Below are 48,459 nucleotides of genomic sequence, written 5' to 3' on the forward strand. Positions count from 1 at the left end.
ATCCAAGCTACGCTATGTTATACCTAAATTAACTATAGTTTAGTCATCCATGTCCGCCTAAAATCTTCTGAAAGCCGCATAAATACTCACTTTCTTCAAAAAAAGCTCGTACACCCAGGCCATGTCCGCCTAAAATCGGCTACAGGCCGCATGAATCCTAGGTTTTTGTAAAAAAAGCTCGTACGCTTAAATTGGAGAAATGTCCGCTGTTTCACGGTAAATTTTTAGGTTTTATGCGTGTTCCACGATTTGAAAAGCGGACATGCGGACATCAACTTTTGAAAAAAATCACAGACTCAAATCACGCGGTGTTCCCCACCGCATAGCCACCACATGATAGTACGGACCCTAAATTTCTACAGTACATGATGTTTTTGACATCGGTAGAGCTTTAGCGGATAATCCCTCCGCCAAATAATATTAACAGTTGCAAGTTGTTGATTGGCCGCTATGGTGGTGCCAAACTTACCATAGCGTTAACTCCATCTAACCACCCCCAAGACCACTCAGCTCTCAATAATCTCAGGGTTGCCTTCACTCAAAGTAAGCATATAGGCCCTGCTAGAGCCATTGTTGTTATGAAGAAAACAGTCTTTCATCAAATCCATAATAATAATTTTTAGACAAACTTAGGAGCATCAACATCAATCTTTATATCTACTTTTTTAGCTTCCACATAACCTCTATCTACTGTCGGCTGATCTTGTGAATATCTATTATTAGATTTTTCCTTAACCTTCTCTAGATGCTCTTGATCTGCGATATGGACTTTAATTTCACCACTCCAAAGTTCATCATCGCTAAAGGTTAAATCAATTAATAATGTGATTTGGTTATCCTCTAGCGCTTCACTCTTCACTGTGACACTATCAAAGCGTTTAATAAAGTTTAGTGGGGGCGATTTCTGTTGGCGACCTGCAATAATGCGGGACAGTCGAATATATTCAAGTTTAATCAATTTTGAAAGTAGAGCTAAGTCGTGTTTATAATCCCAATAATATTGGGAAACAAGTGACCCTATGGACGAGTCCAAGAAATACTCGCCTTTGACCAACCCCAGCGCGATTGACAGCTGTTGAAGAGCTAAGTCTTTGCCAGAAACTGTCTTCAATTTACCATTCTCAATTGATAGATCACCATTTTCAAAAGACAAAGAAAAGCCGATTTTATTTACATCTTCAATCTTAGTATTTGGAAGTAGATCGAGAACTAATTCTTTTGTTGAACAAATGAACTCTAAATCATTTAGAGTTCTGGCGTCCGACTCCGACTCAATAATAATAAAATTTTCATCAGGAGATAATGTTTTATAATCTTTGCAAAAATCTTTCAATCCATCAAAGTCACCTTTAATAAAATCAGCAACGATAAGTGTAAGTTTCGAAGATTTTATGGATGTTAGATAACCCTTAAAAATTAAGTCAAAACCGAACTGAACAAGAGTAGCTGTCTGATCTGTTACCTTTTCTATTGTACCGGCGGTCACATAGATAGTAACATCTCCATTAATATTAGGGCCGACCCCACTATGAGTTTGGTTTATTGTTTTTTCATCCATGGCTTATATTTATATCCCCGTTAATATTATTACCAATACCATAATGAGCCTGGTTTACTGTGTGCGTCACATTCTGTCTTGGTATACTCGACAGCATGTTTATAATATCTTGTGATGATTTAAGCTTTTTATCAATAGCTAATTCACTCATATCAGAGTTCAAGTCTAGTTTATTAAGCTCATTTGAAAGCTGTGTTGCAATTTCATCAGTTAATACGTATTCCTTTAATGATTGCTTGAGTTTTTCTTTTCCAATTTCCAAGCTCTTTTTAAACAGATCATATATGCAACCAGAAAGTATTGTTGTTGTTACGAAGTCCATAACCAATATCCACTTAAATTTAAATAAGTGTGATTCTAACATGCATCAAACAAAACCATGAAAAACAAAAAATCAGCGCCGCGAAACCCGCGGTGTGTGGCACCGTACAACGCCCACCCCCTAAGGAGTACCTTCCTAAGCTTAGCCTATAAGCATCAAGGTTTTAATTGGCTGCTGAACTATTCCTTTTAAGTCATCTATGCCATACACAGAAGTGGACACAAAACATTTCATAACTTCATCAGACCATTTATCACTATGGAACTCCACCTTCTTTTCAAAAGGCTTATCTTCAAGTGCGAAAATATAGCATCCTGCTAAAATATGAAGAATCTTATCTCTATGAGTATCTGTATCCTCTATGTGCTTGTATTCCATGCCCAGTATTTCATAAAGCTCATCAACAGTTGCATTTCCATCTAATATTTTTTGTGAAAATGAAGAGTAAAAGCAATGTATGTAAATAGAAAATATAAATATCAGGCTAAAGTAGTAAGGATACTTAAAAGGTTTACCTGATAGATGACAATAAATCTTTAAATATCTAAATAAATCTTCAGATTCTCTTAGTGAAAGTTGACGGGTTTTAATAAGTTTACTTAATAAAAAGATATACCCCTCTTTCGAAAGTTCTTCAAGGTTCTTATCATTTTCTAACAAACTCTGTATGTGTACTTCTACAGCATGAAGATTGTTTTTCGTTTGTGAAGGTAATTTAAACGTAAACTTAATAAACTTATCAATGTAACGTCCAGCTTCAGACAGTGAGCTACCATATGAGTGTTGGATAGATGTTATAAGCTGTTCTGAATTAGCGATTAAAATAAACTTGACGTTAGCTATATCAAATACATGTTTTATCTTCTCAAGCATAGCAACAGCAAAATCGGGCCTACACCTATCTAACTCATCAATAATAATTATTAACTCCTGCCCTTCTGTTGCCTTTAACAGCCCTTCTTTTAAAGCAGCAATATTACTTTCTTCTTCTCGATGTCCATCAATGATAGATTTTACAGTCTGATCGAGACCTTCAGTAATGGCGTTTTGAAACTCTTTTGCAATTTCATCACAGTCTGCTCTTAATAAATAAGAAACTCCGGCTTTTGCTGCTATTCTTAAAGAGTGCTTCACTGCTGGTATCGCTGCCTTAACAAGTGTATCGCCTTTTTTCTTCTCGATGCTTTCTGCTATGCGCCCTACTAAAACCCCCAAAGGATCACGGCTATGATCAAATCTAAAAGCATCTATGTAAACATATTTAGATTTACTAGAGTCTAGATTCCTTTTTATTAATTCAGCCAGTGTTGTTTTTCCTGTCCCCCAAAACCCATCTACTAATAGCGGTGATAAATCTATATTCGACCGTATAAGATTTATAAGTTTATCTGCTAAATCTGCTCTTTCTAAAGTATCTTTTGCTTCAAGCTCTTGTTGGACTTCCATGGTAATAACTCACCTTAAAAGAGTATTTTAACTCATCAAACATTAGGCAACCAATGTTTATAATACTGCTCACCCCCGCTTATGCAGTTATGGTTAGAATAGCGCAGCTTGCGGCTCTTTGCCCTTTAAAAGCATATGTTACACTTTCGCCTTAAACGTAACATATGCTCGTGTACCTTTAAACTATTGGTTGGTCGGATATTTTCTTTATCTCAACAGTGAACGTGGGGTTACGACCCCATCTACCCATTTCATCGTTTAATCGCTGCTTTTTATCAAACCGCTAACATTTATCCTTATTTTTGATAAAAAACTATCCCACTTCCCTGATCTGCGTAACAAAGTTTCTATTGCTAATTCAGTTTGCTTTTGAATTTGTCTAACCCCTGTTTCAAGATTAGACACTTGTTTAGCTGACCATCCTAGCTCCCTAGCTAATTGCCCTTGAGAAAAACCTAGTATCTGACGAGCTTGCCGTAAAGCAACGGCTTTATCTATCCCCGCTTGAGAAAAGCCCAGCATATGCTGGGCTTTTCGCAGGGCTATGACTTTTTTATACGCATTGCTTCAGCCATTGCCTTACTGTGATCAAATTTTGCACCCGCTTCACTTAAAAGCTCTAAGTGAGCCTCAAGGTTATGTTCATCTATTCCGTACCCTGCTTCGTCAGCAGCATCGTAAGCGTATTGTCCTGCTAATTCATCTCCTGTATTGGCACAATCTACCCCACCATGATATGGGATTGACTCATCGTTATTTGCTGCATTAATCATATCGACGACTTGTTGGAATGTTTGAGCTTGTTGAAGTGCCTGTGAAATCATGATCTATCTCCTTTGTTTAAAGTTAAGGTTTTCCTTAACTCTTGTACTTACTATAGAACATAGTTACATATAAATCAAGAACTTTGTTCTATTTTTACAAAAGAAATTCTTCCACATACCCCGTATGAAGGTCGGCAACGATTCTGAACAAATCCACCCCCACAGCCCAACATTCAATTTAAAATCAAATGTTATTCTATTTTTTAAATACTTATCCCGGAAGGAAATCGCACTATTTAAAAATATATGAAATAAAGCTCATTTAATATTCAAAAAATAAAATCATATATACCAATTACATTCACATTTGATGTTAAATTTCTTTATATAAATTTACGATGAAGTCATTTAGCCTAACTTCCCAATCAAAGCCTAAATGTAGCTCTTGAATCGTTTCACAGACCTTAATAACCTTATAAAGATCATCTTGCGTATAATTATTATCTTGTAGAAAAAAATCACTTACTATCTCTTTAAATAGTTTGCGGTGTTCTAAGTCTAAAAGTGCATCGTTTATATTAAAAAATTTGTCACTCATAGAACTATGAAGTTCCACCATCTTTTCTAAGCGAATTTGAAGAGCACAAGTCTTTTTGAATATATCTGGATCATTTATATATTTTTTACCTACTTTTTTACTAAAAGCTCCTACCTCTTGCAGATTCCGTGAACACCTTTTACCTTTTTCAGTAATTTCTAGCAATAAATCGTTGACAAGATTACCGACTTTCAAGTGCTTGTATCTTAGTAAGAGTGGATCTGCACCCATATTACGAAGCACTTCGTTAAGATCGTATATAGAATTTGTGTAAATAGCTTCTCTTTTTAATGGATCAAAATATTTGCTCAAAATATCTGTTAATTCATTTATTTCTTTTTTCCTTTGCTCACGATTATCTTTTCCTCTATTTGATATAAACAATATTAAAGGAATAGAGATAGTGGCAACCGCACTAATCCATCCGCTAACAGGACCTAGTACTTGTCCCAAATTAATTTCGCCCTCAAACAAGCCAATCGACAATAGCGCTCCAACTAGCAATCCAGGTACCGCACCAGCAATGACATAGTTATGATAGCTATTGAAGTTAAAGTTTTCCCCTACCTTGAACCATGTTTTTAATGCCGTTTTCATTTCTGCGTTTGCCTTTGCTAAAACTGAGCATTATAAAAGCAAGACAAAATAATACAAACAATAATGCTACAAAAGGGCCTGACAGAGTAAAAGGCATGCACTGATCAAACATATTAATGCACCACTTTGCCTTGAATGTTAGTTCGATTGCTTTTTTTAGTTAGTAGCGTTCTGCTTTTCGCATAAACATTATTTAAACTATCTCTCAGCGTTTCTAATTGTCGTTTCGAGCCTTGCCCATACATGTCAATTAATTGCAGGCATGTGTGTAAATCATCGAATGAGCGAGTCAGTAACTTTAAAGTATCTTTCTCTAATTGTTTTTCCATGAAAATTTCCTTTTAAAAACAAAAGATAATAAGCGCCATTTTCAGGCGCATCAATTTATAGGTATAGCATTGCATGACTAGAGTGTAGATCGTGTCTCTAGCGCTATTGTGTGAGGTTGTTTTTTGCGTGTTTTGTTAAAAATGGCTGATTTGTCATCTAAATTATTGATTTTTTGTTTACATCGATTGAAATATTCTTGATCAATCTCAATACCTAAAAAATTACGCTTTAATTCTTTAGCCAAAACTCCAGAGTTCCCTGAGCCTAAAAACGGATCAAGTATTGTATCGCCTTCCCGTGAGCTTGCTTTAATTATTTGTGCGTATAATTGCAATGGTTTTTCGCATGGGTGCCGGCCTTTGTAGCTCACAACCGTTTTAAACTCCCACAGGTCCGTATTAAAATCAACTTCATCCGCTGAAAAAGGCCGACGTGCTTGTTTACGCCGCACCATGTATTCATGCTGTAAATCACTATATGAACGCGGATAAATGTTTTTATCTTTTGCTCTTGCATAGCTTCTTAGCTGCTCATACCTTTCTTTAGAAGGTAATGACCATTGTGAAGCGTTGAAATAATGCCGTGCTGACGAACCAACAACCTGCTCAGCTTCTTTTTTGGTGAGTCCTGCCCGTGTCCACTCATTCATGTAGTAGCGTAACGGCTCTAGCATTTCTTTTTGCGCGACTGGTGCATTTTTTGACTCAGCAAAAAGCACATGCTCCGTCTGGGGAAAGTATTTGCGTTGGCTTGATCGTTGCACCATTAAATGGCGACCATTTGGTTTATTCCAAACGATATGACTCAACACTTCTAAATACTTTGATAGTGCAACGGAGATTTTCGCCGACATATGGTTATAACAAAATAAGTACAAACTGCCCGTTGGCTTAAGAATACGGGCAAATTCAGCAAAGACCTTTTCAAGCCATTCGATAAATTCAGTTTCTGTACGCCACTGCCGATCCCACTTTTCGCTTACAACATTAAAGTAAGGTGGATCGGCAATGATTAAATCAATTGATTCGTTTTCTATTCTCTCCATGCAGTGTAGTGCGTCCTCATTATACAGCGTTGAGGTTGGAATCATTTTTGCTCCGGCAATAAAAAAAGCGCCGTTAAGCGCTTAATAGGTAGAAATACATATCATTTTCAGTATGGATTAAGTGTATCCGTTTTCAAGTTGCATGATGTAACTGCCAAGTTTCACGCTATCTTCTCGATCAAAGCACACCCCACCATCAGTTCTTGCTATCGTCTGCAATGTTGGTTTTGGTGGTTTTGTCGGCATTTGCTGAGCGCACCCGACGCTTAAAATGCTTACTAAACCAATTAGAAGGTTTCTCTTGAAGCTCATCATACTCTTGCTGCTGTTTTTCTGATTGCTCAGTACGCTGCCAACGCATCACGAGCGAAAGCAGCGTATTGAGAATACTAAATAGTGCGTTCATTTCCTAATTAAGCTGCGGCGGCGGGTGGGTCAGTCTTACTTGCTGACTTATCCGGTACTGGCTTAACCCCTTGATCAAACTGCTCAACCGCTTTTAACAACTTAAATAAGTCATCTGTTGAGCCAGTCCAATTGTGCGTTTTGATATCCTGCCTGATCTTGCTGACAAGATCCGAAACAGCATCACCTGACTGCTTTGCTTTTGAAGAATTTAAAGCAAGCGCCTCAATGATTTTGTAAATTAATGAAATAAACCCCTTGGATTTTGGCGTATTAATGGTCGCACAGAGTGCGCTGGCGATCATTACTAAAAGACTAGCAATACCCACAATCGAATGGGGAAAGGCTTGGGTTAATGAGTTAATAACTGTCACATAGGTTCTCCTTACATTGGGCCGATTTAAAGTTTATTTTGGCTCTTTACAATATTCATGAGTCTTTGTATCGCCTCCACACCTGCATATCCAGATAAACCGACCATTGCCGCCGTCATTGGTCCAGAAAAACCGGCCTCAATACACAAATAATTGGTAATGATGCCAGCAAAGGCTGAACACAATAATCGTGCAAACAGGTCTAACCATGAAAATTTCTCTTCTGTCTGACTTAGGTAATTTGCATAACGAGATGCAGCACCTAGCCAACAGAGCAAAATTAACATGAACCATTTTAGGGAGCCGGATTGGTCGGGTTCTATCATAAATTTCAGGCACAAAAAAACCAGCGCTTGGCTGGTTTATTTTTTACGGGCGTTAAATCCCAGAATATTAATTTACCATCCAAATTTAACCTAAAAGCCGCCCCCCTGCAAGCACTTTTTTCACTTTTTTTAAAATATTTTTTCTTACACTATAGCAACGATCAATAATAGATGGATTTTTACTATTGTTTTTAATGTTGTCATCATAAACCTTTTTTGTGGTCATTGTTGAAATTTTTCGTATTTCCCACTTCAGCGTGAACTTTAAACCGCATTCACGACAAATATAATTATCTCCCTCTGACTCAAAACATGCCCCAGGAAAGTATCGATATTCACAATGGGGGCAAACGATGTTACGTTTTGAACCTTGCAGCGCTTCGTCTACTGCATGTGCATGTTGGGTTAAAATATCCGCCATTTCTTGAGTCCCTGCGAATCGCTTTAAAACTTCAGCAATAAATGGCTCGGCTTGATTGCAAATGACAAGTAAATTAGCCGCTTGCTGAAAATTAAGTTGAACGGCTTCTTTTGGCTCCATTTAGTTTCCCAAGCATTCTACTTTATTAAGATTCTCTACTTGAAAGGTGGGCCTTTCTAGCTCTTTGCATTTTTCAAGTGGCAGAATATTCATATCTTTAAAACAATCCGCATGTTGCTCTATGTGTACTTGATGAAACACTCTTACCCAATACAGATCAGGAGAAGTTCCAATCACTGTACGAGCAAAAAATAAATCATTGCCATCCCACTTATCTTTTATATAAGCAACATACTGGCGTTCATTGCTTTTAGTGTTGGGATATAAGTCTTTATTATCTACATGCTGTTCGTCAACTCTATAAGTTAGCAATCTATCAACATCATCTGTTTTAATAAAAAACTCTTTATACTTACTGCTTCCCTTGTACTGTTCCCTAGGGACTCCATCATCTATTTCACTTTGTGCTTCTTTGCGAGTGTAAACATGAGCTTTATTTAAGTTAGTTGTGTAGCCCTTAGCATCTTTAGCCCAAAATAAAATGCTTGTACCTACTGTGCCGTTTGTTTTGTAAAATGTGTCGGTCATTTTTATTTACCTATAACAAATCTCTTGCTGTTAATCTCTATGCCGCTTGCTGTTGTGCTTTATAAGCATCGTATTGAGATATGCCCCATACAGTGGCTCTTAGGCAAAAAATATAGCGCCATGTAAATGGTTTCCAAGAGCGCCAGCTTTCAAAGAAATCATAAAAATCAAAATATTCATCATACTGTGAATCAAAATTTCGCACGTAGGCGATCGCCTCATGCTCATCTTCACATATAAGTATTTCGTTTTTGATTTCCTCTCTCATTTTTTCTTTATTTTCGAGGCAATCAAACTCACAGTCATCAAAATACTCTAAAAGTGCGGCTTTAAAAGAATCAATACAAAACTCTCTACAATCATCATTAACACCAACAGCATCTAGCTTCTCAGACCAATAATCGGGGTTTATTTGGTGGACTTTCGGTTCACGAAAAAAATTAAACATATCCCGCTTTCGCCAAAACACATAAGTCCCCATGTCTCCACTAATGCATAAATGATTTTCCCACGTTGTTAGCTGAAATGAGTAGTCACTCGCTCCTGACCGGCTAAAGCTAATGTGACGATTAAGCCCATTATCATTACCAACTATCATTTCATGCTTTGCTGCAATTTTCATAAACTCTTCATGTGTACAACTCATTGCGCCACCTCCTTTCTTTCAGTGGGTTTTTCTGGTAGCACTTTGCCAGTTTTGCACTTTGTGCACACAACAGTTGCTACCAATTTCAAGTCGTCAGTAATGCCAATGCCTTCCTTCCAAACGTGTTTGCATGCTTTCTTCATGGCCATCTCCATATTTCCAGATTAATTAACGTTAATTTTGTCTAGTTGATCTCTCAGTAGGGTATAAATATAGTTGTATCTATTTTTGTGCTTTGCAGAATAAGATTTTGAGGTAATCCCGATAAACTCAGCTCGTTCTTTTTCTAACATGACCCCCTTGCCACTCCCATTGCACTTGGGGCAAGTTTTATCGAGGCTCTCAGGAATAACCCTTTCATCGGTAGATTTAGGTTTAAGATCATTATCCCACTCATGGCGGCGCTTTGATATTTCTAAAGGGCTAACACTATACATTTCAGCAAGGAGTTTTACGTTTGACGTGTATTTATAATGCTGCTCAATAGATTCTTTATAAGCTTTGCGCTCCTTTAAGAGTGGGTCGTTTTCCCATTCAGGTAGGCTGTCATTGTCCATGAATTTTTTTTGTAGCCCGCCAACGTGAAGCTGACTTACTACTTCACTGGCTGGTTTTTTAACTTGCTCTTTTAGAGCAACCCAGTCGTGGTACTCTTTTTTGATCACATACCACAACACTTTTTCTTCTGGCAGATTGCTTTTCTTCACAAGAGTAGCAACGCTAGTTATACCTTCAGCGTAAAATTTTTCTAGCCGCTCCCATGAACGAGTTTCTTCATTTACAGACACTCGAATACGTCCACGTTTTCGGCCACTCACTTCGTGCTTACGAGAAACAACACGCCGCCCTTCGCATACTTTACAATTGCGGTGTAAGCAATTTTCATAAATCGCCAAGTCTACATAACTCTCTGCCGATTCGGTCTGAGGATATTTTTTATAAACCTCTTCAAGGAGCAACGCTTTTAAGGGTGGAATATAGCGCTGGTCATCAAATATTTTCACTTGAAATGCCGCCGATGCAATACGCCCAGCAAAGGCTAATTCTGCACCCACCTCGGGGCGAGTAATTCCACCAGCCGACCGATGAAATGGCATACCATCATATTTCATGCCTTTAGGTGTAAAAGATGAGGCTATCGTTTCTAGCTTCACTGGTTGTCTCCCTTGTTCTTTGATATGATTGAATTTATCGGCTGCTACGGCTGATCATGACTGTTTGCTTATTTAGAGCGTCAATGACGCTCTTCTTTGTACAATTTCAACGAATAATAATTTTTTGATAAATCGACACCATGCAGGCGTGCCAAAGAATTTGCTGTTTTTCGCACATCATCGCTGTGGCTGTTCGAGCTAAAATAAATTTCCCTGGTTTTCCCCATCGATGTGCCACGTTCAAAAAAAATCAATTGATATCGTTGAATATCCATCATGATCTCCCAAATTATTATTTAGCGATTTTTGTCATTTTTCCGCAATGCTGACACTTGCAACGATTTTTCAATGCAGCCTTTTCAGATTGGGCATTCAAGCTATCAAGCCTCAATGAATACCTGGACTCTTGCTTTGCAATATTATGGAGCGCCCACATAGGATTTATTTTTTCACCACAAATACCACACTCAACATAAGCCATTCTATGATCGACACGGAACCTACCGTGCTGGCATCTTGTACGGAAAGGCTGAATTGCCTCAATTACGGTATCAGACATCCTCACCTCCAACTTGACCTTAATGTAAGGGCTTGCACACACTTAAACATTTTTGTTTCTGTCGATCTGCCAAGCATTTACATTGACAATGGTATAATGCCTCTAAACTACACTTAGAGCCTCGGCGCTTCGCTTCTTCTTTATGCTCAGCAAGAAAATTATCCGAAAACTGTAATTTCCCAGTCCCCATTTGTGCCGCTATAGCTGCATTTTTAATGGCACCGGATGACCTAATTCTGCGCTTACTGTTGTACATTATTATCTCCTTGCAATGGTTTAACGCCTTGATAGCCTATCGGTGGCGGCTGATGTGATAGCCCACTTGATTCCTTGCCATATTGGTTTAATCCTGGCTGCTGCACAGGTTGTGAATGGTTTTGCGTTTGACTTGGGTTTTTACCGCCCAAAAACTGCATATTGTCAGCAACAATTTCGGTGATGTAGCGCTCTTGCCCGCTTTGATCTTGCCATTTTCGTGTTTTTAGTTTGCCTTCGATATAGACCTGTGAACCTTTACGTAAATATTCACCTGCAAGCTCACCTAAGCGACGAAACAATACAATGCGATGCCACTCCGTATTCTCTTGTTGCTGCCCCGTGTTGCGATCTTTCCAACTTTCGGAGGTGGCAACCGTGATATTGGCAATCGCATCACCTGACTGGGTGTAGCGAATTTCAGGATCGCGCCCTAAATTACCCACAATGATTACTTTATTGACTCCTCTCATCATTACTCACCTATCTACAATAATGCTTAATTCATCTTCAGGTATGTTTCTTTCTTTCGGCTCATCACTATATTTATCCCTATGAAACCAATCTGGACAGTTATATTTTCTCCATGCAATAACACCTTGTAGCTCAATACCGCCATCAGTATTTTCATGAAAAGCTATAAATCTTTTATCAAAATATTTTCCTCCAACAACACATCCTGAAACTTCACCTCTGTATTTATCAAAAAACGTAACAGGTTCACTTGTGGCAGATTTAACTTCTGGCTCTCTATCATTTATATCAATCCACTTGCTCATTTTCTCTTCTCCTAATGAAGCGTAACTTTGCCAACAATGGGCAAACTAATTAATGTGCGCGTATACTTTGACGGTTTAATCTGCTTACGCCTGACACCACTTCCTAACTGCTCTCTTTTTGAATAAATGCACTGGTTCTCTTCTAAAAAATCCCGAGCTGTGGCGCTTGATACTTTCCACTCTTTAGCGATTTCACGCAGCGTTAATTTACGTCCACATTTACGCATAAATCGTAAACGTTCATTTTTTTGCTCTTCTAACGGAGTTAGCTTTTTTGGTTCTCTACAGCGTTGATAAACTGCTAAATCATCCTGTAAATAAAAGTCTTTCATCTTAATTCCCTCTCAAATCAATCTTAATGTCGCAGCTTGTTTGCTTGGCTTCGCAATTATTTTTTGATTTCTTATGTATGGCAGAAAAGGCAAGTCGTATGCACATAAAAAGGCAAAGACACCGTACTGGCCAAGCTTCCATTGCTCTGCCAATTCTTTTAAACACAGAGAGGCATGATGCAATCTAACATAACTAACACGCTCCTCTATGAGCCGTTCAGACCAACCAAACATAACAAACCTCTAGTGATAATTTTTAACTGAGGACAACTCACCAATAACACCTTCTTGATGATTGCGAATTGAAGTTAACAAGCAATAATACAAAAACTCCTCACTCAAGCGGATTCTGCTTTGCTCGCTGCCATCACAACCTCGATACTGATCAAAGTGTGCGTGACACTCGCTACACAAATCAGCACCACAACAATCATGGCATTTAACCGCCATTCCCTTCCCTAAGCTGTGCTGTCTTATTCCGGTGTAATGGGCATAGACGGTAGTGCCATCCAATTTTTTGCAACGCACACAAGCGCGACCGTTTGAGGCTTTCAAGACTTTTGGCAATCTCACGTGCCTTTCTTTTAAAATGGGAGCATTTATTGGATTCAGTCGCATTAGTTCACTCCGTACAATACAACGCCATGACGGCTAATCTCTGTGCATCGCTCTAAACCTAAAGCCCGGGTTAAATCATGATGATCTTCGATATTAATTGCTAATTGGCGCAGCTTTTTATTTGTCGCCAACTCATAGCCTGATAAAAATTTATCGATAGCCTTTACAATTTGTTTGCAGCGATTACTTAAGCCCTCTATTGATTTGATTTCTGCTGCTGACATTTTGTTTTCCCTCTTTTTTAATGAAGTCGTAGTTTTTCTCTCATCATTGCCAATTCAGAAAGAGCAACCCTACTTGTTCTTGGCCCCTTGTGTGGCAGCGATTTGCAAACGTTGGGTGCTGCCTCAAATTTTTCTCCCCATAGGTGCCGCTTGATATTTGCCCTGTAGCTTCCCAGAAATAATTGGTAGCTACTTGCTCCATCAGTACCACCCCAGGGTGTTTGCTTTGCAGTCGCATACAACACAGGATTCGGCCATGCATTTAACTTGCTTTTCTCAGGCATGATCATCAACTCATAGGCGATGCGATATGCCACACTTTCAGGGTGCAACCCTAAATCCTCCGGCTGTAAGTCCTGACATAACTCATAAAACTGCTTCATCGATGGCGGCCAGTGAAAATGTTTCTTGCATTTTCCTAGTGCAATTTCCACTTCTTTGCGTGTGAACTCAGTCAAAACTTCTTCCCACTCCGCTTTTAAAGCATTTGTCTTTAAGTCGCTTGCAGACTGATCACCAGCCACCGTCACTTGTTTGCTGAACGTCGAGTACAGACTGGTCAGCCTCGCAAAAACCAGATCGGCTCTTTTCGTTGGGGATGACTTTTGCTGGTTGTGCTGCGGCAGTGGCATAGAGGTTTCGTTCGTAAAGGTCAGCCGTTGACAAATTTCTGGTGCTGTTTGCATTTTCTTGCTCCCTTGAAATGATTTCATCGTTCCAACATTCGCCATTAAGGTACGTGCTTGGGTGAGGAATTTTTGATTTAGGACGATACTGCCAATCACTCAGGCGTGTTTGTTTAACATGCTCGATGATTTGGTCTTTTATTTTGTAAAGCTTGTTTTGCGTCCAAACCTTTAAAGCTCGCTTCCTATTTTTGCCAAGTCTGTATGCTTTCCAAAATTCATCAAAGCCATCTTCAAGATTATTTTTTTGCACATCAACTTGCACACACTCTTGTGCAGATGTGCACATATTAATAATCTCTTTTGAAGTCTCTTTTGTATTCTCTTTTATGTCACACATATCTGTAACGGGCTTTACACATATGCGTGCGTCTTTTTGCACATATGTGTGTGTGCTTTTACGTATATCTGTATTTTGCTCGACAGATATCTGTTCACTTGCACACAATTCAAATGAGCTGATCTCTAAAACTTTCTCAACGATGGGCATTATACGCGCTGCACCAAAATAGGTGTTGCCATCATCAGTAGTGATATTTTCTTTTTTATATTTTATGATGCCTTGTTTCTTGAGTCGTCTCAGCGCTTCATCAACTTGGCGAGAAGTGAGGCCAAACTTATTTGAAAAATAACCGGGTCTAAACCACTTGGACAACCCCTTAAAGCGCTTATGATAAGTCACAGGACCATCATCATTATGTACTGCACGTGGCCTATACCAGTAGACAATATCCGATAAAATTGTGATAGCCACAATGTCGGCCATTCCAGCACTCGTTCTAAGGTTCTTGTACCAGATATGAGGGACCAGGTTTCCCTCAAATTTTTGCGTGATTAAGCCTTCAATTTCCCCATTCATTAATGGTTGCTCCCTTTTATTTTTAAATAAAATTATTAGCTCACAAGCAGTTACTCTTACTGTTTATGACAATTAAAGCCAAAAAGTTAACAAAGGACCTAAAATCAGGGCCAAGAAGTCTGTTAAACTTTTCTCTGGTTTAAATCAAAAACATATTTAGAGACAAAAAAAATACTGCTTAACAAGTACGCTTCGATCGTTGTGATGATGTGCTTAAGTGTGGTATGTCCGTAAAGTCTGTAGAAATCAGCATCTCTGCTCTCCATTCATTCATTATCATTTTACCGCTACCAACACGAAGTGTTGATAATGGCTACTAAATCACATAGAATGGAATTGTTTCGTTCGTTCCATTTCTATGGATAATTTTGGGGGAGTCCTGCAAGACTCTTCCAAAAACCTTCCCTTAAACTACCTCAGGGTAGGCAATGTAAAAGTTAACATAAAATTTTATGCATGGGAAGAGTGTGTTGTGACTATCGATAGAAATTTATTAATGGAACGGCTTTTAGAAGCCATAGAATTAAAAAAACGGCGAGATGGGGAGTATAATCCTTCACAATTGGCTCGTGATACTGGCATCCCATCTAAGATGATCTATTCATTAGTTCATCCAGTTCAAGAGAAAAGAAATACTAACCCAAAAATAGAATTGCTATCAAAAATTGTAAATTTTTTCCAAAGCGACGGGTTCCAAATAAGCTTAGATTATTTATTAGTAAGTAAGACCAATGAAGTCTTCATTGACCAGTCCACCCCCACCCCATTATTAAAGAAAATTGATGTTCCTATCTATAACATGGAAAGGTCAAATGACTTGTTAGGGCGGGCAGATATAAAAGTTAATGCCAAAAATGGTGATCTTGTTGGCTTTTTATCTGAAGAGCATATAGAGCCTTGTTTTCCAGCAGGATCAATTTTTATTATTGATAAAAATGGAGAAGTAGAGGAAGGCTCATTGGTTGCTTATCAAACAACCTCTAGTTCAGTAGAACTTCTTATAGGAAAGGTAGTTGCAAATTTAGAGAAAAAAATTCAAATTCAGTGCTTTAACCAATCTCAAATAACTAGGCCACCAGTATCAATTAATGACTGTAAAATAATTGGTCCTGTAGTACAATCCAACACCAAGTCATAAACATAAAAGGTATTTTATATGGTTAAGTCCATTTTGATATCATGGATAGATAAAGCTGCATCTACTATCCTTGGTGAAGAATTTTCTAAAAATCAAACAGTTAAGTTGATATCGCTGGTAACTTCTTCTAAAGGATATGAAGTAAAATTTACAGAAAGCTTTAGCAGAACCGTCATGGTAGAGGATTACGAAAGCTTTATTTCAAACGAAGCAAATAAGCTTGAAGAATATGAAAAATTACAACTTGGACAAACTGTAGGCCATTCAGTAGCAAAAAACCTTCACGTATCATTCGATAATATTGAATTAAAAAAAATGGAGAATATTAATGAAAATTAAGCCGTTAGCAATTGAAAATTTTCAAATGAATCAAACTAACTCAACATGTATGTGGTTACTTTTTATAAGCTATTCAATGGTGTTAGTTTTAGCAAATTGGTTTGATGTAAGGATAATCAGTTTTCTTAATTTAAACACTGATGCAGGGACATTGATTTTTCCATTTACATTTTTACTATCAAATGCAATCACAGAAGTTTATGGCTACAAAAATGCACGTATGGCAATTTGGCTCGGCTTCGCATTTAATATATTATTTATAGTTTATGGGCAAATTGTCATACATATGCCAAGCCCAGATTTTCAGACTAATAATATAGCTTTTGACAATTTATTTGATAGCAGTGTAAGAGTTATTTTGGCTTCAACAGCTAGTTATTTTTTTGCTGAGCCATTAAATAGCTTAGTGATGTCTAAATTAAAAATGAAATTTAATGGAAAACATAAAGCTTTTAGATTTTTAGCTTCTACTGTTGTAGCTTCTTTTGCTGATTCATTCATTTTTGGTTTCGTTGCTTTTTATGGCATTTGGAATGATGAAAATTTGATAAATTTTTGCTTAACAATGTGGTTAATAAAGGTATTTATTGAGTTTTGTGGCCTCCCATTCTCAGTTAGGCTTACTTCCTATCTAAAGAAAAAAGACCAGGTTGATATTTATGATATTAATACTAAATACACATTTTTCAGTTTAGAAAGAAATTATAATAAAGAGAATAATAAATATCGAGATGAAAATGATGGTTAAGGTATCAACAAATAAAAATAAGCTCGATATAGAGCTTATTCATAAAATTTTATCGAAATGCTGTTATTGGGCAAAAGATGTACCTTTAGAGATTGTGCAAAAATCAATAGACAATTCGTACTGTTTTGGTGCATACAGTGCAAACGATCAGCTTATTGGCTTCGTCCGAGTGATAACAGATTACTGCACTTATGGTTATATAACTGATGCTTTTGTCCTTCCTGAACACCAAGGAAATGGCATATTCAGGTATTTAATGGATTGCGTTTTAGGTGATGAGCAGCTACAAAACTTTAAAACTTGGTCTCTTGTATCAACTCCCCAATCAAAAGCTCTTTATAAAGAATTGGGGTTTTCAGAGTTAAAGGAAAATGGTGACCACCTAGAAATCAATGATCTCGAAATATATTCACGACAACATGTTGTCGCCTATTAACATAATTATTATTTGTTATTATTAAACGAGTAATAAGCAATGAACACATGTCAACTGTTTACTTTGGCCAACGAGTAAAAGAGCTACGCATAGAATATAAAATGACTCAAACAGAGTTAGGCAAAAAAGTAGGAGTTGTTAGGAGTGCTGTATCTAGCTGGGAAAGAGGAACAGCAAAAACCGTCACCCCAGAGCATCTTTTCTCACTAGCAAAAGCATTATTCGTCTCTCCAGAATGGCTTGCTCTTGGGGAAGGTCCAAAATTTCCTCAAAAAATAGACGTTAATGAGCAAGTTATGGAGTACACTATTGCAATAGCTGGCTCATACAAGCAGCCCGTTGGAAAAGTAGTAAATTTCTCAATGCTAGTCGGGCTAAATCAATTCTACTCCTACAACTACCATGAATGTTGTGACATATCAACTAAGAATCTCGAACGGGCGATAAAAATCCTAAAAGACAATGAAGACTTATCCTCCTCTCTTGACCAATGCATTAAAGAAAATAAGATCAGTAAAGAAAAAGCCATTGAAGAATTTATGAGGCTAGGAGCAATCGCTTGGAAACAGAATAAGGAAAATGATAGTTAAAAAGCTAAACTTTCTTTCAGTCTACTTATAACTCAAGAATCAGGTAACTTTGAAAAACCAATTCCCTTTTACCTTTCCACCAGCCCCAGCTCAAAATCGGACCAATCAGCCTCATCCAAAGGCACATTCTGAGGTCTACGATCCAAGATCAGCCTAACCACCTCACCCACAAACAAAGCCATAGCTTCCAAACCCCCAGCGCTTATATCTGATATACCCCTAATGACACCTTTAAAAATATAATCTAAAACCGCAACCCAGCAACGCTTTACGGTGCTGAGTGACATACCAGAGCGCTGGGCAATATCGGCTTGATTTAGGTTAAGCTTTAAATCAATGCCAAGCTTCGCACCTCTGGCTGCGCGTTTGAGCTTATCAAAGGTTTTGCCTCGCTTTATCTCTGCACTGTATAGTGCGCCTGCCTGCATCTTCTCTGTAGCAGTAAGCTGTGTTTTGTTTAAGCACATTACACCTCTATTCTTGGTATTGGTCCCTGCCCCTTTATAATGCTTCCAGGTCCACTTTGTGATGCTCTTTACTGTCGCTTCAATTTCACTGGTTGGTAAGTAACCAGTAGCGCTGTTATAGCCTTGGCCGTTAATCCCTTTACCTTTGGCTAAGCAGGCTGAATGAAACGACTCATAAGAGTTGTGATTTTTCTTTTCTGCATAGGACCAGAACCTTAGCTTATCGAAAAGCTCATTATTCCGTCCCTCATTTTCACGAATCTGTCTAGTTAATGGTATAAAGTCTCGTTTTAGTTCGACATGTTCAGCAAGTTCGCCCAATGAATATTTATGATCAGTTGGGTAAATAGTAAACCATTCGTCAGATAAAGGGTTTTTAGCAATTAAGCCTGTATAGCCTTTATCTGCGTCTAATTTCTCAACATAGGCTCTCTCAATGGCTTTTAAATACTCTTGAGGCGCAGTATGGGCGTTTTTGCTCGTATAAACTTCGTGAATATTGTAGAAATAATGAACGTGGCGATTATCTCGATTAATGCTTATGATGTTTGGCGCAGGCAAACCCAGCTTTTCATATAAGAAAGTTGAATCTGGCTGATCTATATCAATAATTAACCAGCTTTTGCTTGTGGGTGGGTTCGCCTGAATATAGTTTGTTTTTAATGCGCCTTCTTTTGGCCATATCTTTACCCCCTCTTTTAAATCGAAAGAGCAGTATGGCTTTTCAGGCAAAGCATTAACAAAAGTTTGTAGTACCCTCTCTTTTAATTGCATGGCACAACCTAGAAGAGAGGATTACTTTCTTAATGCCGATAAATAACTCGTTTTAAGCCCATGTTTGGGTGTTTTGGTCCAATAATCAGGGGGATTCGTTGCCGTTTTATTCATTTTATTATCTCCAATGTGGCCACGGCTCGTATCGAATTTTTATCAGTCACATTTTTATGTAACTGTAATACAACATGTTCAAGAGTCGTTGCCCTAGCAGGAGATGGAGAAAGCTCAGGAGAAAAATTTGCTTTTACTGGTCAGTTTCTTATTGACAATAAAAACCCTTACTTATACACTTCAAGTATAAGTTTTGTGATCCTGATGCCCTCACCTCTTAATCAATCTTGCCGGAAAGTCTAAGAGTTGGGGGTTTTCTCTATCTGCTCACTAATTCATTTGTTACCAATTTATTTCAAACACTTATATATACTGACTTAAATTTAGCAGCAAATCTAGTTAATTTCAATTAATTATGAAAGTGTTCAGCGCCAAGCGTTGCGGCGATTAGATATGGCATTTACCCATACCATAAACATATAGTTAGGCTTAACCTATTCGCACATCAAAAACTGTATTTTGGTTCTTTATAGGGGGTATGTCAGAATACGTGTTACCAGTTTCATATGCCTACTTAAATCCTAAGTTTTTCGTACAAATACTTGTCTATAAATCAAATGAGAGTGTATAGAAAACCTCCGTTTTATAGACTGCAAATTTAATACCTGAGCATTAGTAAAAATCAGGGGAAATAAGTGTATAAAAAACCGTCTTCTTTTCAAAGTATCATAACTATAAGTTTTTAATGAGTTTATATACAATTTCATTAGGATGAAAAACTGATGAAGGATTAAAATTGCTCCTTACTTATAATATTTTATATCTATGTTATCCATATGAGTTTTTAGATGGCTATTTCATAATCTATCCAACCTTTTACAAGGTAAATACCATATAATATTGCGATTACCTATTATGATAAAAAGACGAGTTTATATACAAAAACTAACGATTTAGCCTGTTTTGTGAAACTTGTAACACGTATTCTGACATAACCCCTAAAAATGTTAACCGCGTATTCTTTGCCATCTTTCTCAACTTGATAGCTCAGCTTAAGCTCTTCACATAGCAGATCTATTTTGCGTAAATACCCGCCGAGTGTTTTATTCCCAACTTCTTTTTGCATCAAAAACCCACATTCTAACTGTTCAACTAAAAAGGTCTAATCGTGCACGGGTCGACCTCAATTTCAAGTGATGCATAACGCTCAACACTTTTGAAAAATGTTTCTTGTAATTGATCATAGCTGAGATTAAAGGGAGCAAATAACTCATTAAAAATTTCATTACGACCTGGTCCAGCATCTCCGCAATCAATAAGAGGCATATAGTCTTCGCAATGGTAATTTTTAGTGTCCGGAGATTCTAGGTTAATCGCACCAAAATGCTCTACTAACAAATCTCTCCAGTATAAAGGAAATTTACAGTACTCTTTTTCTCGGTCGCTATAACTGCAACCCTGCTTGCTAATTAAGATATCCACCGTGAATGCCAAGCACATCATCGCCTCATCATTCAGATTATGCTTTACATAAACTGCTGGGAGGTAATTACTGTAGCTGCCATACTCTAGCTTTATTGTTTTCATTGTTTACTCAACTAACTTTCATTTGTTTCAATAGTTTATAGACTTCGCTACGATGGGCAACCAAAATCACTTCAATAATACAGAGGCATTCATCCTCAAGGGTGTAAACAACCCGATAATTATCCATGCTCACACGGTATAGATTATCATATCCTTTTAGCTTCTTGCAGTTTTCTGGCTTGGGGTTATCACTTAAAGAATCAATTTGCTCTTTAAGTGATCGACGTTTAGATTTAGGTAGGCTTTTTGTGATCTTGGCAAGGTCTTTAACAGCACTTTTTTTAAAGCGTAATTCATAGGTTGGCATTTAAAGACCTAGCTCTTTCCAAGCATCTTCTGCAGACACACTTTCTTCAGCTTTACGGTTTTCATAGGCTTGTGCAGACAAATCATCCTCGTATTTCTCAAGTAGCATTTCAAAAAGCTCAAGTTCTTCAGCAGAAATTAATGCGACAACAGGCTTATTATAATGTGTGAACATGCAGCGCTCACCCCGGTGCTGTACTTTTTGCGCAATTTCACTAAGTTGTTCTCTTGCTCTTGCCATAGATACTTTTAACATATCACCTACCTCTCATCGTCTACTTTCTAACAGTATAGCAAAATATTTAAAACTTTTACAACTTTATAGACAATTGCAACTTGTAAAAGTTTATGAGAAGCTAGAAAATTGGATAGTACGATCCAAGTCAAATTGTTATAAATAGGTCAAAGGCTAAGCAGCTAAAAACTTAATACCGTAACGATCTACCAAGCTAAGTAACTTCAAAGCAAATTTACTTGGTTTCTTTTGTCCCTGCTCCCACTTTTGAACAGTCGATGGCACTGTATTCAAGTATGCAGCGAAAACAGCCTGACTTATTTTGTTTTTGCGACGGAGCTGCTTAATTTGATTAGGCGTATACTCTTTTATTTCAGGCAAACACATCGCATCAAACTCACGCATGGTTTGCTCGCTCATCACACCAGCATCATAAAAATCCTGTGCAGTTTCATGTAACGCTTCTGTTAAGCTCTTAGCCATAATATTTCACCTCTATCAATGCACCCGCTTTCAACAATTTTTTCAATTCACTCTCCGTACTACCTAGCATTTCACTAGCCAGCTTTTTGGCTATTTTTAATTCATCACTGCTTATATTCGCCTTCACGCTTTTTGCATAACCAAAAAGAAAAAACGCTTTGTTTTCTACCTTGTAAGCTAAGACAGTACGTGCCCCACCACGTTTCCCTTTTCCTTGTATGGACACTCTCTTTTTATAAACATCACCGCCTAAATTTGCATCAATCAACCCTTGCTCTATCTCCACGACCGCAGCACTTAAGTCTTTATCTGTGAGTGCTTCTTTCTTGGCCCATTTTGAAAAGAATTTAGTTTTGAAAATACGCATTCTGGCACCTTGCTTTCTGTATAAGTACAATTATAGCACCTGGTGCTACAATTTATCAATAGTGCAGTTTTATGTTTTTGAAAGAAAAATTGTATCGTACGACACAAAACCAACTTGTTATAAATGGACCAATTTATAACAACTTCAAGTAAATCAACGCATACAGCCTGGCACCGAGTTCTCACTTGTTATATTATTGTCATATAAATCATTAATATAATGAGTTTTAACCCATGAGTTTACGAAAACAGGCCCGCATTCTTTCCGAGCGACAAGAGCGCATTGTCTACCACTACATCAAAAGCACAACCGCACCCGAGCGCAACCTCGTTTTGTTTTTGTTGTCGATTAAGGCTGGACTTCGTGCCAAAGAGATCGCCCATATCTGCTGGAAAAATGTTTTTGACTCAGACTGCCACATCGGTGGCCAAATAAAGCTCACCAACGACATCAGCAAAGGCGAAACGGGTGGTCGCATTATCCCCCTCAACCAGCAACTCAAACTGGCTCTAATTGCATTACATAATCACGATCAACCAAACCATGAGAATGTTCCTATTATTATTTCGCAACGCAAGGCCGCTTTTAGCCCGCAAACTATCGTTAACTGGTTTGCTCGCCTGTACAAAGAACTCGAATTTAGCGGCCATTCCAGCCACTCAGGACGTAGAACCTTTGTCACCCGAGCGGCAAAAAACATCATCAAAGCCGGTGGCAGTCTAAGAGACGTACAGCAGCTCGCAGGCCACTCAAAGCTACAAACCACCCAGCACTACATTGAAGGCGACAGCGAAGCGAAAAAGAAAGTTGTTGATCTTATTTAAATCCCAAAATTGCAATTTAGGTATCTGAATATAAACTTCAAATGTGAGGCAATCCCCTAGACTGACTCACACTGAAAGCGCTTAAGAAGCTTGCACACGCTTCTTAGGAGCTTTCACCTGAACAAAATTAAAACCAATATTCATGTTTTTGAGCTATATTATATAAAGGGTGTTTACTAGCATTGACGCCCTAGACTATGTCGGCCTCCACAATTCGTTCTTTCGTGGGGGCTTTTCTTTTTTCTTAAACACAGGCAATATGAAAAGACAATCTCCACCCTCCATACTGGATGATTGTTTTTTCGAGCACTGCCGCCCCGGTTATCCTTACGGGGCTTTATTTTTTATGGCACATACCCTGCATTAAATTAATTGCACTTTGTTAGACAACTCAATTAATGCCTCACCTCTCCCAGTGGTAAGGCTTTTTTTATTCTCTGTGCTATCAATTAATTGAGAGTTTCCTCCTTTCCTCTCAACTGAAAAGCCCTCATCTTGTTTAACTTAGCTCCGAGGGCTTTTCTTCACAGCTACAACTTAATCATATTATTTTATTGCTAAATGTTGTAATATTAATTCAATTAGTATATTAATTATAGTGAAGTTGTTTTATTAAAGGGGGAGACATGGACGAGAAAATAAAAACAAAACATGCAATAAACAATGCTCATATAATAATGATTAAGGCGATACATAATTTAACTACTGCTGATATTGCAGAGTTAACGGGGAAAAAACCTACTACAGTTAATACTTGGTTTACAAACCCCACTTCCTCTGGTTATCGACGCGCTCCTGACGATGCGGCAAGAATATTAATGGGCAAATATTCTTTAGAAATATATTAACAGTACATTATTTAACAAGGTATATATCAATGGATACACAAATATTTGCAATCTGCAATCAGAAAGGTGGCGTAGGTAAGACGACTACATCTATAGGTTTAGCTCGCGCTCTAGCAGAAGATGCTCCTACACTATTTCTAGATTTAGACACTCAATGTAACTCAACATATACACTAATGGGCATTAATGAAGATGAATATGACGGCCCAACAGTAAAAGAGGCTTTGTTAGAGGACAAGGTTGAGCTAATTAATTTAGAAAATAATTTATTCCTATTACCTGGAAGCGATGATTTAGAAGACCATGTATTATTTACAACAGTGCCTCCTCATCGTATTTTACGACAGCTTCAAAAATTATTATCAAAAATTCAAGAAAACACTCAAAATAAATTTAGTTATATCGTTTTAGATTGTCCACCAAGCAAAGGAATTGTGCTTCAAAATGCATTAGTTGCAGCTACCTATGCCTTAATTGTTCTAAAATTAGACACTTATTCTTCTAAAGGAATAAAAAAACTTATTAATACTATCGATAACCTCATTGAAGAAGGTGATTCAAAAATCAAAATAGCTGGCATGCTTATTAATGACTTTGACAAGTCAACAGAAATGGATAGAAATAACTTCGTAAAAATACAAGAAATGTATTCTTCTTATATATTCGACACAATGATTAATCATAATCAGTACGTTAGAAAATTAGTTAACCCAACTCAAAAACCAAGAAAAAATATAACCCATATGTATAAAGAATTTAAACTTGAATTACTCAGCCGCATAAGTAATGTTTCACCACAAAAATGGGGAGTAGCAAAAGCTAACTCTAATAAAGAAAAAAAAATTGCTGGAGAAAATAAATGATTATAAAAGAAAAACCTAGAACCACAGTAAAAGCAATTAAAGGCACGCAGCTACCAGAGCTTGAAAAGGCGGACCTGTCAGTTATTGAAGGACTGCATAGTCAAATTAACGTTAAAAACATAAAAACAAATCACATTGTAAGGTACGAATTCAAAAACCGTAACCCAGAAGAATTTGGCGATATGGATGCGTTAAAATCAAGCATTAAAGAAGTGGGAATATTAAAGCCCATTATCGTTTTTGATACCGAGGATGGTTATATATTAATAGCTGGCGAAAGACGATGGACTGCTTCTAAAGAATTAAACCTAAAGACAGTTCAAGCAAAAGTATATCCTGAAGAAATGTTTAGTGATGCTTTTGCGTTAAGGCTTCAAGAAATTGAAAATGAAGAAAGTGAAGGAATGACAGATTATGGTAAGTTTAAACACTATAGAAATTTATTAGAAAATGATATTTATGCCAGCAGAGGAGATTTGATTGACAAATTAAATATAAAAGGCGGTCGGCAAGAACTAAGTAGAATGTTTAGCTTTGAAGCTTTAGAAGCATACGACAACCTAATTAATTGCTTCAATATTTCCAGCAGAAGAGCTGATGACATTAAAAAGAAAATCTTTAACAAACTGGGATCAAAATTAGATAAATTTGTCAAAGATAATTACTTGGGTATTCAAGGCGAGCTATCAATTTTTAAGCTAGAAGAAGTTGCAAAAAAATATATCGGCCAGAATTCAAAAAAGCAAAAAAAACAATCTTTCCATTACGACATTAAAACAAAGTCAGGCTCTAAAGCTATATCTTCATCACTAAACAACCAAAACATCAGCTTGAAATTATCTGAAAGTATAAAAAACAGCTACCTATTGACAGAAAACGATCTAAAGGAAATTAGCAATTTAGCCTGGAAATACATTTCCAAAAAAATCCCTAATGATTGAGCAAGTTTTCAACTTGTCGCCAATTGGCGACAAGCTCAACACTATGCTTAACAACGGTTTTGGTGATTTGTAATTTTACTTATCAAGAAGAGTGCTCATGAGTGTCTTGCAATAAATCTAAACAATTTTTAAGTTGTCGCCAATTGGCGACAACTTATAATTCAACCACATCAGCAACCGAGCTTCATCCTGTTTGCCAACCTCACAGCGCGATTACCTACTTGATTGGCCCACTTAGAATTCAGCATTTCTGCAGCCGCTTTATCAAAGTTGTTTTCTTTAAGCGCTGCAGACATATTTTTAAATTTTTTAACTCCCGAAAGGCCAAGATTAAAAAGCATTTCAGCAATAACAGCTTTACGCTCGTCGTTCAAACTTAGCCAATAGGGCAGGGATGTGCATTGGTCTAACACTCGTTCAATATCATTATTGAGCAAGTAATTTGCTTCATCGTCACTAATACCTAAATCATCAAGATTACGGCCGACACCAATCGTTAACTTACCAACAGTATCACGATAAGGCTTGAAACGAACACCTTCCGACTCTTTGAGCGAATCAATTAATTCTTGCTTATTCATGATACCAACTCCTCAAAACGATCTTGGACATTTAAAATCTGTCCCACGCTATTTTTAACTGTATTAGCAATATCCTTAGACTGCATAGCACCACTATCGACTTTAGAGCGTATATCTTGAGAAGAAGAGTAAAGTTCACCGGCATCAGGGTTAATTTGAGAAGCGGCACTAAAGCAACAGCCATAACTATCCATAAAGTCGGTACCAATTTGAATATAAGAAAGCATTCCGCCAACGCTACTGATGACCTCATTGGATAGCTCAGTTAATTTGGTGCGAGTATCAAATGGTTTATTTCCTTCTTCGCCTATTTCTATAAGGGCTGATTCGAGTGAATTGATACACGCTTGAGATTGCTCTTGAGCGTTCGGATCGTCAGGATCAATGGCATTTAAGCAATTCATCGCGGGTTCTAGCTTATCCCATATTGCGCCGCTCATTGCATTGTTAACACCATCACAAATGGATTTTGTGACTCCTGCCCAATCCCCATCAATCCAAGAGTTAGCCGCTGCATCGTATTGGGTTGTTTGGATTATACTGTTGGAATAATCGGTAAGCTTGCCACCTATATCTCCATGCAAGCCTGCCATCGTATCCGAGTATTTTTGAAGGTCAATTCCAGCGGGATACAATTTAGTTTGTAAATCAGTAAGTGTACTGGAATATTTTAAATAGCCAGTATCAAAGCCGGTAGCCATATAGACGAACTCCATTAACACAGTTAAAGTGTGGTTATTATTTGAAGGGTAAAATTATGAATAAATTATTTGCTGTAATTACTGCTTGTTCTTTTGCTATGGTGTTGGTGTTACCTTCATTTGCGAATAGGGCAACACTTTCAGAGCCAGAAAAACCACTTCATATTGATTTTTCTAAATGGAAAAAAATTAAATGTAGCACTATCGGCCTTAAAAAGGACGACTGCAAAATGTGCTTGCAAAGCATAAAATATAGTGGGTCAAAGTGGTGTGTTTCATATTCAGAAGCAGAGAAACAAGCTGCTGCAGACAAACATAAATTAAAAGGAATTCCATTAAGCGAAACATATAAACACAAACCCCAGCAGTTATGGGATTAAAGCTTTAGTTTTATATTTCCTTCTATCCTAGTTGTATAACCTCTACCCTCAATGTATTGATGAGTCGCTTGACTAACAACCCATTGTTCATCGATATTTTTTTTAACCCCTGTTAAATTAACGGGGAATTGCGCCATCAAAAAAGGATTGCCAACTAGATTTACACTGAATTGACCTTTGCATCGTTGAAGCCTATGAAGCTCAGCATGGGCCGACACTGATGCCTCTAATTCATTTGCTAGATAATTAGGCATCACATAGATTGGTTTTTTACCAGAACCAGCATCAATTTTACCAGCGAGGCCAGTGGCAAAATCATGATAATGCGCCCGCACTGTGTTGTATTGTAGACGACGATCATATGAGACTATGTAGTCTAAAACATTACCTGTTTGGACATCGATATTTATAGGGTCTAAATCCACCCCCGAAGCCCTTTTACCTGTCCCTGCGGTCACAAACACAATTCGATTATGCGTACATTTAAAAACACAGCCCCGATCTCTAGCAAAGCGCGTTAAAAAGTTCATGCTGCTTTCATTGGTTTGTGCGATGTATTTTACCACTTGATCGGCGACATCGTGGCCGACGGTTACTTCATACATCTTTTCATTGGTATTTACGTTGCTGGTGGCAATTTCCTCAATAATTTCTTTGACGGTTTTATTGCTAAAGCTGCGGCTCATCACTTCTTTTAAGCCAACGTACATGTCCATTGAGGTGGCCGTTACAGTGAGTCGTCGAGGCCAACCGGAGTAGGTGGTTTGTGTGACAGTAAATTCGCCCATCGTCACTAAAGGGCTGCCTTCATAACCGAGGTTAACGCGAATTGAGCTTTTAGTGTCCGGGGCAATTAATTTGCCATCTGCATCATCGAGTACAAAGGTCACACTGTCGCTCGACATGCCAGAATAATCGTTCACGGTCATAGAGAGTAGACGGCCTTTAAACGCTTCGGTGCGATCATTAATGGTGCCGTCTGGCCCATAATTTACAATAGAGTAAGTCGGAGTCATGATTGTCCTTAATTAAATAATTGTTGGGTTTCTTCGGTCTGTGCTTCGGGAAGGTCCGGTAAAATTAAAGTGAGTTCGGCGGGGAGGTGAGTGCCATAACTAGATAAAGTCGGATTTGATTTAAATACGGCATCTAAGGCATCACTGCGCTCACCATAAAACTGATAACAAATCTCATCCACCACGTTATTGCTTTTGGTTTTGTATATCTGTGCCATAGTAAAGTAGCCTTAAATTAAACTCGATTTTTTGAGGCGTTTGGCCAATGAATTTCGATTGGGTTTCGGTGACCTCTTCAATGACCCAGTATTCATGGACCTTGCTATCATCAGCGAGTAAAAGCGGCTTACCCTCTTGGGCAATTTTCCTCATTGTATCGACTTGATCTAAGCCGCCTTGATAGTAGGGAAAAATCACTCCATCCAAGCTAATACTGTCTTCGCCCTGGCCTAAAAACTGCAAACTCTGACCACCTCCAAATGGTTCGTTTTTTGCCCAGCGCATTGAGGTTTTGCGTTGTAGTTTATTGTAGCTGGCAGTCTTCACCGAAAAGTGAAAACTGCCGAGCTTCATCATTTTCAAGGTTGACCTCCCAGCGCAATCGCATCATACATCGGGTTAATATCATAGATTCGTTGCTTGAGCTCGTTGGCACTGTGCTTAGCAATATCTTGTGCTGATTGTCCCTGACTGCTGTTGATGCTTTGGTTAATGTGATTGTTTATTGTGATTTCATTTTGCTGTTGGCTATTGTGATTATTAACTTGGCTTGTAGCCATCTGTTTGACGTGCTCTTTCGGATCAACCAAATCAACAATTTTTTGACCGGCTTTATTTCCAAACCAGCTGCCAATTAAAGAGCCTGCCACGCCACCAATCCAAGTGCCGACCACGGGAATCACCGAGCCAATCGCAGCCCCTGCAATCGCCCCAATGGCGCCACCAGACAAGCCACCCACATCACCGCCAATACGTTTTGCTTTTTGGTGGCCAGTCAATGCCTCATTTGTGGAGGTGCTTAAAATATCCATGCCCGTGCCGAGTAGAGCGAGCGGTCCTAACACTTTGCCAAACTTACCTAGTACGCCACCGATACGCCCTAAACGACCGAGCTTTTTCGCCTCTTTCAGTGGGCCTTTTTTCTCAATATTGCCAAGCGTTGAGCCCAAGCTACCACCTAAATCTCCCATATTCGTCACATAAACCGGTGTAGCAGTAGCCGCACTGATAAGACCTCCGGCCTTACCTAAACCGCCCAAGGCTTTACCCCCCATTTTACCGAGCTTGCTTTTACCCACTTTATCGAGCCACTTGGGTTTGAGCCGTGAGAGCCAACTGCTACCTTCTTTGACAGCACCACCGCCTGCACCTAAATAAGAGCCGCCCAGTCGGGCATAATTGCCGACTTGTCCAAGCAAAGCACTTCCATAACCAAAGGCAAACTTCCCGACCTTAAACACGGCTAACGCGCTTAACGCACTAAATAAAACGCGGGTAAAATTTGGGAAAGCTTGGGAGGCTTCACTGACTCCAACGACTAGGGAGGTGAGTGGGGTGATAATGCCGTTGACCACATCCAGCATCGGGCCGCCAATCGTCATTGAAAGCACATCTAAATTTGAGGTGAGTTTTTTCCATTTAAATGACGTGTGTTTGGCCATCTCGGCATATTTGCGATTGACAATCCCCGGTGCATTTTTCATAAGGTCGGTGTAGTCTTTGGTAGCCTCTTTCATCGCATTTAAAGTTTGAGCAATGGGGCTGGCCATCTCACTGCCAAAAATGCCGGTGAGCTGCTTGATTTGTTCGTCTTTATCGGTCGATAAGTTCTCCTTTAAATTTTTCAGTGTGGCGAGCAATTCCATATTGCCTTGAGTGTCGCGGACAATATATTGACTGGCATTTCCTTTAGCAGAAAGCTGGGTCAATATGGCACGAAGGGCGGTCCCTTGGGTACTGGCGGCAACACGCCCGTTGGCCATCATCCCCAGCACAGTGAGCCCTTGCCCTAAATCCACACCTTGCTGCTGCATAGAACCGGCGGCATATTTTAAAGCCTCATTGATGGCACTAAAGTCCTGATAGTGGAACTTCATTTGTGCCGCCGTGAATAAATCCGTCACCTCCGTATTGGCTTTTTTGACCGCATTCGGGTCATTCATGTTGATTTTATCTTTGTAGAAGTTGTTAATCGCACCGGCCACATCATTGGCAAGCGTTGCATTATCCACCTTCATTAAACGCGCCGCTTTTGCCACCGGTACCACCGCTTCACGTCCAGAGGTATTCCCTAAGCCTGCCGAATTAAAGGCGTATTGAATTTCATTGGCACCGGCAAAGGTTGTTACACCCATGCGTGCAGCGTTGAGCGACGCATTTTTAGCTAAACGTGCAACTTTCGGATCCACTTTGCCTAACGATAAAACGGTATTGAGATAATCGCTCGATTCTTGCGCTTTTGCTGCATTCACAATCGGAAAAGCAGCCGCTGCGGTGGTGGCCACCGTTTCCATCAGGCCCCCGCGCAAATCAGCACGATGATCACGGTTTTGCTGAATGCGATTGAGTGAAGCATTTAAACGATCGGCACGGCTCGTTACCGCCTTCATTGAGTTTTCTAAGCGCTTATTTTCCTGGGTTAACTCCCGTGTATTAATCCCGGCTTGTGAGAGTGATTGGCGTAAAGTGGTCGCTGAATTGCGCTCTTTATTAAACGCACTTTGAGCCTTATTCGCCGTTTTAACCAGGCCCGCTAATTTAGCTTGATGCTTGCTGGTAACGGTGGTTAATAATTTAACTTCTTCTTGGTAGTCCGCGCTGGCCATCTTTGCTTTTTTAAGCTTAATACCGAGCGCAGTGAGTTTTTCGGTTTGCTTTTGAGTTGCTTGACCTGAGCGATTAACTTTTTCCTGAAAACTTGAAAAGTTAATTTCTGCTTGGCGCACATTGCCGGCCAAGCGGTTTAATTTTACGAGTTGTTTGTTGGTGGGTGATTCTAATTCTTTTAGCGTTTTTTTGTAGTCGGCAATTTTATGAGAGGCCTCTCGCCAGGCTTTACCTGCTTGCTTGGTTTTAGCCTCCTGTTTTTGTAAAGCAGACACATTGCCCATCTGCTTTTTAAAATCTTTAACCGTTGAATTTAATCGTTTCAGGCGATTGTCGGCACCTTCAAACGTTTTTTTAAAGCTAGAGCCTAATTCAGCACCAATCCTAAGACTGATGCTTTTGTTGTCTGAATTCATGATCAACCGCCTGCTTGACTAAATCTTGGTGTTCTTTTGCGGTGTCCATCCACTCAGACAATTCGATTTCAGAAAGTCCTAAAATAAAATCGATGCCTAAGCGGGAGGATTTGTTTAAACTGAAAACTGCCAGCCTAAGTTCTTTTAAGCTGGCAAATCGGTAAAAGCATTAATAATATTAACCACCGCAAAGTAATCGCTATTATCCAACTGTAAAATGTCGTCTTGAGTATGGTCCGTTAAATTCGCGACCATCTGTATTTCATGCTCAAGTTCATTTTGAATGTCTTTTGTTCTAAAGCGATCACCGACGGTCATACGGCGAATGTTGAGTGTTTTAATGTTTTGAGTGGGATATTTTAATGTATATTCTGTCGTCATGAGATGTTTCCTGTTGATTTTAAAAATGTTTTTGTTCTATAGTGAGCCTCTTGCGTTAATCAAGTCCGCAAGAAGTACAGCAAAACGCCCTCAGCAGAGGGCTTCTTTTTTAAGAAATACCGGCTTTTGTTCGCACTGCGGCTAAACGATCTTGTCCACGCACTTTATAAATCCATCGTTCAATATCGATGTTATAAAGCTCTGTGCCCTCTTGTTCGAGGACATAAGAAGAAACTTGAACTGTGAATTTTTGTTTAAAAATAGATTCCGATGAAATGGGATCGGTTTGAACGCCGATAATCCGCCCTTGAATAGTGGCTTTTAAACCGACAACGCCCTTTTCATTTTCCAGCGCTGGGGTAAAAACAAAGGTCGCTGTTTTACCGGCCTCAAGCCCAAATAAGCTCAAGGTGTCAGCACTGGAATAATGCAGGGTAAACTCTAACTCCATTTTTTCTAGTCCCACCGGAATCCCCACCGAGGACATATAGCCTCCTTTAAATTCCTCAATGGTTTCTTTTACTTCGGGCAATTGAATATCAGTTACCGCTCCGGCCTGTCCTTGACCGGCAATCACTAAATTAAAAAGGCGTATGCCTTGTGCTAATGCCATGCTCGTTTCCTTAATTTTTATGAATTACTGGAAGATGTGCTTTGCAATTGTTTTGTTAGCTTGCAATTAATGGTTTGAGCCGGAGAGGCGACACTAAAATCAATATCAAAATAAGATTGACCTTGGTCCAGTGCAGTTTCTGTATTTAAATCTTTGTTTGCTGTACAGGTGCCATTCACTGCGCTATCTGATTGCAAGGATAAATCCCGCATAAACCCATTAATCGATGCTGTCACATTATTAAAATAAGAGGCGTTTGTGGGTAAATCGACCGCCCACATCAATGTTTCATCAAGTGTGTCGCTAATCATACTGGCAACACGTCGGGCAGGCTCAAAAGCGAATTGCGAATCTGTTTTAAACGCACAGGTGTAGTTTCCCCATGTCCTAAAACCACCGCCATAATTCACGATACAGGCGACGCCTGCTCCGTTCAGTAAGTTTGAGGTCGATGACGGGTTATTTGCATACTCAACCGGGTAGCTGGTTCCAATAACGCTATTGACCTTTTGATTCGATGACGAGCGCCATACTCCCTTTTCATTGTCTGTTTTGGCGCGAATCGCCGCCCATAATGCAGACGGTGGGATCATATCAGCCACTCCTGCGGCCTTAATCCAAGGATCGCAGAGCATGGCGTTGTTATAGCCGGTTAAAGGCGATGATTCTGCCGTTAATATTTTAATGGCATCGGAGGCCGAGCTGCCTGGACCATCCAAATAACAAAAAGCATCCATCTCATCAGTTAATGTGCATAAGGCGCTGGCCACATCAACAATTTTTGAGAATGAAGGCACACACAATATTTTAGGGGTGAGTCCTAAAACGCTTTGCGCATCAATCAATACCTGCATTCCTGTTCGGTGGCCGGAGCCATTGACCCCGCCAATGATATTTGTTTGTGTTGTTTTATCGTCGGCTCCCTCATCCACTCGAATAACGACACAAGTAAGATTCGCTTGATCAAACATTAAATTGAGCGCATCCGGCAACGAACCTTGTGTAATCGGTGGATCCGTTTCCTTCGTGGGTTTATTGCTAATTAAGCCTGCGAGTTGCGTTACATCGTTGACTAAAACGGGCGTATTCACTGGGAATTTTGCAGGGTCCGCCCAGCCTGCGGTTCCAACAATACCGATGACTGAGGTGGCCACCGCACTAATTGAGCGTGTCGAATTATCAGAGATAGACGAAACCACGCCATGCACAAAATCTGCCATAGTTTTTTCCTGTGTTGTGTTGAAAAGAAAGAGATTAAAAAGGCACCATTGTCACGCTGAGTTTCCGGTTAGAGACGCCACGAGCTGCTCCCGGTGGGGCAGTAAATCGAGCTTTCCAACCCGTTTGAGTGGTATGTTTACCTAGAAACACCGAATAAGTGGCAGAGCCGTGCCCGGCTGAGCCGCGTTGTTCATATTCCATGCTGTAAGAGTAATGCTCGACACGTACCACCCCGGAAGGGTCGATAATTTGTACCATCGCTCCCCGTGTACCGTTTGCACCTTTCGTTGCTGAGGCTTGAGCCATAATTAAGCAATTGCCTAAATTGCCAGATTGAGCGGTGAACTCAATATCATAGTCTTGATCAGGTTGGCCGTTCTCAATATCTAATACTTTTTGAAATTGACCAACGAGTGAACCGTGTAGATTTTTAGCCGTTACAAATGTATCTGCATTGCCTGCATTCACTTCGGCTTGTGTTGCTACTTTAATATCAACCTGCAAAGAACCATCCGCATTTTGTGTACGGTTTAGCGTATTGCTTCTAATGGCATCCGGCGTATTATCATTGCGAATCCATAAACTATAAGGTTCTTCTGATGGGGTTTGATCGCTATTAATATATTGGGCGCGTGAATAAACCCGACCTTGGTCATCCTGAATCAGTTGAAATGTCTTTTTATGGGCGTTGTCATCGACAAAACAAGTGAAGCCATTGTAAAAGACACGATTCGACGGGCTATTTTTACATTCCCAAGAATAGTGGAACTTTGTTTGGGTGTGGCCATTCCAGTCATTCGTGTTAAAACAAAACTGATTGGCATCAACAAGTAGGCTATCTATTCTCTGCCATTCAGACCAGGTTTTACCATCACGCGCTAAGATTCGGCTATATTTGCGATAGCCCGTTTTTGTAATATCTTCAAACGAAACAAACTCTTGATAACATCCATCATTGTCCGCATAAGGATAAACAATCAGAAAACCGAGTGATTTAGGAGTATTTTTCCAGCCATTGCCGGTTCCTGCGTACACCCCGGCCTGATTATTAAACGTATTTGCATCGCTATTTGCTGCATTTAGACAGCGACCTGACGGTGCCACCATTCTCCAAGAGGCGGTTTTTTGCGAGCTTCCATCACCAAAGGTGATCGCATTATCAGGTGAAGCTAAATGAATGTCACCATCACCGACCCAAGCAATTCGTTTATTATTGTAATAAAAATTAAGCACATTATTAGCAAAATCAATTTTACAGCCAGTCGAGTTGTAAATTTTATCCTGCGTATTGAGTTTCGCCCATGAGCTCCACCCCTCTTTTCCTTTTTGCGTTGTTCTAACACAAACACCCCGCCCTAAATTAGACCAGGGGATTGCAAATTGAGAAGCAGAGTCTTTGCCATTTCCCATCACAAGAAAATTAAACCACTCACCACCAGGGTTCGTATCGCCGATGGGATTATTTTTGGGGACACCGCAATAAATACCAGAGGTAAATAAATCATTTAAATCAAAGTCAGGGGCTAAGTTTTTTGCGGTTCCGTTGGGATTGGTAAGGTTATATGAAACTGTTTTTTGAATATAGCCATCAGGAAACTTTAATCCCTGAATCGGTAAAATATTGTTTGATAATTTGTTAGGCGTTACGATTTTACTGTCATTGCTTCCTGTCACCATATCGGCATCTGTTGCCGTATACGCAACTCCTTTCACCACTTCGGTCGCTTGCGGTAAATTAATTTGTCCCTGAACAAAATCAATATTATCGGTGTTAGAAAAGCCTAAATTATAATATTGCAATAAGGGCGTCGCACTGGCTTTTTGCAAAACGGGTTTATTCTGGTCATTGCTGGAATAAACAGCAAATAAAATACCATCCTCAGTAATTAAGCCAATTTCATAAGCAACATAAGCATCTGTCGTATCATCGATAAATTCCACTCGAACTTGCGCGGCGTCTAAATCTTGATAGCCGGTTTCATTAATGCGTTTAATTTGGTGCTTGAGCGCCGTTGCGGTTTTATCCGCTTGCCAAATCCCACTCCCCACAGCAAGGTGGCTAATCACCAGGTTTGTTCCTTTTGACTTTGCATTGGCCAGAGCTTCACGACCGACATCAGTCAGTATCGGTTTTATAATCATTCACCACCTCATCGATTTGAGTTTTTGCTTGTGTCTCTGCGAAAATTGCAGACTGTTGATCTTTTGCAGCGCTCACTTGTTTTTTACCAAAAGCGCGATCACTTTCTATTTTTGCTAATGCAACTTGCTCAGCTTCATATTGAGTGATAACTTCCGTTGCAAACTGCTCAATATTTTCATCCAAACGCCCCGCTTCGATATAAAGAAAAGGGTAATCTTGATCGTTGGGGGTCGCTGTTTGGAGATAATTAACAGCCTCTTGATAACGCTGGCGTGACACTTCAGGATCACTGCCATCATCAACAATATTGCTCCGTGCGGCAATGGAGGCTAAATCAATTTGATCACATAGCTTCACCTTCACTGCCGCCAAAATAATCGGTTCAGGCACTTTCACAGGTGGGTTTTCTGTATCAAACGAAGGGTAATAGACACTGTTGCAGGTCAAAGAGACAATCACACTTAAGCTCCTTGCGACAAATCAATGTTGGATAAAATATTAAACGGCTGCTGAGACGAGCTTGCGTTTTTATTAAAAGCGCGCTCTGAAAAAATTGTTTTTCTAAGCAGAGTGCTATCAATCGAGTTACCATTTAAATCCTGAAAACTGCTGGTAATATGAGCATAAACAGGATGGGCCGCTTCATTGATGATCACATTGGGGCGTTTACCGGTGGGGTTATATTTAATGGCACCGCCATACATCGCAATATTAATAATTCCGGGCCCGCTTGGAATCTGAATAAATGCGCTCTGACAGGTCACATTACATTGATAGGTTTTAACAGTTCCTGCTTGATCATCGTAGCGTGTTACCATGCCTGACCAATTCACCGAGTCGGGTAAATCTGCGGTGATAAAATCAATATTATAAAAAGAAAGCACGGAACCCCCTGTCGGTATAAAACCAGAGGCGCGATCGTTTGTAACTTGTTGATTGGCAATAACCGCCGCATTATCTCCCCAGCTTCTAAAAACAATGTATTTATTTTCAACAGGCAGTTGTGTTTGTACGGTATGAGTTTGCGCGCCTTTGAGATAAACAAAATTGCGCTCGCTCATCGAGGAACATAACTTAACCGCTTGATCAATCGTGGTCACGGGGTGATCTTCGGAACCATCGGCGGCATCATCACCATCTTGGTTATCGACATAAAAAGTCTGAGGTTGGCGCAAAATATTAATCACGTGATTTAAAGTTTCGGGAGTAATTGCATGCTCAGTGTTGCCCTTGTTTAATGCTTCTGTCTCTGTTGCAAGCTGAATCACCCCTTGCTTATCGGGGGTCGCCTGCGGATAAACAGATTGGCCCGTGCTAGTAATTGTAATTTGAGGTTGACCCGAGATTGCAATATTGTAAGGCACGGTCAATTGAGAAACGGGGGTTTTTTGAAGCAAGGGGTTGGCGGCATCATCCGTAGACCAAATCGCAAACAATACATTGTCTTTAGTCATAAAACCGACTTCGGTGACGCTATAACGATCATTCGAAGAATCAACAATGGTTGAGCGAATTTCACCTAAGGCAATATCTTGCACCGACACAACGGGCGTGTCTTTAAAGGGTTTTAAAAGCTGTGTATCTAATTTGCTGGGCTGATGTAAGCCAGTCCCAAGTGAGACATGATCGATTACTAAGGCGATGCCTTTTTGTTGAGCATTAATTAAAGCGTTCATCCCAACATCGGTAATGGTTGGAATAATTGTTTTTTGGTCTGTCATGGGTGTTCTCTTAGAGTTCAATGAAGGCGTCGATTTCTACAATGGCAAGCCCTTCATAGGCATTGCCAACAAATAAAGGCTGGTCGTATTCAACAGGAATACAAAGCTCCACATTTACCTGGCGATATTCATAAACTTCAACGCTTGAGCCGATGTAAAGCTGATTTGAGGGTTGGGCGATTAAATTTAAAACAAAGCGATCACTCGCCCGTTTTGAGTTCACGACTGCGTTATAGGTGCGGTCGAGTAAATCCTGAGTGACATCGTTTTGCGTAACATAAGCTTGCACTTCAAAATTAAATGGCTTGGGCGTCTCTAGCTTCCACCACTCAAGTAAATTCGCCTTAATTCCCACCGAAGTCAGGGCGGTTTTAATGCTGTAAGGCGTGCCTTTAAAACGATGGACAATCAAGCTATTGGCCACTACATCGCGCTTTCGTTGCTCGGGCCAACTCTCATCCCAATAATCGACTTTAACGAATTGAGCGAGCCAAGGCAGGAATTTAAGCGGACATGAATACGGGTGATACAGCACACTAAAATCAAAATCATTCACGCATACTTTTTCTGCCGCCGCATCTAATGCAATTTGTATTGCTGTCGCATTTGGAGTGGTCAGTTTAGACATTTTTCACCGTTAAATTAATTTGATCATCCGCACAATAAGCCGCTTGAGTCGCTGTTGGGATAATTTTGTTTGCAGGTTCTTCGAGTTCAATATCAATGATCGGCGATTGTTCGCTGTCAGATTGCTTGGCAATGTAGGCATAAATCGCCCCACTCACAGCGCTCGGGGTGACTTCTCCGCCTAGTCGATAATTATTGCGAGCAAATAATTTTGATGCCGCATAGGCCGGTTCTAGAATGGTGGAGGCCGATGGTCCCGACGGAATAAAAATGGTCCCCTTAATCGAATAATTAAGCGCTGTTTCTTTAGAAACCACATTCACAACCACTTGATCATTATTAGGTCGAACCTTCTCTTTGGATAGCGCAGTTAAAATGGTATTTTTTAAATCGGCATCGCTAACTGTGCTGGTTAATTTTTTAAGTGCTGTCACTGTGACCGTGCCTTCTTGTCCTTCCGGTGGCATTGTCGGCACATAGGCACTTTGCACATCTAACGGCGCCGCTTGTATCGTCAAGGCTTCATAGGCATCAATAGGACCGGCCACTGATAATAATGCCGGTGCGGCTAAAACACGCTGCCGAAAGGTTTCATCATCTTCACCGGCTTCGGGCGTTAAGCCATAAAAAGCCCCTAGATTATAGAGGTTGGTTTGATTGGCATAAGCAATTAAATTTTGTTCACCGGCGCGCTGAATGTCTTGACGACGAATGTACTCGCGATAACTGGCATTTTGAATTGAAATAATCGCAGGGTCAGAGTTCGTTAAAGTAACCGTCACCCCCTGTTCTTTGAGCTTTTCATAAAAAGTATCGAGACATTCTTGATAAATCTCATCATAAGTTTTAATCACACCAAAATCTGGCGCAGGCACTTGGGCCAAATTTAAGGTATTACTCATATCGCCTCACTGTATTGATAGGATTGGCCATCGGGATAGGTCGCGAAACTAATCGATAGGCGTAATTTTCCATTGTCGAGCGCTTCAACTTGGGTTGAGCTCACTTTGAAATAAGGTAAGCCTTGATCTTGAAGTTCTTTCGATAGATTTTTAAGTGCGCCATCACAGGCCATGACAATGTCAATTTTTATGCTGTCTGTGATCGGTGCGTCTAAAATTTCGCATAAAGTAGTGCCATACCACCGCCGCATCACACGGGTATTTTTAGGGGTCGTTAAGCAATCGCCAATCAATTGAAATAAATAATCAATCCCTTGGAGAGATTTACCGGTTTGACTGCACATGCCTTGAAGTTGATCGAGCGTATTTTTCATGCATTACCCTATATAAACCTTGGTCGCGCCACTTTGTGCCATTGAGCCACAACTGAGTGGATCATTGGCTCTGACCACCCCTTTACCCTCAATCATGACCTTCATCGACCCGACACTCGACACGGCATCATGGGTGTTACTGCCACAGGTATGGGGTGACCAACTATCACCAATGCGAACAGCGAGCTTACCCTCGATAAATACTTTTGAACACGCCGAGGTGGCCACTTGAGGAGGAAAGCAGCCGTGGCCGCTGGAAAAATCATTTAAACGCACTGCTAAATTAGCCAATGTTGATTTGTTTCCCGTTCAGGTTTAAATTTTCAGTCGCGGTATTGCTAATGCTGCCAGTGGATTGAACCGACACATCGCCACTACTGGTTAAGCTGTAATTTTTGCAATTCAAGTTAATATCTCCTGTTGTTTTAATACTTAATTTGCTTTTTTCTGTGTCATATTGCAGTTGTGCACCATCTTCAAAGGCGATGGTAAAATGTTTTTCGCTGTTATCGGGCGGCACAAAACTTTGACTGTAAAAACTTCCTGAAATATACGCCTGAGACGGCTCACCAAAGGGGGCAATAACTTCGACTTGCTCGTCAATTTGTGGCGTCCACCAAATGGTATTTTTATTCGCTCTAAGCGGTTTCCAGCGCATCCACTCAGAAATTAAAACCGAATTATCCTGAATAAATTTAACTTTAGCTCGGGCGTTTTTTGCGTCTAGCTCAACAACGTTGCCAATACGGCAAAGCTGATAGAGTCGGCGGCGTAAGTCATTAATTTGATAACTCAGTTGTTTGAGTTGAATCTCTATTGGATTGTCCAAGGTCGTATTCCCGATAATCATCAATGTGTTTAGGGCCAGTTTTAGGCGCAATTCCAACAAATGCCTTGTCAGGTTTAACGAAGTTAAAGCTCGACTCACCCCAAGTAAATTCAGCACTAAACTCAACCGTCCAGGCTTTAGCCCCTTCATAATCGGGGCTAAAATCATTACTCCGAATCGTGCGAATGTGTAGATTTTTAGCTTCGGCCTTATAGAATTCGGCATGACTTAACTGGTAAGCGGATTCAAGCGCTAAATGCTGGGCATCAATATGGGCCGTATTGCTTTTATTGGCAACAATGCAATCTAATTGAAAATGAGCGGTACAGCCTAAAGAACCATCGCTTTTCTTTTTGGAGTGAAGTTCTGTCAATTCTAAATACAATGCCGGTGTTGCAAATTGACCTTTTTCTGTGCAGTAATAATCCGCACTTTGAACGGGTTCAATTTTTTCAGACAGCGTATTAATAATAAAGTCATGTAATTTTTGAATCATCGCTGTGTGGTACTCCTCAACTTATCATCTAAAATGTGGTAAAACTTTTTCTCCGCTAATACGCTGTATTTATCAAGTAAACCGTCAAAATCCAGCTCAACTGTGGGAGTCATAATGGGCATGCGAGATCGACTTTTGCGCTGCCATATTTTCCCGTTGGCAATAAATGCCCCGGGGATTAATTTTTTAATACTGGGTAAATACACGCCTTGTTGCGTTTGAACGGCTCGACCAAAAATATTTGCATTCATGCCACGCACTCCAAGCCACAACCAACTCACGGCTTCATGATTAAATACTTTGGCACGACCAAATAATCGTCGCTTTATCTCTTTGAGTTTTAAAGGGTATTTTTTCTTAACTTCTTTAATGACCTGAGACGTGAGCCAGCGATTTAAATCTTTTATCGTATAAAGTAATGCTTGATTGTATTGTTGCTCTGTCGCGGCAAAATCATCTCTTAATTGCTCAAGCTGTCTAAGCTCAAGTGTAAGTTCGGCCACTGGATGCTCCTTTTTGAATGAGTACAATATCAACACACACCGGATAAATAGGTTCGATATGATCAACGCGATAATTCATGTCTTTAATAATTAAAATATCACCGTCATTAATCTCTACGGCCTCCTTTGATAAAAGTCGCAAGGTGGATTGTGTCGTTTGTAAATCCACCGCATTCCCTAACGAAGGATCAATGTAGTGCTGGTCGAATAAACCAATGACTTCCGAGCCATCGGCTTTTGTGACGCGCTCACCAATGCGAGCGCAAGCCGCTTTAAAAGCGGCAATTGCGATATCATCAAACATAAAAATTAACTTTTTGCTTTGATGGTCAGTTTAACTAATGTGCTAGGACGCAAGCACATAAATAAAGGGTTTGATTGGGTATGAATATCAATACCGCGGTTATGTTTCTTTGGCTCTGCCGAGGCATAATAAGGTAAGCCGATGGTGTTCACCGCATTATTAAAGTTCGCAGGCGCGGCATAGTAACGGAAAGTTTGGCGTGTTCCGAGTGGAAAGCCATATCCTGTCGCAGTTTCAATAAACTCTTTGACAGTGCCCCCCGGCAAGGAAACCGAAGCATCATACTCTTCAAAAGTTAACCCTGCAAAGGTAAACCCTTTTGAGTTGTCATCCCGCAGCGCAGCCCCATTATTCCAACGCTCATAGGCTTCTTTAACCTGGGTGTTATTGGTGAGTTGATCCATAAATTCAGCATCGACCAACACATAGGGTTTATCCATAATATCGCCCAATAATCCATCTTTTATGTGACGAACCACTTTGCGACAAGCCGCTTTCACATCAAAGCTCTCATTGCTAAAGTCAAACTCAACTGTATATTGTTTAATACCAAACTCTTTAAACCAATCATAAATAAGTGTGCCGCCCCCATCATAGAGCTTGCCTTTAATGCACTGCATCCGCATATACTCATGAGTAATATCATGATCGGCTTTCATTTCTTTTAGGCGTTCTGCCGTTGCACGTGGCATCGACTCTAAGGAGCTGGTTTGACCAAACGCACGTACATCTTGAAAATCTGCTGCATCTAAAACACTGTCATGAGGAATATGGGGGACGCTGAAGCTACGGACAATACGCTTTTCATTCTCTTTTTGGTCGCCATCTTCACCCCATTTTTTGGTTTGAAGTAAAACGAGCTGACCTTTTTTTGATTCAATACTAACTGAGCGCGTATTGATTCCTTTAAAACTAAACACACCGAGCTGGTTAATGCGCCCATACGTGTTAGGAATGAGGTTCATCGCTTCGGTCAGTGTTGATGCTTTAAAGGCATCTTCATCGTTATAAAGATAATTCATAATAATAAGGCTCTCTTAGTTACGTGCTTGAATAAAGGTTTTTTCTAAATCAGCCAGTGCTTGGGCTTGCTGTTCGCTAGTGATTCCTTCAGGCCACTGTAGGTTCTTACCAAACACCGCCGCTGTGTTGGTTAGAACAATCACTTTTCCATCGGCGCTACTGGCATCTTCATTATCAATGGAGACCGCACACGCCGTTTGACTGCCATCGGTAGCGGTTGGGTCCAATGGAACGTATTTATTTTCTTCGGTGATTTTGCCGAGCACAGTGCCATACACTGCCTTGTTGCCCGTTTTTAATATCACCGTGCGGCGGCTTAATGAGTTATTCAGCTCGTAGAGTAAAACATCACTCAGTACCGCGCCTTGTACAGATACAATTGGCATAGTGTCTCCTTAACCTTCTTCACAAAATTTATTGAGTAATTCCCCGAAACTGCTTTTATTTTGAGTCGGCGTTTCAGGGGTGGTGGTGGTGTTGATATGCACCTCATCGCTTTGATTTTCAGCGTTCGCTGAAACAATGTTTTGCGCTTGCTCTAGCGTGAGTCCATTACTAATCAAGCTTTGCGCCATATGGTTTTGATTGGCTTGATTGCACAAATTGAGAATATTAGAAACACGCTCACGCTCCACCGCCACAGGGTCTGTATGGCTCTCAGTCACCGGTGGTTTCGTTGTCGTTTTATTTTCAATGGGTGGCGTGGACGTTGTTTTTTTCGTGGACATATTTTGTATCCTTTTTAGGTGGTTGGAAGACACTTTGTTTTGTGGGTTAAAAAAGTGATTAGTGACAGGTTCAGAATGTAAAATATTGTCGATAAAACCGAATGATTTAGCTTCGGCAGCATCTAAATAACTCACATCATCCATCAGTTCTGATAAGGCATCTTCACTCATGCCCGTTTTAGCGGTGTAGGATTTAATGATGTTATTTTTGACTTTATCGAGGACTTCGGCGGCTTTTCTCATCTCATCGGCATCACCGCGAGCGACAGTGGCAGGGTTGTGAATCATGAATAACCCTAAGTGATTCATGCTGACCGAATCCCCCGCCATCGCAATCACTGAGGCAATCGATGCCGCCATGCCCTGAATTTCAACTGAAACGTGTGCGTTGTGTGCTTTTAATAAGCTATAAATGGTAATGCCATCATCGACACTGCCACCGGGCGAGTTGATTAATACTTTAATTTCGTTGATTTCATTACCAAGCGCATTAAGCTCATTAGCGAACTCTTTGGAAGTAATGCCCCAATAGCCAATTTCATCATAAATTTCTATTTTTGCAGACGAACTGCTCAAGGCTTTCATTGAAAACCATGAATTTGTTTTCATCGGTTGTTTTCCTATATATTTGAGATAAAGAAGCAGCTAAAGGAGTGAAAGATGTATAAACGTCTGGTGTTTTCTTTGTGCGCCGCCGCTTTAATCGGCCTTATTGTATTGCTGTACTCGTGGCTTCATCTATCGACTCATCACCACTCTGCAGCAAGCCATTTGTCGCCGTCTGTCCAGGGTTCGAGTCAAACACAAGGCCTAGTTTCTGCATAAGTGTCTGGTCTTTGGCAATCTCTTCGAGTAAATCTTCAGCATCACGCCCTTGCATAGCCGCTTGTTCACTCAAACTAGTGAGTCCTAAGCGCAGCATCGTTTTAATTGTTGCTGCATCTTTATCGGGGTCGACCGACTGCCAACGCTGGGCATGCCAACGAATATCAATGTAATCGTTGCGATATTCTGAATAGCTTGGAAGGTGGACTAAATTATACGTCGACAGCGTATCTAAAAAGCTCGCCACAATCGGTCGACAGAGTTGATGCACAATCAACTGTTGTTGCAGTGCTTCGCATTTGCGCCGAAACTCAATCAATGCTGCGCGTAAACTCGCTTTATTTGCATCTGAATAATCACCGCTGACATGTTGAGAAAGCACACCGGCACCAATGGCCACATTACGCAGCTCTTGCTGTATCCATGCCTCATAATTCGCTCCCACATCCGCCGGTTGCGTCATTTCAATTTCTTCATTATCACCCAGTGATACGGTCGTGCCTGGATTTAGCCCCATAAAGTCGGCCGGAAAATCTTCGGGCGAGGAGCTGTTACTTTCTTCGCTGTTGGTTTTATAAAACGTTGCATCGTTCGGGTCGCCAACGCCCACCATGTTTTTAATCCAAAACACCACCATCGCCGCCGCTTGTTTACGTGTGAGTTCAGCAAACATATACTGATCAAGCATTCTTAACGTGGCAATAATCGCAGTTAACCAAGGCACCCCACGCACTTGCCCGGCACGAATCGGCTTAAAAATATGGATGACCTTATCTGCCGTTAAGCGTTGGCGCTTATTGATGGAGGTCATATTGTTGTCTTGTGGGTGGTGAGTCCAAACATGATAGGCCACCCGTTGACCTTTTGAATTAAATTCAATTCCCATGCGAATCTGATTGCCGTTGGCGTGAGTCTCACTGTAATTTAAGTCGACATAATCCGACTCAATCACTTGAAACTGCAAAGGAACAGGAATTTTATTCAATCGGCGCGGCTTTTTAATTAAAAAGCATTCGCCGGACTCCATCACTTCACGGGTAACTAAGGTTTGTAAACCATATATGTCATTGTGACCATCATAATCACAATGACGACTAAACAAGCTCCAATAACGTTGTAACTCCTTTTTTAAAGTATCGTTTTGCTCATCACTCAGTGGAATATTTCTAGATTTAAAATTCCAATTGGGTCGAATCCCCGTACCAATCAAATTCGCTGTATAACTTTCAATAATCCCAGCCGCCCAGGCATTATTTCGTACTAAGGCGCGACTGCGATTGCGTAAAGTTTCTAACGAATCAATCATCACCGCATTAGGACCATCGCCGGTTGCAAACCAACGAGAGAGCTGACCTTTTCGTGAAGCACCATCATATTGATTCACGGCGGACCATGATTTTTTATTCCAATCAAAGCGCACTTTGTTTTTCATAAGCCTTTACCACCGACAATGGTTGAAATACGGCTTTTTTTGCTGACTTGTTGGCACATTTTGCTTAAAAGCAGCTCTAATTTAGGTAAATCCGCGGTCGCATAATTCACTGTTGTGCCATTAAACGAAACAGAGGTCGTGCGTTTACCTGTGGCCAAGTCAATAATCGCTTGGCGCACATCATCAATATTTTGTTGTGTATACATTTATCGCCTTGAATAAGTGGTGCGTCGTCGTTTTTTCGGTGCCTGTTCGGCATCTTTAACAACAGGCTGCAGTTTGTGAATATTGAGGCTAAGAGCTGCGGTTAAATTAAGCACCTCACAATCGAGGTAGTGGTTTTCACCTTCTTTTTTCCACTCAACCTTGCCTGTTTCTGAAATATGCCGCGATTCTGAGGCCAGTTGTTGGCAATAATCTTGAGGGCCATTTTCATCGGCTGAAAGATGAAAGGCTCCACGCTGGCCATTATCAAAATTAAAGCGCGCATAAAGCCAAGTTTTCATATAATCCGTATTGTATTTAATCAGCCGTAAATTTCGCGCATTGGCTGCCTTTGATTTTTTCTTTTCATCAAAGGTGGTAAATGAATAACTACGCACCATCGTTGGATAGCCTTTAGCTGGAAAGACTAAACTCGGAAATAACCGGCAATATTCATAAATTTTATGAATCGATTGTTCCTTGCCTCGATGTGATTTATCCAGTGGATTCCAGCCAGAATCGACTAAAATGCGATGAATCGGTAAACCATCAAAGTCACGCTGTAAAACAGTGGTGAGCTCATCCCAAACCTCTTGGTGCTGAGTCTCAGTTGAGCCACGACCTGCTCCGTACAAACAGCCACTTTCTAGTTGCCAAGATTCATAATGAGCGCCCCAACCGCGAATGCTGTAATAGAGGCGATCCCCTTGAACATCCACCCCGGCGGTAATGATCTGCACTTGTTCATGCAGTTGTCTGAAATCATAGGGCTCACGCTTTTCTAAAAGCACTTGATGATCAGGCGTTTCGCCGACTTCTGCATAAATCTCACCAAAATCTAAATTCACAACCCCCTGTATTTCTTTTGGATCGCCGCTATCAATCGCTTGAACATAGGCTTCTGCCCGCTCTCCCCAGCTTACAAACGGACTCATTAACCCTGAAATAAAATAACTGGCGGTCGTGCTTTGTGGCGGCTCGCCTGTGACCTTGCCTTTTTTATTGATGGTTTGACTGGGCGCAATAAAGCGGCCCTTTTTATTCATTTTGCTACGGTGACTCGCCTTATCAATAATGACCTCATCACAATGAGGGCAAACTAAGCCTGCATTATGCCTTGCCTCAAACGGTGTACAGTTTTTAGGAAAATAAAGGTGCTGTCGTTTGGGTGCAAAATATTCGCCACAAGGCAAAACAGGGGACGGCCCACTCATAGCGTGTGCCTTGCAAAAATAAACGCCAAGTTGGGGATTGAATCTCTTTTTCACTTTCTTCATCCGGTATTTTCCAAAGCTCAAGCCCTGAATCCTGATCAATCTCTGTGTGCGCGTGGCCCCGTGTCGGCGTGCTAATCACAAATGTCATCCCATCGGGATAAGTTCGTGTTCGTGCCTTGGCCTGCTTTAGAATATCGCCTTCTTCATTTGACGGTTTGCGATCATATTCATCAACAATCACCCGACCGGCGGGTGCGCTGGCCAAAGAAGAAGCAGAACCGGCCCAGCCCATTCGTAAACTAGTCCCTGCTATTTTGTAGTGGGTTTTGTTATTTTTTTCGCTCGTGCTTTGTTTGGCATTTAATGAGTCGCATAATCGAAACATCTGCCGCACACGCGGTTCAAAATACTGCTCAATGTTATGTTTGGTTGGGCCCACATAAATAATCGGTACGGGATCATCATCAAGCGTGTACCCGATAAAGTTAAGTGTCATTTCGGTTTTGCTCATTTGGGCACCCATGCAAACGACAATCATTTTATATGCGGGATTAACTGATGCTTCTAAAATGTCAGTGACATAAGGGGTTACGCCACAATCAAATTTACCAGGGATTGCGCTATCGGCAGGTAGTTCACGTTCTTGGTTCGCCCACTGTGCTGGGGTTCTGTTCGGCGCTGGCTTGATTGCCTCCATGACCCTCGTCATCAGGTAAATTTTCTTGTCTTGTGATGTACGTACTAAGTTCGTTTTGTGCATGTTCTAAACAGTTTTCTATATCTTTTTTAAGCATTTTCTTAATCACGCCTGGACTATCGATCGATGCGAATTTATGAGAACTGCGCCCCGATAAACTATTAAGAGCAGTGCGTATCCCAGCAAAAGCTGAAACAATCACATCGGTTGCTTCATCAATTTTGACGACGTTATTTAATTGCTCTTGGTATTCAAGTTCGCGTAAGTCACTTTGAGAGTCCAGGTTACGAATGCGGGCAGTTTTTAAATCTAAACTCTCAGCATCTGAACCCGCTTCTTCATCTTTATTAATA

Annotated in this window: 70 protein-coding genes; 10 read left to right on the forward strand and 60 right to left on the reverse strand. The window is 40.2% G+C overall.

Annotation, left to right across the window (positions count from 1 at the left end; translation table 11 throughout):
- Window positions 1-619: 619 nt before the first annotated feature.
- From BGC07_RS17685 to BGC07_RS17810, 25 genes are all read right to left on the reverse strand, one after another.
- Window positions 620-1,558, reverse strand: a complete 939-nt coding sequence (locus BGC07_RS17685; protein ID WP_069314384.1) for a hypothetical protein — start codon at window positions 1,556-1,558, stop codon at window positions 620-622.
- Window positions 1,551-1,880, reverse strand: a complete 330-nt coding sequence (gene gapS6a / locus BGC07_RS17690) for a GapS6a family protein (RefSeq protein WP_069314452.1) — start codon at window positions 1,878-1,880, stop codon at window positions 1,551-1,553. The genes BGC07_RS17685 and gapS6a overlap by 8 nt, the downstream gene beginning before the upstream one ends.
- Before the next feature lie 141 nt (window positions 1,881-2,021).
- On the reverse strand, window positions 2,022-3,326 hold the full coding sequence (locus tag BGC07_RS17695; RefSeq protein ID WP_069314385.1) for a KAP family P-loop NTPase fold protein: 1,305 nt from the start codon (window positions 3,324-3,326) through the stop codon (window positions 2,022-2,024).
- Between the two features lie 258 nt (window positions 3,327-3,584).
- Window positions 3,585-3,848, reverse strand: a complete 264-nt coding sequence (locus BGC07_RS17700) for a helix-turn-helix domain-containing protein (RefSeq protein ID WP_069314386.1) — start codon at window positions 3,846-3,848, stop codon at window positions 3,585-3,587.
- 20 nt (window positions 3,849-3,868) lie between these two features.
- The gene (locus BGC07_RS17705; protein WP_069314387.1) at window positions 3,869-4,150 is read right to left on the reverse strand and encodes a hypothetical protein; all 282 of its coding nucleotides are present in this window, start codon (window positions 4,148-4,150) and stop codon (window positions 3,869-3,871) included.
- 313 nt (window positions 4,151-4,463) lie between these two features.
- Window positions 4,464-5,285, reverse strand: coding sequence for a hypothetical protein (locus BGC07_RS17710; RefSeq protein WP_069314388.1), 822 nt, complete (start codon window positions 5,283-5,285; stop codon window positions 4,464-4,466).
- Window positions 5,286-5,398: 113 nt separating this feature from the next.
- A complete protein-coding gene (locus tag BGC07_RS17715; protein ID WP_069314389.1) occupies window positions 5,399-5,614 on the reverse strand; it encodes a hypothetical protein in 216 nt (71 codons plus the stop codon).
- A gap of 77 nt (window positions 5,615-5,691) precedes the next feature.
- Window positions 5,692-6,705, reverse strand: a complete 1,014-nt coding sequence (locus tag BGC07_RS17720) for a DNA-methyltransferase (RefSeq protein ID WP_077217049.1) — start codon at window positions 6,703-6,705, stop codon at window positions 5,692-5,694.
- 151 nt (window positions 6,706-6,856) lie between these two features.
- On the reverse strand, window positions 6,857-7,066 hold the full coding sequence (locus BGC07_RS17725) for a hypothetical protein (RefSeq protein ID WP_069314391.1): 210 nt from the start codon (window positions 7,064-7,066) through the stop codon (window positions 6,857-6,859).
- A gap of 7 nt (window positions 7,067-7,073) precedes the next feature.
- The gene (locus BGC07_RS17730; protein ID WP_069314392.1) at window positions 7,074-7,439 is read right to left on the reverse strand and encodes a hypothetical protein; all 366 of its coding nucleotides are present in this window, start codon (window positions 7,437-7,439) and stop codon (window positions 7,074-7,076) included.
- Window positions 7,440-7,465: 26 nt separating this feature from the next.
- Window positions 7,466-7,765, reverse strand: a complete 300-nt coding sequence (locus tag BGC07_RS17735; protein WP_077217050.1) for a phage holin family protein — start codon at window positions 7,763-7,765, stop codon at window positions 7,466-7,468.
- Between the two features lie 85 nt (window positions 7,766-7,850).
- Complete coding sequence (locus BGC07_RS17740; protein ID WP_069314394.1) at window positions 7,851-8,306, reverse strand: hypothetical protein; 456 nt, start codon at window positions 8,304-8,306, stop codon at window positions 7,851-7,853.
- Window positions 8,307-8,834 (reverse strand): hypothetical protein, encoded by a 528-nt coding sequence (locus BGC07_RS17745; RefSeq protein ID WP_069314395.1) that lies wholly within the window; start codon window positions 8,832-8,834, stop codon window positions 8,307-8,309. It abuts the gene before it with no gap.
- Window positions 8,835-8,871: 37 nt separating this feature from the next.
- Window positions 8,872-9,480 carry a hypothetical protein gene (locus tag BGC07_RS17750; RefSeq protein ID WP_069314396.1) on the reverse strand — a complete coding sequence of 203 codons (609 nt, stop codon included), beginning with the start codon at window positions 9,478-9,480 and terminating at the stop codon, window positions 8,872-8,874.
- 164 nt (window positions 9,481-9,644) lie between these two features.
- Complete coding sequence (locus tag BGC07_RS17755) at window positions 9,645-10,634, reverse strand: hypothetical protein (RefSeq protein WP_069314397.1); 990 nt, start codon at window positions 10,632-10,634, stop codon at window positions 9,645-9,647.
- Window positions 10,635-10,714: 80 nt separating this feature from the next.
- Window positions 10,715-10,912 (reverse strand): hypothetical protein, encoded by a 198-nt coding sequence (locus BGC07_RS17760; protein WP_139121839.1) that lies wholly within the window; start codon window positions 10,910-10,912, stop codon window positions 10,715-10,717.
- A gap of 14 nt (window positions 10,913-10,926) precedes the next feature.
- A complete protein-coding gene (locus BGC07_RS17765) occupies window positions 10,927-11,193 on the reverse strand; it encodes a hypothetical protein (RefSeq protein ID WP_069314399.1) in 267 nt (88 codons plus the stop codon).
- A gap of 19 nt (window positions 11,194-11,212) precedes the next feature.
- Window positions 11,213-11,449: a hypothetical protein gene (locus BGC07_RS17770; protein WP_069314400.1), complete on the reverse strand. Its 237-nt coding sequence runs from the start codon at window positions 11,447-11,449 to the stop codon at window positions 11,213-11,215.
- Window positions 11,436-11,924, reverse strand: a complete 489-nt coding sequence (gene ssb / locus BGC07_RS17775; protein ID WP_268801732.1) for a single-stranded DNA-binding protein — start codon at window positions 11,922-11,924, stop codon at window positions 11,436-11,438. The genes BGC07_RS17770 and ssb overlap by 14 nt, the downstream gene beginning before the upstream one ends.
- Before the next feature lie 3 nt (window positions 11,925-11,927).
- Window positions 11,928-12,227, reverse strand: coding sequence for a hypothetical protein (locus BGC07_RS17780; RefSeq protein WP_069314401.1), 300 nt, complete (start codon window positions 12,225-12,227; stop codon window positions 11,928-11,930).
- 11 nt (window positions 12,228-12,238) lie between these two features.
- Window positions 12,239-12,559 (reverse strand): LexA family transcriptional regulator, encoded by a 321-nt coding sequence (locus BGC07_RS17785; protein ID WP_069314402.1) that lies wholly within the window; start codon window positions 12,557-12,559, stop codon window positions 12,239-12,241.
- A 243-nt stretch (window positions 12,560-12,802) separates the two neighbouring features.
- Window positions 12,803-13,132: a hypothetical protein gene (locus BGC07_RS17795; protein ID WP_139121840.1), complete on the reverse strand. Its 330-nt coding sequence runs from the start codon at window positions 13,130-13,132 to the stop codon at window positions 12,803-12,805.
- 44 nt (window positions 13,133-13,176) lie between these two features.
- Window positions 13,177-13,401: a hypothetical protein gene (locus BGC07_RS17800; RefSeq protein WP_069314405.1), complete on the reverse strand. Its 225-nt coding sequence runs from the start codon at window positions 13,399-13,401 to the stop codon at window positions 13,177-13,179.
- A gap of 17 nt (window positions 13,402-13,418) precedes the next feature.
- Window positions 13,419-13,925 carry a hypothetical protein gene (locus tag BGC07_RS17805; RefSeq protein ID WP_069314406.1) on the reverse strand — a complete coding sequence of 169 codons (507 nt, stop codon included), beginning with the start codon at window positions 13,923-13,925 and terminating at the stop codon, window positions 13,419-13,421.
- Entirely contained in the window at window positions 13,915-14,946 is a 1,032-nt protein-coding gene (locus tag BGC07_RS17810) for a hypothetical protein (RefSeq protein ID WP_069314407.1), read from the reverse strand. The genes BGC07_RS17805 and BGC07_RS17810 overlap by 11 nt, the downstream gene beginning before the upstream one ends.
- Before the next feature lie 472 nt (window positions 14,947-15,418).
- Between BGC07_RS17810 and BGC07_RS17815 the strand changes: the two genes are divergently transcribed.
- Genes BGC07_RS17815 through BGC07_RS17835 form a run of 5 tightly spaced genes read left to right on the forward strand, consistent with a single transcriptional unit; the run spans window position 15,419 to window position 18,197 of the window.
- The gene (locus BGC07_RS17815; RefSeq protein WP_139121841.1) at window positions 15,419-16,084 is read left to right on the forward strand and encodes a hypothetical protein; all 666 of its coding nucleotides are present in this window, start codon (window positions 15,419-15,421) and stop codon (window positions 16,082-16,084) included.
- Window positions 16,085-16,102: 18 nt separating this feature from the next.
- On the forward strand, window positions 16,103-16,423 hold the full coding sequence (locus BGC07_RS17820) for a hypothetical protein (protein ID WP_069314409.1): 321 nt from the start codon (window positions 16,103-16,105) through the stop codon (window positions 16,421-16,423).
- Window positions 16,413-17,171, forward strand: coding sequence for a queuosine precursor transporter (locus tag BGC07_RS17825; RefSeq protein WP_069314410.1), 759 nt, complete (start codon window positions 16,413-16,415; stop codon window positions 17,169-17,171). Before BGC07_RS17820 ends, BGC07_RS17825 begins: the two co-directional genes overlap by 11 nt.
- The gene (locus BGC07_RS17830; protein WP_201258197.1) at window positions 17,161-17,607 is read left to right on the forward strand and encodes a GNAT family N-acetyltransferase; all 447 of its coding nucleotides are present in this window, start codon (window positions 17,161-17,163) and stop codon (window positions 17,605-17,607) included. Before BGC07_RS17825 ends, BGC07_RS17830 begins: the two co-directional genes overlap by 11 nt.
- 47 nt (window positions 17,608-17,654) lie before the next feature.
- Entirely contained in the window at window positions 17,655-18,197 is a 543-nt protein-coding gene (locus tag BGC07_RS17835; RefSeq protein WP_069314412.1) for a helix-turn-helix domain-containing protein, read from the forward strand.
- Window positions 18,198-18,265: 68 nt separating this feature from the next.
- Here the strand turns inward: BGC07_RS17835 and BGC07_RS17840 are convergent, their stop codons facing one another.
- From BGC07_RS17840 to BGC07_RS17870, 7 genes are all read right to left on the reverse strand, one after another.
- Window positions 18,266-19,438: a replication initiation protein gene (locus tag BGC07_RS17840; protein ID WP_069314413.1), complete on the reverse strand. Its 1,173-nt coding sequence runs from the start codon at window positions 19,436-19,438 to the stop codon at window positions 18,266-18,268.
- Between the two features lie 967 nt (window positions 19,439-20,405).
- Entirely contained in the window at window positions 20,406-20,618 is a 213-nt protein-coding gene (locus BGC07_RS17845; protein WP_069314414.1) for a hypothetical protein, read from the reverse strand.
- 26 nt (window positions 20,619-20,644) lie between these two features.
- The gene (locus tag BGC07_RS17850; protein ID WP_069314415.1) at window positions 20,645-21,079 is read right to left on the reverse strand and encodes a hypothetical protein; all 435 of its coding nucleotides are present in this window, start codon (window positions 21,077-21,079) and stop codon (window positions 20,645-20,647) included.
- Window positions 21,080-21,086: 7 nt separating this feature from the next.
- Window positions 21,087-21,386, reverse strand: coding sequence for a type II toxin-antitoxin system RelE family toxin (locus BGC07_RS17855; protein ID WP_069314416.1), 300 nt, complete (start codon window positions 21,384-21,386; stop codon window positions 21,087-21,089).
- A complete protein-coding gene (locus BGC07_RS17860; protein WP_069314417.1) occupies window positions 21,387-21,641 on the reverse strand; it encodes a type II toxin-antitoxin system Phd/YefM family antitoxin in 255 nt (84 codons plus the stop codon).
- A 153-nt stretch (window positions 21,642-21,794) separates the two neighbouring features.
- Window positions 21,795-22,103 carry a helix-turn-helix domain-containing protein gene (locus BGC07_RS17865; RefSeq protein ID WP_069314418.1) on the reverse strand — a complete coding sequence of 103 codons (309 nt, stop codon included), beginning with the start codon at window positions 22,101-22,103 and terminating at the stop codon, window positions 21,795-21,797.
- Window positions 22,096-22,470 (reverse strand): type II toxin-antitoxin system RelE/ParE family toxin, encoded by a 375-nt coding sequence (locus BGC07_RS17870; protein WP_069314419.1) that lies wholly within the window; start codon window positions 22,468-22,470, stop codon window positions 22,096-22,098. The genes BGC07_RS17865 and BGC07_RS17870 overlap by 8 nt, the downstream gene beginning before the upstream one ends.
- Before the next feature lie 233 nt (window positions 22,471-22,703).
- Between BGC07_RS17870 and BGC07_RS17875 the strand changes: the two genes are divergently transcribed.
- The 4 genes from BGC07_RS17875 to BGC07_RS17890 all read left to right on the forward strand — a co-directional run bounded on the left by BGC07_RS17875 (window position 22,704) and on the right by BGC07_RS17890 (window position 25,946).
- Window positions 22,704-23,294: a tyrosine-type recombinase/integrase gene (locus BGC07_RS17875; RefSeq protein WP_069314420.1), complete on the forward strand. Its 591-nt coding sequence runs from the start codon at window positions 22,704-22,706 to the stop codon at window positions 23,292-23,294.
- A gap of 626 nt (window positions 23,295-23,920) precedes the next feature.
- Complete coding sequence (locus tag BGC07_RS17880; RefSeq protein ID WP_069314421.1) at window positions 23,921-24,142, forward strand: hypothetical protein; 222 nt, start codon at window positions 23,921-23,923, stop codon at window positions 24,140-24,142.
- 29 nt (window positions 24,143-24,171) lie between these two features.
- Complete coding sequence (locus tag BGC07_RS17885) at window positions 24,172-25,005, forward strand: ParA family protein (RefSeq protein WP_069314422.1); 834 nt, start codon at window positions 24,172-24,174, stop codon at window positions 25,003-25,005.
- Window positions 25,002-25,946, forward strand: a complete 945-nt coding sequence (locus BGC07_RS17890; protein ID WP_069314423.1) for a ParB/RepB/Spo0J family partition protein — start codon at window positions 25,002-25,004, stop codon at window positions 25,944-25,946. The genes BGC07_RS17885 and BGC07_RS17890 overlap by 4 nt, the downstream gene beginning before the upstream one ends.
- A 170-nt stretch (window positions 25,947-26,116) precedes the next feature.
- On the opposite strand, the gene BGC07_RS17895 is transcribed toward BGC07_RS17890, so the two are convergent.
- On the reverse strand, window positions 26,117-26,527 hold the full coding sequence (locus tag BGC07_RS17895; protein ID WP_069314424.1) for a glycoside hydrolase family protein: 411 nt from the start codon (window positions 26,525-26,527) through the stop codon (window positions 26,117-26,119).
- On the reverse strand, window positions 26,524-27,228 hold the full coding sequence (locus BGC07_RS17900; RefSeq protein WP_069314425.1) for a hypothetical protein: 705 nt from the start codon (window positions 27,226-27,228) through the stop codon (window positions 26,524-26,526). Before BGC07_RS17900 ends, BGC07_RS17895 begins: the two co-directional genes overlap by 4 nt.
- Window positions 27,229-27,284: 56 nt before the next feature.
- Between BGC07_RS17900 and BGC07_RS17905 the strand changes: the two genes are divergently transcribed.
- Window positions 27,285-27,608: a hypothetical protein gene (locus BGC07_RS17905; protein WP_069314426.1), complete on the forward strand. Its 324-nt coding sequence runs from the start codon at window positions 27,285-27,287 to the stop codon at window positions 27,606-27,608.
- On the opposite strand, the gene BGC07_RS17910 is transcribed toward BGC07_RS17905, so the two are convergent.
- From BGC07_RS17910 to BGC07_RS20960, 26 genes are all read right to left on the reverse strand, one after another.
- The gene (locus BGC07_RS17910) at window positions 27,605-28,624 is read right to left on the reverse strand and encodes a contractile injection system protein, VgrG/Pvc8 family (protein WP_069314427.1); all 1,020 of its coding nucleotides are present in this window, start codon (window positions 28,622-28,624) and stop codon (window positions 27,605-27,607) included. The two genes, BGC07_RS17905 and BGC07_RS17910, sit on opposite strands and share 4 nt — an antisense overlap.
- An 8-nt stretch (window positions 28,625-28,632) precedes the next feature.
- Window positions 28,633-28,842 (reverse strand): tail protein X, encoded by a 210-nt coding sequence (locus BGC07_RS17915; protein ID WP_069314428.1) that lies wholly within the window; start codon window positions 28,840-28,842, stop codon window positions 28,633-28,635.
- Window positions 28,811-29,200, reverse strand: a complete 390-nt coding sequence (locus tag BGC07_RS17920) for a phage tail protein (RefSeq protein WP_069314453.1) — start codon at window positions 29,198-29,200, stop codon at window positions 28,811-28,813. The genes BGC07_RS17915 and BGC07_RS17920 overlap by 32 nt, the downstream gene beginning before the upstream one ends.
- 2 nt (window positions 29,201-29,202) lie before the next feature.
- Window positions 29,203-31,866, reverse strand: a complete 2,664-nt coding sequence (locus tag BGC07_RS17925) for a phage tail tape measure protein (RefSeq protein ID WP_069314429.1) — start codon at window positions 31,864-31,866, stop codon at window positions 29,203-29,205.
- Between the two features lie 144 nt (window positions 31,867-32,010).
- Complete coding sequence (locus tag BGC07_RS17930) at window positions 32,011-32,247, reverse strand: phage tail assembly protein (protein ID WP_069314430.1); 237 nt, start codon at window positions 32,245-32,247, stop codon at window positions 32,011-32,013.
- A gap of 109 nt (window positions 32,248-32,356) precedes the next feature.
- On the reverse strand, window positions 32,357-32,860 hold the full coding sequence (locus BGC07_RS17935) for a phage major tail tube protein (RefSeq protein WP_069314431.1): 504 nt from the start codon (window positions 32,858-32,860) through the stop codon (window positions 32,357-32,359).
- Window positions 32,861-32,877: 17 nt separating this feature from the next.
- Complete coding sequence (locus tag BGC07_RS17940) at window positions 32,878-34,080, reverse strand: phage tail sheath subtilisin-like domain-containing protein (protein WP_069314432.1); 1,203 nt, start codon at window positions 34,078-34,080, stop codon at window positions 32,878-32,880.
- Between the two features lie 34 nt (window positions 34,081-34,114).
- Window positions 34,115-36,223, reverse strand: a complete 2,109-nt coding sequence (locus BGC07_RS17945) for a phage tail-collar fiber domain-containing protein (RefSeq protein WP_069314433.1) — start codon at window positions 36,221-36,223, stop codon at window positions 34,115-34,117.
- Window positions 36,198-36,683: a hypothetical protein gene (locus BGC07_RS17950; RefSeq protein ID WP_069314434.1), complete on the reverse strand. Its 486-nt coding sequence runs from the start codon at window positions 36,681-36,683 to the stop codon at window positions 36,198-36,200. The genes BGC07_RS17945 and BGC07_RS17950 overlap by 26 nt, the downstream gene beginning before the upstream one ends.
- Window positions 36,684-36,685: 2 nt before the next feature.
- Entirely contained in the window at window positions 36,686-37,945 is a 1,260-nt protein-coding gene (locus BGC07_RS17955; protein ID WP_069314435.1) for a phage tail-collar fiber domain-containing protein, read from the reverse strand.
- Between the two features lie 10 nt (window positions 37,946-37,955).
- The gene (locus tag BGC07_RS17960; protein WP_069314436.1) at window positions 37,956-38,573 is read right to left on the reverse strand and encodes a phage tail protein I; all 618 of its coding nucleotides are present in this window, start codon (window positions 38,571-38,573) and stop codon (window positions 37,956-37,958) included.
- Window positions 38,566-39,474 (reverse strand): baseplate J/gp47 family protein, encoded by a 909-nt coding sequence (locus tag BGC07_RS17965; protein WP_069314437.1) that lies wholly within the window; start codon window positions 39,472-39,474, stop codon window positions 38,566-38,568. The genes BGC07_RS17960 and BGC07_RS17965 overlap by 8 nt, the downstream gene beginning before the upstream one ends.
- Window positions 39,471-39,848, reverse strand: coding sequence for a GPW/gp25 family protein (locus BGC07_RS17970; RefSeq protein ID WP_069314438.1), 378 nt, complete (start codon window positions 39,846-39,848; stop codon window positions 39,471-39,473). Before BGC07_RS17970 ends, BGC07_RS17965 begins: the two co-directional genes overlap by 4 nt.
- 3 nt (window positions 39,849-39,851) lie before the next feature.
- Window positions 39,852-40,139, reverse strand: coding sequence for a PAAR domain-containing protein (locus BGC07_RS17975; RefSeq protein ID WP_069314439.1), 288 nt, complete (start codon window positions 40,137-40,139; stop codon window positions 39,852-39,854).
- Window positions 40,132-40,698 (reverse strand): phage baseplate assembly protein V, encoded by a 567-nt coding sequence (locus BGC07_RS17980; protein WP_158007017.1) that lies wholly within the window; start codon window positions 40,696-40,698, stop codon window positions 40,132-40,134. Before BGC07_RS17980 ends, BGC07_RS17975 begins: the two co-directional genes overlap by 8 nt.
- Window positions 40,628-41,173: a hypothetical protein gene (locus tag BGC07_RS20955; protein ID WP_069314441.1), complete on the reverse strand. Its 546-nt coding sequence runs from the start codon at window positions 41,171-41,173 to the stop codon at window positions 40,628-40,630. The genes BGC07_RS17980 and BGC07_RS20955 overlap by 71 nt, the downstream gene beginning before the upstream one ends.
- Entirely contained in the window at window positions 41,170-41,676 is a 507-nt protein-coding gene (locus BGC07_RS17990; RefSeq protein ID WP_069314442.1) for a hypothetical protein, read from the reverse strand. The genes BGC07_RS20955 and BGC07_RS17990 overlap by 4 nt, the downstream gene beginning before the upstream one ends.
- Window positions 41,657-41,980, reverse strand: coding sequence for a head-tail joining protein (locus BGC07_RS17995; protein ID WP_069314443.1), 324 nt, complete (start codon window positions 41,978-41,980; stop codon window positions 41,657-41,659). Before BGC07_RS17995 ends, BGC07_RS17990 begins: the two co-directional genes overlap by 20 nt.
- A gap of 5 nt (window positions 41,981-41,985) precedes the next feature.
- Entirely contained in the window at window positions 41,986-43,002 is a 1,017-nt protein-coding gene (locus tag BGC07_RS18000; RefSeq protein ID WP_069314444.1) for a major capsid protein, read from the reverse strand.
- A 15-nt stretch (window positions 43,003-43,017) separates the two neighbouring features.
- On the reverse strand, window positions 43,018-43,389 hold the full coding sequence (locus tag BGC07_RS18005; protein WP_069314445.1) for a head decoration protein: 372 nt from the start codon (window positions 43,387-43,389) through the stop codon (window positions 43,018-43,020).
- A 9-nt stretch (window positions 43,390-43,398) separates the two neighbouring features.
- Window positions 43,399-44,340, reverse strand: coding sequence for a head maturation protease, ClpP-related (locus BGC07_RS18010; RefSeq protein ID WP_069314446.1), 942 nt, complete (start codon window positions 44,338-44,340; stop codon window positions 43,399-43,401).
- 100 nt (window positions 44,341-44,440) lie between these two features.
- Complete coding sequence (locus tag BGC07_RS18015; protein ID WP_069314447.1) at window positions 44,441-45,988, reverse strand: phage portal protein; 1,548 nt, start codon at window positions 45,986-45,988, stop codon at window positions 44,441-44,443.
- Window positions 45,985-46,194, reverse strand: coding sequence for a gpW family head-tail joining protein (gene gpW / locus BGC07_RS18020; protein WP_069314448.1), 210 nt, complete (start codon window positions 46,192-46,194; stop codon window positions 45,985-45,987). The genes BGC07_RS18015 and gpW overlap by 4 nt, the downstream gene beginning before the upstream one ends.
- Window positions 46,195-47,406 (reverse strand): terminase gpA endonuclease subunit, encoded by a 1,212-nt coding sequence (locus BGC07_RS18025; protein ID WP_158007018.1) that lies wholly within the window; start codon window positions 47,404-47,406, stop codon window positions 46,195-46,197.
- Window positions 47,333-48,106, reverse strand: a complete 774-nt coding sequence (locus BGC07_RS18030) for a phage terminase large subunit family protein (protein ID WP_158007019.1) — start codon at window positions 48,104-48,106, stop codon at window positions 47,333-47,335. The genes BGC07_RS18025 and BGC07_RS18030 overlap by 74 nt, the downstream gene beginning before the upstream one ends.
- The coding region (locus BGC07_RS20960) for a hypothetical protein (protein ID WP_158007020.1) at window positions 48,045-48,459 on the reverse strand (415 nt) is incomplete at its 5' end. The genes BGC07_RS20960 and BGC07_RS18030, both read right to left, overlap by 62 nt.

This window comes from Piscirickettsia litoralis (assembly GCF_001720395.1).
In the GTDB taxonomy this organism is placed as follows: Bacteria; Pseudomonadota; Gammaproteobacteria; order Piscirickettsiales; family Piscirickettsiaceae; genus Piscirickettsia; species Piscirickettsia litoralis.

Bases quoted from the DNA above. Each gene is read 5' to 3' on its own strand.
- BGC07_RS17860 (WP_069314417.1), bottom strand. From the start codon at position 21,641: ATGTTAAAAGTATCTATGGCAAGAGCAAGAGAACAACTTAGTGAAATT.
- BGC07_RS18015 (WP_069314447.1), bottom strand. From the start codon at position 45,988: ATGAAAAACAAAGTGCGCTTTGATTGGAATAAAAAATCATGGTCCGCC.
- BGC07_RS17695 (WP_069314385.1), bottom strand. From the start codon at position 3,326: ATGGAAGTCCAACAAGAGCTTGAAGCAAAAGATACTTTAGAAAGAGCA.
- BGC07_RS17785 (WP_069314402.1), bottom strand. From the start codon at position 12,559: ATGAAAGACTTTTATTTACAGGATGATTTAGCAGTTTATCAACGCTGT.
- BGC07_RS17725 (WP_069314391.1), bottom strand. From the start codon at position 7,066: ATGAACGCACTATTTAGTATTCTCAATACGCTGCTTTCGCTCGTGATG.
- BGC07_RS20955 (WP_069314441.1), bottom strand. From the start codon at position 41,173: ATGATTCAAAAATTACATGACTTTATTATTAATACGCTGTCTGAAAAA.
- BGC07_RS17965 (WP_069314437.1), bottom strand. From the start codon at position 39,474: ATGAGTAATACCTTAAATTTGGCCCAAGTGCCTGCGCCAGATTTTGGT.
- BGC07_RS17955 (WP_069314435.1), bottom strand. From the start codon at position 37,945: ATGACAGACCAAAAAACAATTATTCCAACCATTACCGATGTTGGGATG.
- BGC07_RS17705 (WP_069314387.1), bottom strand. From the start codon at position 4,150: ATGATTTCACAGGCACTTCAACAAGCTCAAACATTCCAACAAGTCGTC.
- BGC07_RS17920 (WP_069314453.1), bottom strand. From the start codon at position 29,200: ATGATGAAGCTCGGCAGTTTTCACTTTTCGGTGAAGACTGCCAGCTAC.
- BGC07_RS17715 (WP_069314389.1), bottom strand. From the start codon at position 5,614: ATGGAAAAACAATTAGAGAAAGATACTTTAAAGTTACTGACTCGCTCA.
- BGC07_RS17760 (WP_139121839.1), bottom strand. From the start codon at position 10,912: ATGATGGATATTCAACGATATCAATTGATTTTTTTTGAACGTGGCACA.
- BGC07_RS18025 (WP_158007018.1), bottom strand. From the start codon at position 47,406: ATGAGTGGGCCGTCCCCTGTTTTGCCTTGTGGCGAATATTTTGCACCC.
- BGC07_RS17930 (WP_069314430.1), bottom strand. From the start codon at position 32,247: ATGACGACAGAATATACATTAAAATATCCCACTCAAAACATTAAAACA.
- BGC07_RS17780 (WP_069314401.1), bottom strand. From the start codon at position 12,227: ATGAGCAAGTGGATTGATATAAATGATAGAGAGCCAGAAGTTAAATCT.
- BGC07_RS17995 (WP_069314443.1), bottom strand. From the start codon at position 41,980: ATGTTTGATGATATCGCAATTGCCGCTTTTAAAGCGGCTTGCGCTCGC.
- BGC07_RS17945 (WP_069314433.1), bottom strand. From the start codon at position 36,223: ATGATTATAAAACCGATACTGACTGATGTCGGTCGTGAAGCTCTGGCC.
- BGC07_RS17830 (WP_201258197.1), top strand. From the start codon at position 17,161: ATGATGGTTAAGGTATCAACAAATAAAAATAAGCTCGATATAGAGCTT.
- BGC07_RS17940 (WP_069314432.1), bottom strand. From the start codon at position 34,080: ATGGCAGATTTTGTGCATGGCGTGGTTTCGTCTATCTCTGATAATTCG.
- BGC07_RS17800 (WP_069314405.1), bottom strand. From the start codon at position 13,401: ATGTCAGCAGCAGAAATCAAATCAATAGAGGGCTTAAGTAATCGCTGC.
- BGC07_RS17905 (WP_069314426.1), top strand. From the start codon at position 27,285: ATGAATAAATTATTTGCTGTAATTACTGCTTGTTCTTTTGCTATGGTG.
- BGC07_RS18005 (WP_069314445.1), bottom strand. From the start codon at position 43,389: ATGCCAATTGTATCTGTACAAGGCGCGGTACTGAGTGATGTTTTACTC.
- BGC07_RS18000 (WP_069314444.1), bottom strand. From the start codon at position 43,002: ATGAATTATCTTTATAACGATGAAGATGCCTTTAAAGCATCAACACTG.
- BGC07_RS17960 (WP_069314436.1), bottom strand. From the start codon at position 38,573: ATGTCTAAACTGACCACTCCAAATGCGACAGCAATACAAATTGCATTA.
- BGC07_RS17895 (WP_069314424.1), bottom strand. From the start codon at position 26,527: ATGAATAAGCAAGAATTAATTGATTCGCTCAAAGAGTCGGAAGGTGTT.
- BGC07_RS17970 (WP_069314438.1), bottom strand. From the start codon at position 39,848: ATGAAAAATACGCTCGATCAACTTCAAGGCATGTGCAGTCAAACCGGT.
- BGC07_RS17845 (WP_069314414.1), bottom strand. From the start codon at position 20,618: ATGCAAAAAGAAGTTGGGAATAAAACACTCGGCGGGTATTTACGCAAA.
- BGC07_RS17855 (WP_069314416.1), bottom strand. From the start codon at position 21,386: ATGCCAACCTATGAATTACGCTTTAAAAAAAGTGCTGTTAAAGACCTT.
- BGC07_RS17720 (WP_077217049.1), bottom strand. From the start codon at position 6,705: ATGATTCCAACCTCAACGCTGTATAATGAGGACGCACTACACTGCATG.
- BGC07_RS17765 (WP_069314399.1), bottom strand. From the start codon at position 11,193: ATGTCTGATACCGTAATTGAGGCAATTCAGCCTTTCCGTACAAGATGC.
- BGC07_RS17745 (WP_069314395.1), bottom strand. From the start codon at position 8,834: ATGACCGACACATTTTACAAAACAAACGGCACAGTAGGTACAAGCATT.
- BGC07_RS17685 (WP_069314384.1), bottom strand. From the start codon at position 1,558: ATGGATGAAAAAACAATAAACCAAACTCATAGTGGGGTCGGCCCTAAT.
- BGC07_RS17910 (WP_069314427.1), bottom strand. From the start codon at position 28,624: ATGACTCCGACTTACTCTATTGTAAATTATGGGCCAGACGGCACCATT.
- BGC07_RS17710 (WP_069314388.1), bottom strand. From the start codon at position 5,285: ATGAAAACGGCATTAAAAACATGGTTCAAGGTAGGGGAAAACTTTAAC.
- ssb (WP_268801732.1), bottom strand. From the start codon at position 11,924: ATGATGAGAGGAGTCAATAAAGTAATCATTGTGGGTAATTTAGGGCGC.
- BGC07_RS17925 (WP_069314429.1), bottom strand. From the start codon at position 31,866: ATGAATTCAGACAACAAAAGCATCAGTCTTAGGATTGGTGCTGAATTA.
- BGC07_RS17700 (WP_069314386.1), bottom strand. From the start codon at position 3,848: ATGCTGGGCTTTTCTCAAGCGGGGATAGATAAAGCCGTTGCTTTACGG.
- BGC07_RS17850 (WP_069314415.1), bottom strand. From the start codon at position 21,079: ATGAAAACAATAAAGCTAGAGTATGGCAGCTACAGTAATTACCTCCCA.
- BGC07_RS17820 (WP_069314409.1), top strand. From the start codon at position 16,103: ATGGTTAAGTCCATTTTGATATCATGGATAGATAAAGCTGCATCTACT.
- BGC07_RS18030 (WP_158007019.1), bottom strand. From the start codon at position 48,106: ATGGAGGCAATCAAGCCAGCGCCGAACAGAACCCCAGCACAGTGGGCG.
- gpW (WP_069314448.1), bottom strand. From the start codon at position 46,194: ATGTATACACAACAAAATATTGATGATGTGCGCCAAGCGATTATTGAC.
- BGC07_RS17770 (WP_069314400.1), bottom strand. From the start codon at position 11,449: ATGTACAACAGTAAGCGCAGAATTAGGTCATCCGGTGCCATTAAAAAT.
- BGC07_RS17825 (WP_069314410.1), top strand. From the start codon at position 16,413: ATGAAAATTAAGCCGTTAGCAATTGAAAATTTTCAAATGAATCAAACT.
- BGC07_RS17880 (WP_069314421.1), top strand. From the start codon at position 23,921: ATGGACGAGAAAATAAAAACAAAACATGCAATAAACAATGCTCATATA.
- BGC07_RS17735 (WP_077217050.1), bottom strand. From the start codon at position 7,765: ATGATAGAACCCGACCAATCCGGCTCCCTAAAATGGTTCATGTTAATT.
- BGC07_RS17840 (WP_069314413.1), bottom strand. From the start codon at position 19,438: ATGCAATTAAAAGAGAGGGTACTACAAACTTTTGTTAATGCTTTGCCT.
- BGC07_RS17875 (WP_069314420.1), top strand. From the start codon at position 22,704: ATGAGTTTACGAAAACAGGCCCGCATTCTTTCCGAGCGACAAGAGCGC.
- BGC07_RS17900 (WP_069314425.1), bottom strand. From the start codon at position 27,228: ATGGCTACCGGCTTTGATACTGGCTATTTAAAATATTCCAGTACACTT.
- BGC07_RS17935 (WP_069314431.1), bottom strand. From the start codon at position 32,860: ATGGCATTAGCACAAGGCATACGCCTTTTTAATTTAGTGATTGCCGGT.
- gapS6a (WP_069314452.1), bottom strand. From the start codon at position 1,880: ATGGACTTCGTAACAACAACAATACTTTCTGGTTGCATATATGATCTG.
- BGC07_RS17890 (WP_069314423.1), top strand. From the start codon at position 25,002: ATGATTATAAAAGAAAAACCTAGAACCACAGTAAAAGCAATTAAAGGC.
- BGC07_RS17885 (WP_069314422.1), top strand. From the start codon at position 24,172: ATGGATACACAAATATTTGCAATCTGCAATCAGAAAGGTGGCGTAGGT.
- BGC07_RS17915 (WP_069314428.1), bottom strand. From the start codon at position 28,842: ATGGCACAGATATACAAAACCAAAAGCAATAACGTGGTGGATGAGATT.
- BGC07_RS17865 (WP_069314418.1), bottom strand. From the start codon at position 22,103: ATGGCTAAGAGCTTAACAGAAGCGTTACATGAAACTGCACAGGATTTT.
- BGC07_RS17980 (WP_158007017.1), bottom strand. From the start codon at position 40,698: ATGATTATCGGGAATACGACCTTGGACAATCCAATAGAGATTCAACTC.
- BGC07_RS17870 (WP_069314419.1), bottom strand. From the start codon at position 22,470: ATGCGTATTTTCAAAACTAAATTCTTTTCAAAATGGGCCAAGAAAGAA.
- BGC07_RS17750 (WP_069314396.1), bottom strand. From the start codon at position 9,480: ATGAGTTGTACACATGAAGAGTTTATGAAAATTGCAGCAAAGCATGAA.
- BGC07_RS18010 (WP_069314446.1), bottom strand. From the start codon at position 44,340: ATGAAAACAAATTCATGGTTTTCAATGAAAGCCTTGAGCAGTTCGTCT.
- BGC07_RS17835 (WP_069314412.1), top strand. From the start codon at position 17,655: ATGTCAACTGTTTACTTTGGCCAACGAGTAAAAGAGCTACGCATAGAA.
- BGC07_RS17740 (WP_069314394.1), bottom strand. From the start codon at position 8,306: ATGGAGCCAAAAGAAGCCGTTCAACTTAATTTTCAGCAAGCGGCTAAT.
- BGC07_RS17810 (WP_069314407.1), bottom strand. From the start codon at position 14,946: ATGAATGGGGAAATTGAAGGCTTAATCACGCAAAAATTTGAGGGAAAC.